Annotated in this window: 49 protein-coding genes (2 of these 49 only partly in view); 14 read left to right on the top strand and 35 right to left on the bottom strand. The window is 74.8% G+C overall.

Annotated elements, in window-relative coordinates; all coding sequences use genetic code 11:
• The 3 genes in view from LY71_RS09150 to LY71_RS09140 are tightly spaced (at most 7 nt apart) and all read left to right on the top strand, a layout consistent with a single transcriptional unit that may run on beyond the window.
• On the top strand, positions 1-1,596 hold the 3' portion of the coding sequence (locus LY71_RS09150) for an aconitate hydratase (RefSeq protein ID WP_211297231.1). Its footprint begins 1,275 nt before the window's first position; 1,596 of the gene's 2,871 nt are visible here — the last part of the coding sequence; its start codon lies off the left edge, out of view; its stop codon occupies positions 1,594-1,596.
• A gap of 7 nt (positions 1,597-1,603) precedes the next feature.
• Positions 1,604-2,359: an SDR family oxidoreductase gene (locus tag LY71_RS09145; protein ID WP_106276658.1), complete on the top strand. Its 756-nt coding sequence runs from the start codon at positions 1,604-1,606 to the stop codon at positions 2,357-2,359.
• A complete protein-coding gene (locus tag LY71_RS09140) occupies positions 2,356-3,048 on the top strand; it encodes a sirohydrochlorin chelatase (RefSeq protein ID WP_245887780.1) in 693 nt (230 codons plus the stop codon). The genes LY71_RS09145 and LY71_RS09140 overlap by 4 nt, the downstream gene beginning before the upstream one ends.
• A 36-nt stretch (positions 3,049-3,084) precedes the next feature.
• On the opposite strand, the gene LY71_RS09135 is transcribed toward LY71_RS09140, so the two are convergent.
• From LY71_RS09135 to LY71_RS09115, 5 genes are all read right to left on the bottom strand, one after another.
• Positions 3,085-3,549 (bottom strand): SgcJ/EcaC family oxidoreductase, encoded by a 465-nt coding sequence (locus tag LY71_RS09135; RefSeq protein ID WP_106276657.1) that lies wholly within the window; start codon positions 3,547-3,549, stop codon positions 3,085-3,087.
• Positions 3,550-3,592: 43 nt separating this feature from the next.
• Entirely contained in the window at positions 3,593-5,494 is a 1,902-nt protein-coding gene (locus LY71_RS09130; protein WP_106276656.1) for an ABC transporter ATP-binding protein, read from the bottom strand.
• Between the two features lie 85 nt (positions 5,495-5,579).
• Positions 5,580-6,353, bottom strand: coding sequence for an enoyl-CoA hydratase/isomerase family protein (locus LY71_RS09125; protein ID WP_106276655.1), 774 nt, complete (start codon positions 6,351-6,353; stop codon positions 5,580-5,582).
• Complete coding sequence (locus LY71_RS09120) at positions 6,350-6,580, bottom strand: helix-turn-helix domain-containing protein (protein WP_073420258.1); 231 nt, start codon at positions 6,578-6,580, stop codon at positions 6,350-6,352. Before LY71_RS09120 ends, LY71_RS09125 begins: the two co-directional genes overlap by 4 nt.
• 287 nt (positions 6,581-6,867) lie before the next feature.
• Positions 6,868-8,469 carry an ABC-F family ATP-binding cassette domain-containing protein gene (locus LY71_RS09115; RefSeq protein WP_106276654.1) on the bottom strand — a complete coding sequence of 534 codons (1,602 nt, stop codon included), beginning with the start codon at positions 8,467-8,469 and terminating at the stop codon, positions 6,868-6,870.
• A gap of 132 nt (positions 8,470-8,601) precedes the next feature.
• On the opposite strand from LY71_RS09115, the gene LY71_RS23400 reads away from it, so the two are divergent.
• On the top strand, positions 8,602-10,713 hold the full coding sequence (locus LY71_RS23400; RefSeq protein ID WP_170121285.1) for an SCO7613 C-terminal domain-containing membrane protein: 2,112 nt from the start codon (positions 8,602-8,604) through the stop codon (positions 10,711-10,713).
• Between the two features lie 59 nt (positions 10,714-10,772).
• The gene (locus LY71_RS09105; RefSeq protein WP_146146092.1) at positions 10,773-12,629 is read left to right on the top strand and encodes an SCO7613 C-terminal domain-containing membrane protein; all 1,857 of its coding nucleotides are present in this window, start codon (positions 10,773-10,775) and stop codon (positions 12,627-12,629) included.
• 116 nt (positions 12,630-12,745) lie between these two features.
• On the opposite strand, the gene LY71_RS09100 is transcribed toward LY71_RS09105, so the two are convergent.
• The 9 genes from LY71_RS09100 to LY71_RS09060 all read right to left on the bottom strand — a co-directional run bounded on the left by LY71_RS09100 (position 12,746) and on the right by LY71_RS09060 (position 22,301).
• Positions 12,746-13,120 carry a metal-sulfur cluster assembly factor gene (locus tag LY71_RS09100; RefSeq protein WP_091111104.1) on the bottom strand — a complete coding sequence of 125 codons (375 nt, stop codon included), beginning with the start codon at positions 13,118-13,120 and terminating at the stop codon, positions 12,746-12,748.
• Positions 13,117-13,599: a Fe-S cluster assembly sulfur transfer protein SufU gene (sufU, locus tag LY71_RS09095; RefSeq protein ID WP_106276652.1), complete on the bottom strand. Its 483-nt coding sequence runs from the start codon at positions 13,597-13,599 to the stop codon at positions 13,117-13,119. The genes LY71_RS09100 and sufU overlap by 4 nt, the downstream gene beginning before the upstream one ends.
• Positions 13,599-14,930, bottom strand: a complete 1,332-nt coding sequence (locus tag LY71_RS09090) for a cysteine desulfurase (RefSeq protein ID WP_106276651.1) — start codon at positions 14,928-14,930, stop codon at positions 13,599-13,601. Before LY71_RS09090 ends, sufU begins: the two co-directional genes overlap by 1 nt.
• Positions 14,927-15,700, bottom strand: coding sequence for a Fe-S cluster assembly ATPase SufC (sufC, locus tag LY71_RS09085; RefSeq protein ID WP_106276650.1), 774 nt, complete (start codon positions 15,698-15,700; stop codon positions 14,927-14,929). The genes LY71_RS09090 and sufC overlap by 4 nt, the downstream gene beginning before the upstream one ends.
• Positions 15,701-15,715: 15 nt before the next feature.
• On the bottom strand, positions 15,716-16,069 hold the full coding sequence (locus tag LY71_RS09080) for a non-heme iron oxygenase ferredoxin subunit (RefSeq protein WP_106276649.1): 354 nt from the start codon (positions 16,067-16,069) through the stop codon (positions 15,716-15,718).
• 2 nt (positions 16,070-16,071) lie between these two features.
• Positions 16,072-17,391, bottom strand: a complete 1,320-nt coding sequence (gene sufD / locus LY71_RS09075; RefSeq protein ID WP_106276648.1) for a Fe-S cluster assembly protein SufD — start codon at positions 17,389-17,391, stop codon at positions 16,072-16,074.
• On the bottom strand, positions 17,391-18,833 hold the full coding sequence (sufB, locus tag LY71_RS09070; protein WP_106276647.1) for a Fe-S cluster assembly protein SufB: 1,443 nt from the start codon (positions 18,831-18,833) through the stop codon (positions 17,391-17,393). Before sufB ends, sufD begins: the two co-directional genes overlap by 1 nt.
• Positions 18,830-19,657, bottom strand: a complete 828-nt coding sequence (locus LY71_RS09065; protein ID WP_211297230.1) for a helix-turn-helix transcriptional regulator — start codon at positions 19,655-19,657, stop codon at positions 18,830-18,832. Before LY71_RS09065 ends, sufB begins: the two co-directional genes overlap by 4 nt.
• 109 nt (positions 19,658-19,766) lie before the next feature.
• Positions 19,767-22,301, bottom strand: a complete 2,535-nt coding sequence (locus tag LY71_RS09060) for an ATP-dependent Clp protease ATP-binding subunit (protein WP_106276645.1) — start codon at positions 22,299-22,301, stop codon at positions 19,767-19,769.
• 212 nt (positions 22,302-22,513) lie between these two features.
• Between LY71_RS09060 and LY71_RS09055 the strand changes: the two genes are divergently transcribed.
• Positions 22,514-23,443 (top strand): COX15/CtaA family protein, encoded by a 930-nt coding sequence (locus LY71_RS09055; protein WP_106276644.1) that lies wholly within the window; start codon positions 22,514-22,516, stop codon positions 23,441-23,443.
• A 34-nt stretch (positions 23,444-23,477) separates the two neighbouring features.
• Positions 23,478-24,935 (top strand): MDR family MFS transporter, encoded by a 1,458-nt coding sequence (locus tag LY71_RS09050; RefSeq protein ID WP_245887779.1) that lies wholly within the window; start codon positions 23,478-23,480, stop codon positions 24,933-24,935.
• 115 nt (positions 24,936-25,050) lie between these two features.
• On the opposite strand, the gene LY71_RS09045 is transcribed toward LY71_RS09050, so the two are convergent.
• Positions 25,051-25,965: a heme o synthase gene (locus LY71_RS09045; protein WP_106276643.1), complete on the bottom strand. Its 915-nt coding sequence runs from the start codon at positions 25,963-25,965 to the stop codon at positions 25,051-25,053.
• Between the two features lie 153 nt (positions 25,966-26,118).
• Positions 26,119-27,606 carry a DNRLRE domain-containing protein gene (locus tag LY71_RS23080; RefSeq protein ID WP_211297229.1) on the bottom strand — a complete coding sequence of 496 codons (1,488 nt, stop codon included), beginning with the start codon at positions 27,604-27,606 and terminating at the stop codon, positions 26,119-26,121.
• A 458-nt stretch (positions 27,607-28,064) separates the two neighbouring features.
• Here LY71_RS23080 and tkt point away from each other — a divergent pair, with 458 nt between their 5' ends.
• The 5 genes from tkt to pgl all read left to right on the top strand — a co-directional run bounded on the left by tkt (position 28,065) and on the right by pgl (position 35,156).
• Positions 28,065-30,293, top strand: a complete 2,229-nt coding sequence (gene tkt, locus LY71_RS09030; RefSeq protein WP_106276640.1) for a transketolase — start codon at positions 28,065-28,067, stop codon at positions 30,291-30,293.
• Positions 30,294-30,377: 84 nt separating this feature from the next.
• Complete coding sequence (tal, locus tag LY71_RS09025; RefSeq protein ID WP_106276639.1) at positions 30,378-31,481, top strand: transaldolase; 1,104 nt, start codon at positions 30,378-30,380, stop codon at positions 31,479-31,481.
• Positions 31,482-31,643: 162 nt separating this feature from the next.
• Entirely contained in the window at positions 31,644-33,161 is a 1,518-nt protein-coding gene (gene zwf, locus LY71_RS09020; RefSeq protein WP_106276638.1) for a glucose-6-phosphate dehydrogenase, read from the top strand.
• A 25-nt stretch (positions 33,162-33,186) separates the two neighbouring features.
• A complete protein-coding gene (locus LY71_RS09015; RefSeq protein WP_106276637.1) occupies positions 33,187-34,341 on the top strand; it encodes a glucose-6-phosphate dehydrogenase assembly protein OpcA in 1,155 nt (384 codons plus the stop codon).
• Complete coding sequence (gene pgl / locus LY71_RS09010; protein WP_106276636.1) at positions 34,338-35,156, top strand: 6-phosphogluconolactonase; 819 nt, start codon at positions 34,338-34,340, stop codon at positions 35,154-35,156. The genes LY71_RS09015 and pgl overlap by 4 nt, the downstream gene beginning before the upstream one ends.
• Before the next feature lie 111 nt (positions 35,157-35,267).
• Here the strand turns inward: pgl and LY71_RS09005 are convergent, their stop codons facing one another.
• The 12 genes from LY71_RS09005 to LY71_RS08950 form a co-directional block, all read right to left on the bottom strand.
• Entirely contained in the window at positions 35,268-35,609 is a 342-nt protein-coding gene (locus LY71_RS09005; protein WP_106276635.1) for an RNA polymerase-binding protein RbpA, read from the bottom strand.
• 136 nt (positions 35,610-35,745) lie between these two features.
• Entirely contained in the window at positions 35,746-35,979 is a 234-nt protein-coding gene (gene secG, locus LY71_RS09000) for a preprotein translocase subunit SecG (protein ID WP_106276634.1), read from the bottom strand.
• Between the two features lie 35 nt (positions 35,980-36,014).
• Entirely contained in the window at positions 36,015-37,823 is a 1,809-nt protein-coding gene (locus LY71_RS08995) for an ABC transporter substrate-binding protein (RefSeq protein WP_106276633.1), read from the bottom strand.
• A gap of 30 nt (positions 37,824-37,853) precedes the next feature.
• Positions 37,854-38,681, bottom strand: a complete 828-nt coding sequence (gene tpiA, locus LY71_RS08990) for a triose-phosphate isomerase (protein WP_106276632.1) — start codon at positions 38,679-38,681, stop codon at positions 37,854-37,856.
• 10 nt (positions 38,682-38,691) lie between these two features.
• Positions 38,692-39,885, bottom strand: a complete 1,194-nt coding sequence (locus LY71_RS08985) for a phosphoglycerate kinase (RefSeq protein WP_106276631.1) — start codon at positions 39,883-39,885, stop codon at positions 38,692-38,694.
• Positions 39,886-39,889: 4 nt separating this feature from the next.
• Positions 39,890-40,894 carry a type I glyceraldehyde-3-phosphate dehydrogenase gene (gene gap / locus LY71_RS08980; protein ID WP_106276630.1) on the bottom strand — a complete coding sequence of 335 codons (1,005 nt, stop codon included), beginning with the start codon at positions 40,892-40,894 and terminating at the stop codon, positions 39,890-39,892.
• Positions 40,895-41,025: 131 nt separating this feature from the next.
• Positions 41,026-42,000 carry a DNA-binding protein WhiA gene (whiA, locus tag LY71_RS08975; protein WP_425283686.1) on the bottom strand — a complete coding sequence of 325 codons (975 nt, stop codon included), beginning with the start codon at positions 41,998-42,000 and terminating at the stop codon, positions 41,026-41,028.
• Between the two features lie 43 nt (positions 42,001-42,043).
• Positions 42,044-43,048, bottom strand: a complete 1,005-nt coding sequence (locus LY71_RS08970; protein ID WP_106276629.1) for a gluconeogenesis factor YvcK family protein — start codon at positions 43,046-43,048, stop codon at positions 42,044-42,046.
• A complete protein-coding gene (gene rapZ / locus LY71_RS08965) occupies positions 43,048-44,031 on the bottom strand; it encodes an RNase adapter RapZ (RefSeq protein WP_245887777.1) in 984 nt (327 codons plus the stop codon). The genes LY71_RS08970 and rapZ overlap by 1 nt, the downstream gene beginning before the upstream one ends.
• Complete coding sequence (gene uvrC / locus LY71_RS08960; RefSeq protein WP_106276628.1) at positions 44,028-46,094, bottom strand: excinuclease ABC subunit UvrC; 2,067 nt, start codon at positions 46,092-46,094, stop codon at positions 44,028-44,030. Before uvrC ends, rapZ begins: the two co-directional genes overlap by 4 nt.
• A 57-nt stretch (positions 46,095-46,151) precedes the next feature.
• Complete coding sequence (locus LY71_RS08955) at positions 46,152-47,063, bottom strand: alpha/beta fold hydrolase (RefSeq protein WP_106276627.1); 912 nt, start codon at positions 47,061-47,063, stop codon at positions 46,152-46,154.
• 71 nt (positions 47,064-47,134) lie between these two features.
• The gene (locus tag LY71_RS08950) at positions 47,135-47,422 is read right to left on the bottom strand and encodes a hypothetical protein (RefSeq protein WP_106276754.1); all 288 of its coding nucleotides are present in this window, start codon (positions 47,420-47,422) and stop codon (positions 47,135-47,137) included.
• A 543-nt stretch (positions 47,423-47,965) separates the two neighbouring features.
• On the opposite strand from LY71_RS08950, the gene LY71_RS23395 reads away from it, so the two are divergent.
• Positions 47,966-48,574: a copper resistance CopC family protein gene (locus LY71_RS23395; RefSeq protein WP_170121283.1), complete on the top strand. Its 609-nt coding sequence runs from the start codon at positions 47,966-47,968 to the stop codon at positions 48,572-48,574.
• Positions 48,575-48,632: 58 nt separating this feature from the next.
• On the opposite strand, the gene uvrA is transcribed toward LY71_RS23395, so the two are convergent.
• Both uvrA and LY71_RS08935 read right to left on the bottom strand, forming a co-directional pair.
• A complete protein-coding gene (uvrA, locus tag LY71_RS08940) occupies positions 48,633-51,530 on the bottom strand; it encodes an excinuclease ABC subunit UvrA (RefSeq protein ID WP_106276626.1) in 2,898 nt (965 codons plus the stop codon).
• A 138-nt stretch (positions 51,531-51,668) separates the two neighbouring features.
• Positions 51,669-53,105 carry an amidase gene (locus LY71_RS08935; protein WP_106276752.1) on the bottom strand — a complete coding sequence of 479 codons (1,437 nt, stop codon included), beginning with the start codon at positions 53,103-53,105 and terminating at the stop codon, positions 51,669-51,671.
• Between the two features lie 48 nt (positions 53,106-53,153).
• Between LY71_RS08935 and LY71_RS08930 the strand changes: the two genes are divergently transcribed.
• A complete protein-coding gene (locus LY71_RS08930) occupies positions 53,154-53,810 on the top strand; it encodes an MBL fold metallo-hydrolase (protein WP_106276625.1) in 657 nt (218 codons plus the stop codon).
• 135 nt (positions 53,811-53,945) lie between these two features.
• Here LY71_RS08930 and LY71_RS08925 read toward each other — a convergent pair whose 3' ends face one another.
• The 5 genes from LY71_RS08925 to LY71_RS08905 all read right to left on the bottom strand — a co-directional run.
• Entirely contained in the window at positions 53,946-54,266 is a 321-nt protein-coding gene (locus LY71_RS08925; RefSeq protein WP_106276624.1) for a GYD domain-containing protein, read from the bottom strand.
• A gap of 182 nt (positions 54,267-54,448) precedes the next feature.
• Complete coding sequence (locus tag LY71_RS08920) at positions 54,449-55,210, bottom strand: SDR family NAD(P)-dependent oxidoreductase (RefSeq protein ID WP_106276623.1); 762 nt, start codon at positions 55,208-55,210, stop codon at positions 54,449-54,451.
• A gap of 16 nt (positions 55,211-55,226) precedes the next feature.
• Complete coding sequence (locus LY71_RS08915; RefSeq protein WP_106276622.1) at positions 55,227-56,228, bottom strand: acetamidase/formamidase family protein; 1,002 nt, start codon at positions 56,226-56,228, stop codon at positions 55,227-55,229.
• 46 nt (positions 56,229-56,274) lie between these two features.
• Complete coding sequence (locus LY71_RS08910; protein ID WP_106276621.1) at positions 56,275-57,489, bottom strand: alpha-hydroxy acid oxidase; 1,215 nt, start codon at positions 57,487-57,489, stop codon at positions 56,275-56,277.
• A 30-nt stretch (positions 57,490-57,519) separates the two neighbouring features.
• On the bottom strand, positions 57,520-57,671 hold the 3' portion of the coding sequence (locus LY71_RS08905; protein WP_106276620.1) for a TerD family protein. The gene runs 622 nt beyond the window's last position; 152 of the gene's 774 nt are visible here — the last part of the coding sequence; the start codon falls outside the window, past its right edge — the gene reads right to left on this strand; it ends in the stop codon at positions 57,520-57,522.

Below are 57,671 nucleotides of genomic sequence, written 5' to 3'. Positions count from 1 at the left end.
GACGAGGCCTCGGCGGAGTCCTTCCCGGCCTCCGACCCGGCCACCTCGGCCCCCGGCAGCGAGCGCGGCAACGGCGACGCCGGGCAGCCGCACCACTACGAGGACGACCCGGTCTCCGGGCGGCCCTCGAAGCCGACCCGCGTGGTCATGGAGGACGGCACCGAGACGACCGTCGACCACGGCTCCGTCGTGATCGCCGCCATCACCTCGTGCACCAACACGTCCAACCCGTCGGTGATGATCGGCGCGGCGCTGCTGGCCAAGAACGCCGTCGAGCGGGGCCTGACCACCAAGCCGTGGGTGAAGACGACGCTCGCCCCGGGCTCGAAGGTCGTCACCGACTACTACGAGAAGGCGCAGCTCACCCCGTACCTGGAGAAGCTCGGCTTCTACCTGGTCGGCTACGGCTGCACCACCTGCATCGGCAACTCCGGCCCGCTGCCGGAGCCGGTCAGCAAGGCGGTCAACGAGGCCGACCTCGCCGTCGTCTCGGTGCTCTCGGGCAACCGCAACTTCGAGGGCCGGATCAACCCCGACGTCAAGATGAACTACCTGGCGTCCCCGCCGCTGGTCATCGCCTACGCGCTGGCCGGCTCGATGGACGTCGACCTCAACAACGACCCGCTGGGCCAGGACGCCGACGGCAACGACGTCTTCCTGCACGACATCTGGCCCTCGCCGCACGAGGTGCAGCGGGTCATCGACGAGGCCGTCTCGGCGGAGATGTTCAGCAACGACTACGCCGACGTCTTCGCCGGCACCGAGCAGTGGCAGGCCCTGCCCACCCCCACCGGCGACACGTTCGAGTGGGACCCGCAGAGCACCTACGTCCGCAAGCCCCCGTACTTCGAGGGCATGCAGGACCAGCCGGCCCCGGTGCAGGACATCACCGGCGCGCGCACCCTGGCGGTGCTCGGCGACTCGGTGACCACCGACCACATCTCCCCCGCCGGGTCGATCAAGGCCGACAGCCCGGCCGGGAGGTACCTGTCCGAGCACGGCGTGCAGCGCCGCGACTTCAACTCCTACGGGTCCCGGCGCGGGAACCACGAGGTGATGATCCGCGGCACGTTCGCCAACATCCGGCTGCGCAACCAGCTGGTGCCGGGCACCGAGGGTGGCGTCACCAAGAACCACCTGACCGGCGAGACGACGACGATCTACGACGCCTCCGTCGCCTACCAGGAGCAGGGCATCCCCCTGGTCGTGCTGGCCGGCAAGGAGTACGGCTCGGGCTCGTCGCGCGACTGGGCGGCCAAGGGGACGGCGCTGCTCGGCGTCAAGGCGGTCATCGCCGAGAGCTACGAGCGGATCCACCGCTCCAACCTCATCGGCATGGGCGTGCTGCCGCTGCAGTTCCCCGAGGGGCAGAACCGGGAGTCGCTGGGCCTGACCGGCGACGAGGAGTTCACCATCACCGGGATCACCGCCCTGAACGACGGCGAGACCCCGCGCACGGTGAAGGTGACGGCGGGCAGCGGCGACCAGGCTGTGGAGTTCGACGCCCGGGTGCGCATCGACACCCCGGGCGAGGCGAACTACTACCGCAACGGCGGGATCATGCAGTACGTCCTGCGCTCCCTGCGGCAGGGCTGACCCCCCGATGGACCTGGGCCTGGGCGGTCGCGGGTACCTGCTCACCGGCGCGAGCCGGGGGCTGGGCCTGGCGACCGCCCGGGCCCTCGTCGCCGACGGGGCCCGCGTCCTCGTCAGCTCCCGGTCCGCCGCCTCCGTGGACGCCGCCGTCGCCGAGCTCGGCGACGGCGCGTCCGGGGCGGTGGCCGACCTCGCCGACCCGGGCGCCGCGGACACCCTGGTCTCGACGGCGCTCGAGCGGCTCGGCCGGGTCGACGGCCTGCTGGTCAGCGTCGGCGGCCCCGCGACGGGCACGGTGCTCGGGACGCCGGAGGAGGCCTGGCGGTCCGGCGTGGACAGCGTGCTGCTCGGGCCGCTGCGGCTGGTCCGGGCGCTGGTGCCGCACCTGGGCGAGGGCGCCGCGATCGCCTTCGTGCTCTCCACCTCGGTGCGCTCCCCGCTGGAGGGCCTGGCGGTGAGCAACGGCCTGCGCCCGGGCCTGGCCATGACCGCCAAGGGCCTCTCCGACGAGCTCGGCCCGCGCGGGATCCGGGTGGTCGGGCTGCTGCCCGGCACCATCGCCACCGACCGGGTCACCGAGATCGAGGCCGCCTCCGGCGACCCTGCCGCCGCCCGCGCCCGCACCGAGGCCGGCATCCCGCTGGGCCGGGTCGGGCAGCCCGAGGAGTTCGGCCGGGTGGCGGCCTTCCTGCTCTCCCCCGCCGCCTCCTACGTCACCGGCACGATGGTCGCCGTCGACGGCGGCAAGCTGCGGGTCCCGTGAGCGCACCGGTGCTCGTCGCGTGTGCGCACGGCACACGCAACCCCACCGGACGGCGGCTGGTCGCCGAACTGGCGCTGGCCGCCCGCCGGCTGCGTCCCGGTCTGGTGACGACGGCGGCCTTCGTCGACGTCCAGCCGCCCACGGTCGTCGACGTCGTCGCGGGGCTGGCCGCCGAGGGCCGGCCCGCCGTCGTCGTGCCGCTGCTGCTCTCGGGTGGCTACCACGTGCACGTCGACATCGCGGGGGCCGTGGCCGCGCACGACTCGGCGGTCGCCGCCCGCCCGCTGGGCCCCGACCCGCGGCTGGCCTCGGTGCTGCACGACCGGCTCACCGGGGCCGGCGCCGACCCGGGCGACCCGCTGACCGCCGTGGTGCTCGCCGCGGCCGGGTCCAGCGACCCCCGCTCGGTCGCCGACGTCGAGGACACCGCCGACCTGCTGCAGCGCTCCTGGGCGGGCCCGGTGACCACCGGCTACGGGTCGGCCGCCCAGCCCCCGGTCGCCGAGGCCGTCGCCGCGGCACGGAGGGGCGGCGCCGAGCGGGTCGTCGTCGCCTCCTACCTGCTGGCGCCGGGCCACTTCCACGGCAAGCTCGCCGAGGCGGGGGCCGACGTCGTCACCGCCCCGCTGCTGCCCGACGAGCGGGTCGCCGCCGTCCTGCTCGACCGCTACGACGCCGCGCTCGGCTGAGCCGGCCGCCGCCCGCGCCGCCCTGCCGGCGTCAGCTCACGGGGCGGCGGCGAGCAAGCCGCGCAGCTCCTGGGTGAGCGCCTCGCGGGCCTCGGGGTGCTGGTGCCACGCCGCGGGGGTGGCCTGCAGCAGCGAGATGCGCCAGCGGCCACCCTCCTCGACGGCGACCAGCGTGTGGACCGTGTGGAAGCGCGGGTCCACGTCGGCCGCTCCCGGCGGGATCATCCCGGCGTGCGCCAGCAGGACGGCGACGCCCTGCGCCACGGGCCGCACGCTGCGGATCACCGCCACGTAGGTGGCCGTCTGGTGGCCGCCGAAGATCTGCCGGAAGTCGGCGGCGATGGCCAGCCGCCCGTGGTGGTGGGTGCCGTCGTAGCCGATCATGTCCCCGTCGTCGGCGAACCCGGACGCCACGGCCGCGCCGCTGCGCCGGTTCCAGCCGTCGAGGAAGGCGGCGTAGAGCGCGCGGATCGAGGTGTCGTGCGGGTGTGCGGACGTCACGGAGTTCCTCCTGGTGCTGCTGTGGCAGCAGGAACGCTAGTTGCTACGCCGCACCGACCGTTCGACGCTCGCCGTCGGCGAACTGGGTGCGGTAGAGGTCGGCGTAACGCCGTCCGAGCGCCAGCAACTCGGTGTGAGTGCCCGACTCCACGATGCGACCGTCGTCGATGACGAGGATCTGGTCGGCGCTGCGGATGGTCGACAGCCGGTGGGCGATCACCAGCGACGTCCGGCCGGCCAGCGCCGTGTCGAGCGCGTGCTGCACCGCCACCTCCGACTCGCTGTCGAGGTGCGCGGTCGCCTCGTCGAGGATGACGATGCCCGGTGCCTTGAGCAGCACCCGGGCGATGGCCAGCCGCTGCTTCTCCCCGCCGGAGAGCCGGTAGCCGCGGTCGCCGACCACGGTGTCCAGCCCGTCGGGCAGCGAGGCGATGAGCGCGGCGATCCGCGCACCGGTGAGCGCCGCCCACAGCTGCTCCTCGGTGGCCTCGGGCCGGGCGTAGAGGAGGTTGGCGCGGATGGTGTCGTGGAAGAGGTGCGCGTCCTGGCTGACGACGCCGATCGCGTCGCGCAGCGAGGCCAGCGTGGCCTGCCGGACGTCGACGCCGCCGACGCGCACCGCGCCGGCGGTGACGTCGTAGAGCCGCGGCACCAGGTTGACGATCGTGGACTTGCCCGCGCCCGAGTGCCCGACCAGCGCCACCATCTGTCCCGGCTCGACGCGGAAGCTCACGTCGTGCAGCACCGCGGTCGGGCCGCCGTGCTCGGGCAGCGAGACGTCCTCCAGGGAGGCCAGGGAGACGTCGGCGGCGGCCGGGTAGCTGAAGGAGACGGCGTCGAACTCGAGGGAGCGGTCCCCGTCGGGCACCGGCACCGCGTCGGGCGCCTCGGCGATCATCGGCGGCAGGTCGAGCACCTCGAAGACGCGGTCGAAGCTGACCATCGCGCTCATCACGTCGACGCGGACGTTGGACAGCGCGGTCAGCGGCCCGTACAGCCGCGACAGCAGCAGGGCCAGCGCCACGACGTCGCCGGGCGAGAGCGACCCGGTGAACGCCAGCGCCCCGCCCAGGCCGTACACCAGCGCGGTCGCGAGCGCGGCCACCAGGGTGAGCGCGGTGAAGAAGGTGCGGCCGTACATGGCCGACAGGACGCCGATGTCGCGCACCCGGGCGGCCCGCCCCCGGAAGGACTGCGCCTCGACGTCGGGCCGGCCGAACAGCTTGACCAGCAGCGCGCCGGCGACGTTGAACCGCTCGGTCATCGTCGCGTTCATCGACGCGTTGAGGCCGTAGGACTCCCGGGTGATCTCCTGCAGCCGCTTGCCGATGCGGCGGGCGGGCAGCACGAACAGCGGCACCATCACCAGTGACAGCAGGGTGATCTGCCAGGACAGCGTGAACATCACGCCGGCGGTGAGCACCAGGCCGATGACGTTGGAGACCACGCCCGACAGCGTCGAGGTGAACGCCTGCTGGGCACCGACCACGTCGTTGTTCAGCCGGCTGACCAGCGCGCCGGTCTGCGTGCGGGTGAAGAACGCCACCGGCATGCGCTGCACGTGCTCGAACACCCGGCTGCGCAGGTCGTAGATGACGCCCTCGCCGATCCGCGCGGAGTACCAGCGGGTGACCACCGAGATGGCCGCGTCGACCACGGCCAGGCCGGCGATGAACAGGGCGATGCGGACGACGCCACCGGCGGTGCCGTCGAGCCGGGCGATGCGGTTGACGATGTCGCCGGCCAGCAGCGGCGTCAGGACGCCGATGACCGAGGACCCGACGACCAGCAGCAGGAAGAAGGTGAGCTCGCGGCGGTAGGGCCGGGCGATGCCGAGGATGCGGCGCACCGTGCCCTTGGGCAGCTCGCGGGAGGTGACCGACGGGTCGCGGCGGAACGAGCGCATCGCCGCCATGGAGGTCATCGGACCCATGGGACTGCTCATGGCACGACCTCCTCACCCGGCGACAGGGACCGGCGGCTCGGACAACAGCCGCCGGTCCCCGCGTGTTCCGGTGTCGCCGTGGTGCTCAGCGCCCGGCCAGCTCGGCCAGCCGCCGCGACTGCGCGGCCCGCTCGGCCGCGTCCTGGGCCTCCGGGTCGTTGCGGACGGCGGAGCGCACCAGCGCCGCGGTCTCCCGGCTGGCCCCCACCGGCGCGGCGGTGATCGCGGCGACCAGCCCGGCCACCGCCTCGTCCAGCCCGGCCGCGGGGACCACCGCGTTGGCCAGGCCGGTGGCGAGGGCCTCGGCCGCCCCCACCGCCCGGCCGGTCAGGCAGATCTCCAGCGCCCGCGAGTAGCCCACCAGCTCGGTGAGCGTGCTCGTGCCGGTCAGGTCGGGCACCAGGCCGAGGCCCGCCTCCGGCAGCCGCAGCGAGGCGTCCTCGGTGAGCACCCGCAGGTCGCAGGCCAGCGCGAGCTGCGCCCCGGCGCCGATCGCGTGGCCCTGCACCGCCGCGACCGACACGATCCCCGGCGACCGCAGCCACCGGAAGCCCGCCTGGTAGGAGCGGATGCGCTCCTGGGTGAGCTCGGCCGGCATCGCGCCCAGCTCGCCGAGCCCGCCGGGCGTCGACGGGTCGGTGCTGAACAGGCTGCGGTCGAGGCCCGCGGAGAAGGAGCGGCCGGCGCCCCGCACGACGACCACGCGGACGCCGTCGTCGAGGGAGGCGCCGACCTCCGCCAGCGCCGACCAGGTGGCCGGCGTCTGCGCGTTGAGCTGGTCGGGGCGGTCGAGCGTGACGGTGAGGACGGCGCCGTCCCGGGTGGTGCGGACCCGGCCGTCGACCTCCGCCGCCGTCACGCGGTCTTCTTGCTGTTCCGGTTCGCCCCGCCACGGCTGCGCAGCGTGGCACCCGACTCCGACAGGAGCCGGTGCACGAAGCCGTAGGACCGGTTGGTCGAGGTGGCCAGCGAGCGGATGCTCTCCCCGCCGTCGTAGCGCTTCTTCAGCTCGTCGGCGAGGGACGTGCGGTCGCCACCCGTGATGCGCTTGCCCTTGCCGAGGTCCGCCGTACTCGAGTCGGCCATGACTCCCCTCCGTCGCCGCCGTCCGTGCCGGTCGACCCCGGCCCGTCGGGTGCTCGTCCGCGTGGTGCCGCCGTCCCCGTGACAGCGAACTCCCGCCTCGATGATCACCCAGGGGTCGCCCCACGGCCACGCGAACGCCGGAATCCCCGCTCACCCCCCGGACACCGCCACGGTGGCCGGTGTCCGCGACGAGGACGGGACGCGAGCCGCCCCGCGCAGGACGGCGGTCCCACCGCGGGCCCTCCCGGGCCCGTGGTGGCGGTGTCGGCCGGGAGGCCGACGAGGTGTCAGGCCAGCTCGACCAGGTCGGCGAGGTCCTCGCTCCAGGCGTCCTCGGTGCCGTCGGGCAGCAGGATCACCTTGTCCGGGTCGAGCGCGCGCACGGCGCCCTCGTCGTGGGTGACCAGCACGATCGCGCCCGCGTAGGTGCGCAGCGCGTCGAGCACCTGCTCGCGGCTGGCGGGGTCGAGGTTGTTGGTCGGCTCGTCGAGCAGCAGCACGTTGGCCCCGGAGACGACGAGGGTGGCCATCGCCAGCCGCGTCTTCTCCCCGCCGGAGAGGGTGCCGGCGCGCTGGTCGGCGGCGTCGCCGGAGAACAGGAACGCCCCGAGGATGCGCCGCAGCTCGGTGTCGGTGCTCTGCGGCGCGGCGGCGCGCATGTTCTCCAGCAGCGACCGGTCGTGGTCGAGGGTCTCGTGCTCCTGCGCGTAGTAGCCGATCCGCAGGCCGTGCCCGGGCCGCACCTCGCCGGTGTCGGGCAGCTCGGTGCCGGCCAGCATCCGCAGCAACGTCGTCTTCCCGGCACCGTTGAGCCCGAGGACGACGACCCGCGCGCCCCGGTCGACGGCGAGGTCGACGTCGGTGAACACCTCGAGCGAGCCGTAGCTCTTCGACAGGCCCTCCGCGGTCAGCGGCGTCCGCCCGCACGACGCCGGCGTCGGGAAGCGCAGCCGGGCCACGCGGTCGGCGACGCGGACCTCGTCCAGGCCGGCGGCCAGCCGCTGCGCCCGCTTGTCCATGCTCTGCGCGGCCTTGGCCTTGGTGGCCTTGGCGCGCATCTTGTCCGCCTGCGCGGTCAGCGCGTCGATCTTGCGCTCGGTGTTGGCCCGCTCCTGCTTGCGCCGGCGCTCGTCGGTCTCGCGCTGGGCGAGGTAGGCCTTCCAGCCGAGGTTGTAGACGTCGACGGTGGCCCGGTTGGCGTCGAGGTGCCACACCTTGTTGACGACGGCGGCGAGCAGCTCGACGTCGTGGCTGATGACCACCAGCCCGCCCTTGTGCGCGGCGAGGAAGCTCTTGAGCCAGGTGATCGAGTCGGCGTCGAGGTGGTTGGTCGGCTCGTCGAGCAGCAGCGTCTCGGCGTCGGAGAACAGGATGCGGGCCAGCTCCACACGTCGGCGCTGACCGCCGGACAGCGTGCGCAGCGGCTGGCCCATGACCCGGTCGGGCAGGCCCAGCGCGGTGCAGATGCGGGCGGCGTCGCTCTCGGCGGCGTACCCGCCCAGCGCCGCGAACTGGTCCTCGAGCTGCCCGTAGCGGCGGACGGCGCGGTCGCGCTCGGCATCGTCGGCCGGCTCGGCCATGGCCACCTGGGCCTTGACGAGCTGGGACTTGAGGACGTCGAGGCCGCGGCCGGAGAGCACCCGGTCGGTGGCGGTGATGTCGAGGTCGCCGCTGCGCGGGTCCTGGGGGAGGTAGCCGAGCTCGCCGGTCACCTCGACCTTGCCGGCGTGCGGCAGCCGCTCACCGGCCAGCGTGGTGAGCGTCGTCGTCTTGCCGGCGCCGTTGCGCCCGACCAGGCCGATGCGGTCACCGGGTTGCACGCGCAGGGTGACGTCGCCGAGGAGGATGCGGGCGCCGGCGCGGAGCTCGAGGCCGGTCGTCGTGATCACTGATCCCAGGGTAGGCGCTCGGACGGCGGAACCCGAGCGGATTGCCGGGTGACGTCCACAGCACCCGTCCGCGTCCACAGGGAGAGGGAGACCCCGTTCCGCCGGCGCCCGCCGCGCGCCACCATCCCCGACGTGAGCACGCCGACCTGGGCACCGCCCTGTCCCGTCTGCGGTACACCGGCCGCGCCGGCACCCGCGCCCTGCGGCACGTGCGGCCTGCCTGCCGTCGCGCAGGCCGCCACCGTGGTGGCCCGGCTGGGGGCGACGATCGACGAGTTCAGCCGCGAGCGCGACGCGCTGGTCGCCACCCTCCGCGCGGCGGCGGGAGGTGGCCCGGTCCGGGCGGCCGTGCCGGTCGCGGCCCCACCCCGGCCGGCACCGCCCGGCGTGCCGGCCTGGGCCCCGCCGCTCCCGCCGGCCGTGCCCGCTCCCCCGCCGCCGGCCCCGCCCGCACCGGCCCGGGTCCCGCGGCGGCGGGTCAGCCCGCAGCAGGTCCTCGAAGGCCTCGGTGCGCTGCTCGTGGTGGCCGCGTCGCTGGCCTTCGTGGCGGTGGCCTGGACCCGCCTGGGCGTGACGTTCCAGGCGGCGGTCATGGCCGCGGTCACCGCGGCGGCGGCGGGCGCGTCGGCGTGGACCGCCCGGCGCGGCCTGCGGGCCACCGAGGAGGCGCTGGCCGCCGCGGGCGCGGCGCTGCTCGCCGTCGACCTCGGCGCCGCCCACGCGCTGGGGCTGTGGGGTGCCGACGCCCTCCCCGGGCGGCTGTGGGCCGCGCTGAGCTGCGCGCTGGTCGCCCTGGCGGCCCTGGGACTGGGCCGGCTGACCCGCACCACGGTCACCTGGCCGGCGGTGGCGCTGCTGGCCGCCCAGCCGGTGGCGCTGCTGCTCCTGCCCGAGGGACAGGACGGGCTGGTCGCGGGGGTCGCGGTCCTCGCCGGGACGGCGCTGGCCGACGTCCTCGCCCTGCTCGTGCTGCGCCGGTCGCTGCACCGCCTCGCCCTCGGCCTGGCCGCGCTGTGGGCGGTGGCCGGCGCGCTGCGCGGGCTGGTGCTGGCGTGGTCGCTCGACCCGGTGCAGTCGTGGACGGCCACGGTCCTGCTCGGGGTGGCCGGCGCCGTCGCGGTGCCCCTGCTGCGGGAGCTGCGGCCGGCCGACCCGCGGCCGGTGGCCGCTCTCGCCGCGGGCCTGCCCGCGGTGGCCCTGAGCGGATCGCTGAGCGGCGTCGGCGTCGTCGGCCCCGTCGTGGCCGTGGGCCTCGGCCTGGTGCTGCTCGCCGGCGCGGCGCCGGTGCGCTCCGCCCCGGCCGTCCTCGCCGGCCTGCTGGCCTCCGGGGCGGCCCTGGGCGCCACCGGTGCCGGCGTGGTCGCCGAGGCCGGCCGGACCGACCTGCTGGCGCTGCTCGCCCTGGCCGCCGCCGTGCCGGCGGCGCTGGCCGCGGTGCTGCGCCCGGAGCTGCGGGCCGCGGCGACCGGCGCGGCCCTGGTCGCGCCCGGGTCGGCCGCCGTGCTCGCCTCCGACACGCTGGTCCGGCCGGAAGCGGCCGGGCTGCTGCTCGCCGCGGTCGCCGCGGTCGCCTTCGGCGTGGCCGCGCTGCGGGCGCCCTCACCGGAGGAGGCCACCGCGGCCACCGTCGGCGGGGCCACCGGCCTCCTCGCCGGCCTGCTGACCTGGCCCACGGGGGCCTCCGGGCTCGTGGCGGTGGACCTGGCCGTCGCCGGTGCGGCCGCCGGCGTCTACGCGCTGGTGACGCGGCAGCGGCTCGTGGCCGCGGCGGCCGTGGCCGAGCTGGTCGTCGCGAGCTGGATCGCGGCCGCCGGGGCGGAGATCCGGACGCCGGAGGTCTACACGCTGCCCGCGGCGGCGGGACTGCTGCTGCTCGCCGTCCCGGCACTGCGGTCGGGCGCGCCGTCGTGGGCCGCGGAGGGTGCGGCGCTCGCCGTCGCGCTGGTGCCCTCGGCCGTCGTGGTCGTGGCCGACCCGACGGCGGTCCGCCTGACCGTGGTGGTCGTCGCCGCGGCCGCGCTCACTGTTGCCGGGACGCTCACCCACCGGCAGGCGCCGTTCGTCGTCGGCGCGGGGGCGCTGGTGCTGGTGGTCGCCGGCCGGCTCGGGCCCTACGCGCCGCTGGTGCCGCGCTGGGTCACGCTCGCCACCGTGGGGCTGGTGCTGCTCGTCGTCGGCGCCACCTACGAGCGCCGCCGGCAGCAGGCGCGGGAGGCGGTCGCCTGGGTGGCCCAGATGCGCTGAGCCGGACGGCCGCCGGGCCCCTAGCGTGGGAACCCGGCGGCCGAGGGGAGGGGATGGCGATGGCGTCTGGGCCCGTGCCTCCCCCGTACTCCCCCGGCCCACCGCCGGTGGTCCTCGAGCCGGTGGCGGAGCTGTCGACGCGGCTGCGGCCACCGCAGGTGCTGTTGACCGTCGGCGTGGTGCTCCTGGTGGCCGCCGGGCTGGCCGGACCGGCGCTGGTGGGAGCGGGTCCGGCCCGCACCGGGGTGCTGCTGCTCGCCGCCGCGGCCGCCGGGGCCTCCGCCTGGGCGGGCGGGGCCGGGCTGCGCAGCACCGAGGAGGCCTGCGCGGCCGCCGCCGCAGCCCTGGCGCTGACCGGCGCCGCCGGCGACCGCACGGCCGGCGCCGGACCGGCGCCCCTGCTGCTGCTCGCGGTGGTCCTGCTGGCGGTGCGGCTGCTGCGCCCGGAACCGCTCACCTGGCCGCTGGCCGCGTGGGTGGCGCTGCAGGTGGCCGCACTGCGCTCGCTGGACCTGGTCGCCGCGGGCACCCCCCGCACCGCGCTGCTGCTCGCCGCCGCCCTCACCGGTCTCGGCCTCACCGTCGTCGCGCGCCCGGCACTCGCCCGGGTGGCCCTGGTGACCGCCGCCCCCTGGTGGGTGGCCGGGGTCGCCGGCGGGCTGGTCACCGCGGCGACGGCCGACGGCGCCGACCGCTGGGGATCGGCCGCGCTCACCGTGGCCGTGGCGGCGGCGCTGCTGCCCGTGCGGCTGGTCCGGGCGGTGGACTCGCTCCTGGGCCCGCCGCGGGCGGTGCCCGTGCTCGCGGGCCTGGTCGCCGGCGGGGCGGTGGGTGCCGCGCTGTCCACCGACGGGGTCCTCGCGCTGCCCGCCGCCGGGGAGCTGGGCGTGCTGGTCGTCTCGGCCGCCGCGGCCACGCTGACCGGCTGGCGGCGGGGGCTGCTGCTGCCTGCCGCCGGGGCGGCCGGAGGGGTGCTCGTCGTCCTGGCCGTCGTGCAGCTGGCGGCCGACGCCCGCTGGGCGTCCCTGGTCGTGCTGCTGCTGCTCACCGCGCTGCCCGCGGCCTGGGTGGCCGCCGTCCGGCGGGACGAGCGCCCCACGGCGGCCCCCACCGCGCTGGGCTGCCTGGCGGCGGCGGCGCTGCTCGCCGTGCTCGCCGGCCTGCTCCCACCGGGAGGGTGCGCGGCGGCGCTCACCGCGCTCTACGCCGCCTCGCTGGCCACCCGGCCCCGGTCGGCCGCCGACGTCCGCGGTCCCACGGGCGCCGTCGGGGCGGTCAGCGCCGCCGCGGCACTCGTGGTCCTGGCCGGCCACGGCGCCTGGGGGCAGCTGGCCGCGCACCTGGCGGTGCAGGGCACGCTCACCTGGGCGTGGGGCCTGCACCGGGGACGGTCCGCGGAGGCGGACGCGGACGCAGGGGCGGCGGCAGAGGCGGGGTCGTGCCGGCGGATCGGCGCGGCGGAGGTCGTGGCGGCGGCCTGGACGTGCGCCGCGCTGGCGGGGTCGGCGGTGGTGGAGAGCTGGACGCTGCCCGCCGCGGCCGGGCTGCTGCTGGCCGCGGGCCCCCGGTTGCTCGACGGGCGGGAGCCGTCCTGGCCGACGTGGGGCCCCGGGCTGCTCACCGCCGCGGTGCCGTCGACGGTGGCGGCGGTCGTGCAGCCCGGTGCGCTGCGGCCGGTGCTGGTCCTGGCGGTCGCGGCGGGGGTCGTAGCGCTGCCCGGCCGGATGGCACTGCGGGCCCCGCTGGTCACCGCGGCCGCCACCGCCGTCGCCCTGGCCGTCGGGCTGGCCGTGGCCGTGCTGCCGCTCCCGGTGGCCGGCGTCCTGGTTGTCGGCGGGGCGCTGCTGGCGCTCGGCGCGCGGCGGGAGTCCCGCGCGGTCGCCGGGCTCGGCGCCCGGCTGTCGGAGCTGCGCTGACGGTCCTGACGCCGACCGCCCGCGCCCCCGGAGGGACGCGGGCGGTCATGACGTGCCGGAACGGCCCGGCTGCAGGGTCCCGCGGCGCGTGACGCGGGGGGCGGCCGGGTCCGTCGTCAGACGCGGAAGCCGAGGGCGCGCAGCTGCTCGCGGCCGTCGTCGGTGATCTTGTCCGGGCCCCACGGCGGCATCCAGACCCAGTTGATCCGGATGTCGTCGACCAGGCCGGGGCCGGGGCCTCCGGTGAGGGCCTGGCGGGCCTGGTCCTCGATGACGTCGGTCAGCGGGCAGGCCGCCGAGGTCAGCGTCATGTCCAGGACGGCGACGTTCTGCTCGTCGACGTCGATGCCGTACACCAGGCCGAGGTCGACGACGTTGACGCCCAGCTCGGGGTCGACGACGTCGCGCATGGCCTCCTCGACGTCCTCGAGCAGCGCCGACTTGTAGGCCGGCAGCTCGGCGGGGGTCTGGTTCTCGGTGGTCTCGCTCATGCTCCCTGTCCTCCGGTCGGGGTGGTGGGGTGGGTGACCGACAGAGCGCGGGCGGATGCGTCCTTGAGGGCCATCCAGCTCATCAGCGCGCACTTGATGCGCGCCGGGTACTTCGACACCCCGGCGAACGCGACGGCGTCCTCCAGCTCGTCCTCGAGCTTCTCGGCCGCGGCCGGGTCGCCCTTGGACTGCATGAGCGTCATGAAGTGCTCGCCGGTCTCCAGCGCCTCGGGCACGGAGCGGCCGATCACCAGGTCGTACATCGCCGAGACCGACGCCTGGCTGATCGAGCAGCCCATGCCCTCGTAGGAGACGTCGGCGATGGTGTCGCCGTCGAGGTGCACGCGCAGCGTGACCTCGTCGCCGCACGTCGGGTTGACGTGGTGCACCTCGGCCTCGAACGGCTCCCGCAGCCCGCGGCCGTGCGGGTTGCGGTAGTGGTCCAGGATGATGTCCTGGTACATCGACTGCAGCTGCATCAGGCGGTTGCCTCCTCCGGCGTCACTCCGAAGAAACGCTGGGCGGACCGCACACCTTCCACCAGCGCGTCGACGTCGTCGTAGCCGGTGTGCACGTAGAACGTGGCCCGGGTGGTGGCCGGGACGCCGTAGCGGCGGACCACCGGCCACGCGCAGTGGTGGCCCACCCGGACGGCGATGCCGAGGTCGTCGAGGACCTGGCCGACGTCGTGCGGGTGGATGCCCTCCACGGTGAACGACACCGCTCCCCCGCGTGCGACGGTGTCGGGCGGGCCGATCACGGTGACGCCGGGGACCGCCTGCAGCTGCTCCAGCGCGTAGGCGGTCAGCGCCTCCTCGTGCGCCTGCACCCGGTCCATGCCGAGGCCCTGCAGGTAGTCGACGGCGGCGCCGAGCCCGACGACCTGCGCGGTCATCGGCACGCCGGCCTCGAAGCGCTGCGGCGGCGGCATGAAGGTGCTGCCCTCCATCCGCACGACCTCGATCATCGACCCGCCGGTGAGGAAGGGCGGCAGCGCGTCGAGGACGTCGTAGCGCCCCCACAGCACGCCGACACCGGTGGGCCCGAGCATCTTGTGGCCGGAGAAGACCAGGAAGTCCGCGCCGAGGGCGGCGACGTCGACCGGCTGGTGCGGCACCGACTGCGCGCCGTCGACCAGCACCAGGGCGCCGACCTCGCGGGCCCGGGCCACGATCGGCTCGAGCGGGTTGATCGTGCCGAGGATGTTCGACTGCTGGGTGACCGCGACGAGCTTCGTGCGCTCGTTGACCACGGTGCCCAGGTCGGAGAGGTCGAGCCGGCCGTCGTCGGTGAGGCCCAGCCAGCGCAGCGTGGCGCCGGTGCGCTCGCACAGCTGCTGCCAGGGCACCAGGTTGGCGTGGTGCTCCATCTCGGTCACCACGATCTCGTCGCCCTGCCCAACGGCGTACCGGCGGAAGGACGGCTCCTTGGCCGTGGCGGCGTTGGACAGCGCGTAGGCGACGGTGTTGACCGCGTCGGTCGTGTTGCGGGTGAACACGACCTCCTCGACGGCCGCGCCGATGAAGTCCGCGATCCTCGCCCGGGCCGCCTCGTAGAGGCCGGTGGCCTCCTCGGCGAGCTGGTGGGCGCCGCGGTGCGGGGCGGCGTTGTGGTTCTCGTAGAAGTCGCGCTCGGCGTCGAGCACGCTGCGCGGCTTCTGCGACGTGGCGCCGGAGTCGAGGTAGACCAGCCGCTTCCCGTCGCGGACGGTGCGCGACAGGATCGGGAAGTCCGCCCGGATCGCCTCGACGTCCAGCGGGAGGGGCGGCCGGTGCGCCCCGCCAGCGGGACGCGAGACGGTCTGGGTCATGCCTTCGCGGTCTCCTTCGAGTCCTTCACGTAGGCCGCGTAGCCCTCGGCCTCGAGCTTGTCGGCCAGCTCCCGGCCGCCCTCGTCGACGACGCGGCCGTTGACGAACACGTGCACGAAGTCGGGCTGGATGTAGCGCAGGATCCGCGTGTAGTGGGTGATCAGCAGGACGCCGACGTCACCCTCCTCGCGGGTGCGGTTGACGCCCTCGGAGACGACCCGCAGCGCGTCGACGTCGAGGCCGGAGTCGGTCTCGTCGAGGACGGCGATGCGCGGCTTGAGCAGCCGCATCTGCAGGATCTCGTGGCGCTTCTTCTCACCGCCGGAGAAGCCCTCGTTGACGTTGCGCTCGGCGAAGGCGGAGTCCATCTCGAGCAGGTCCATCTCGCTCTTGACGTCCTTGACCCAGGTGCGCAGCTTCGGGGCCTCGCCCTTGACCGCGGTGGCGGCGGTGCGCAGGAAGTTCGACACCGAGACGCCGGGGACCTCGACCGGGTACTGCATGGCGAGGAACAGGCCGGCGCGGGCGCGCTCGTCGACGCTCATCGCGAGGACGTCCTCGCCGTCGAGGGTCACCGTGCCGCCGGTGATCGTGTACTTGGGGTGGCCGGCGATCGAGTACGCCAGGGTCGACTTGCCCGACCCGTTGGGGCCCATGATCGCGTGCGTCTCGCCCGACCGGACGGTCAGGTCGACGCCGCGGAGGATCTCCTTGGCGTCGTCGCCCTCACCGACCGTGACGTGCAGGTCGCGGATCTCCAGAACCGACACTTCTTCTCTCGCTCCTCAGTTGCCGGCCGCGAGCGGGAGGCGCCCGTCGGACTCGGTGTCGACGTAGACGTCTCCCCCCTCCACGCGGACCGGGTAGACGTCGACCGGCTCGGTGGCCGGCAGGTTGGTGGGCTCGCCGGTGCGCAGGTCGAAGCACGACCCGTGCAGCCAGCACTCGATGGTCGGGGCGCCGTCGAACTCCTCGACGTCGCCCTCCGACAGCGGGACCTCGGCGTGCGAGCAGACGTCCTGCACCGCGTAGACGTCGTCCTCGTAGCGGACGACGGCCACGTCGAGGTCGGCGAGCTCCACGCGCAGGGCCCCGTTCTCCGGGACCTCCGCGAGCCCGCAGACGCGCTCGAAGGCCATGCTCAGGCCACCTCGACCGGCTGCTCGTCGAGGCCGGGCAGCGCGCCGAGGCGGACCTCGATGGAGCGCATCAGCCGGTCCTGCAGCTCGGGCAGCCCGATCCGCTGGACGACGTCGGCGAAGAAGCCGCGCACCACCAGGCGGCGGGCGGTCTCGGCGTCGATGCCGCGCGAGCACAGGTAGAACAGCTGCTCGTCGTCGAACCGGCCGGTGGCGCTGGCGTGGCCGGCGCCGACGATCTCGCCGGTCTCGATCTCCAGGTTGGGCACCGAGTCGGCGCGGGCGCCGTCGGTGAGCACCAGGTTGCGGTTGAGCTCGTAGGTGTCCGTGCCGGTGGCCTGCGGGCGGATGCGGACGTCGCCGATCCACACCGTGCGCGCGCCCTCGCCCTGCAGCGCGCCCTTGTAGAGCACGTTGCTGGTGCAGTTGGGCACCGCGTGGTCCACCCAGAGCCGGTGCTCCTGGTGCTGGGTCTCGTCGGAGAAGTAGACGCCGAACAGCTCCGCCGTCCCGCCGGGGCCGGCGTACTGCACGTTGCTGACCAGCCGGACCAGGTCGCCGCCGAGGGTGACCACGACCTGGGTGAAGGTGGCGTCGCGGCCGACGACGGCGTCGAACTGGCCGCCGTGCACCGTGCCGGGCGCCCACTCCTGCACCGACACCAGCGTCACCTGCGCGCCGTCGCCCACGAGGACGGCGACGCCGCCGGCGTAGCGGGCCAGGCCGCTGTGGTCGAGGACGACGGTCGCCGTCGCGAAGGCGCCGACCTCGACGACGAGCTGGCCCCAGACGACGTCGTCGGACCCGGTGCCGGACAGGCCCAGGGTGACCGGGCGGTCGAGCTGGGCCTCGGCCGGCACGCGGACGACGGCCGCGCCGCCGCTGCGCTGCCGGGCGAGGGCGGCGAGCCGGTCGACCGGCTCGGGCAGGCCCTTGAGCAGCGGGTCGTCGGCGTCGACGCTGGTCAGCTCGACGCCCTCGGGCAGGTCGGGATCCCACTGCAGGTGGGCGTCCGACGGGGCGCCGTCGAGCAGCGGACGGACCCGGCGCATCGGGGTGAAGCGCCAGGACTCCTCGCGCCCGGTGACGGTCCCGAAGGCCTCCGGGTCGACAGAGGTGAACCGCTCGGCCGGCGAGCCGGTCGGGGTGGTCCCGCCGTGCGAGTGCGCGCCCGGGGCGGCCTGCCCGGCGGTGCCGGTCCCGGTGGCGGGCACCGCCGGCGGGCCGGCCTGGGTGCCGACGCCCTCGCCGAACAGCTCGCCGGCGAGGGTGGCCGACTCGGTGGTGAGACCGGTGGTGCTGGGGGCGTTCTGGTCCGGCATCAGCCGACGGCACCTTCCATCTGCAGCTCGATCAGGCGGTTGAGCTCGAGGGCGTACTCCATCGGCAGCTCCCGGGCGATGGGCTCGACGAACCCGCGGACCACCATCGCCATGGCCTCGTCCTCGGACAGGCCGCGGCTCATCAGGTAGAAGAGCTGGTCCTCGCTGACCCGGGAGACGGTCGCCTCGTGGCCCATCGACACGTCGTCCTCGCGGACGTCGACGTAGGGGTAGGTGTCCGACCGGCTGATCGTGTCGACCAGCAGGGCGTCGCACTTGACCGTCGACCTCGAGCCGGAGGCGCCCTCGTCGATCTGCACGAGGCCGCGGTAGCTGGTGCGGCCGCCGCCGCGGGCCACCGACTTGCTCACGATGGTCGAGGAGGTGTTGGGCGCCGCGTGCACCATCTTGGCGCCGGCGTCCTGGTGCTGGCCCTCGCCGGCGAAGGCGATGGAGAGCACCTCGCCCTTGGCGTGCTCGCCGGTCATCCAGACCGCCGGGTACTTCATGGTGACCTTGGAGCCGAGGTTGCCGTCGATCCACTCCATGGTCGCGCCCTCGTGGGCGATCGCCCGCTTGGTGACCAGGTTGTAGACGTTGTTCGACCAGTTCTGGATGGTCGTGTACCGGCAGCGCGCGTTCTTCTTGACGATGATCTCGACGACCGCGGAGTGCAGCGAGTCCGACTTGTAGATCGGCGCGGTGCAGCCCTCGACGTAGTGCACGTAGGCGCCCTCGTCGACGATGATCAGCGTCCGCTCGAACTGGCCCATGTTCTCGGTGTTGATCCGGAAGTAGGCCTGCAGCGGGATCTCGACGTGCACGCCCTTCGGCACGTAAATGAACGAGCCGCCCGACCACACCGCGGTGTTCAGCGCGGCGAACTTGTTGTCCCCGCTGGGGATCACCGTGCCGAAGTACTCGCGGAACAGCTCCGGGTGCTCCTTGAGGGCGGTGTCGGTGTCGAGGAAGACGACACCCTGCTCCTCGAGGTCCTCGCGGATCTTGTGGTAGACGACCTCGGACTCGTACTGGGCCGCGACACCGGCGATCAGCCGCTGCTTCTCCGCCTCGGGGATGCCCAGCTTGTCGTAGGTGTTCTTGATGTCCTCGGGCAGCTCGTCCCACGAGGCGGCCTGCGCCTCGGTCGAGCGCACGAAGTACTTGATGTTCTGGAAGTCGATGCCGGACAGGTCCGAGCCCCAGTCGGGCATGGGCTTGCGGTCGAAGAGCTTGAGCGCCTTGAGGCGGCGCTCGAGCATCCACTCGGGCTCGCTCTTGCGCGCCGAGATGTCCCGGACGACGTCCTCGTCCAGGCCGCGGCGGGCGGAGGCCCCGGCGACGTCGGCGTCGGCCCAGCCGTACTGGTAGCGGCCGAGCTGCTCGATCTGCTCGTCCTGCGTCAGCGGCGTGCCGGTCACCGGCTGCTGGGTGCTGGTCATGCGGGCGTCCTCTCCCGGTCGCTCGTGGGGGTGCTGCGGGTGGTGCTGGTGGACGGGGCGGGGCGCGGGACCCGCGCCGCTCGCTCACCTGGTACAGGGCGCGCGGGGCCCGGTGTGTTCCCCGCGTCGGTGTGAGCCCGGGCGCCCGCACGGGCGTGCGGCCCGGGGATGTGGGTGGTGCAGACGCCGTCGCCGTGGGCGATGGTGGCCAGCCGCTGGACGTGCGTACCCACCAGCCGGCCGATCACCGCCGTCTCGACCTCGCACAGCTGCGGGAACTCGGCCGCCACGTGCGCCACCGGGCAGTGGTGCTGGCAGAGCTGGCCGCCGCTGGCGATCGCCGAGGCCGACGCAGCGTAGCCCTCGGCCGTGAGCGCCTCGGCCAGCGCCCGGGCGCGGTCGACGGGCGCGCCCGCCGACCGGGCGACGGCGTCGGAGGCGCGCTGCTCGAGGCCGGCCAGCTGCGCCTCGGCGACGGCGCGGACGGCGTCCGGCCCGCCGGAGGCGGCGACGTACCGCAGCGCGGTGAGCGCCAGGTCGTCGTAGGCGTGCGGGAAGCCGGAGCGACCGGCCTCGGTGAGGTGGAAGCGCCGGGCGGGCCGGCCCCTCCCCCGCTGCGCGCCCGGCGCCGCGCGCTCCTCCACCCGCCCGCGGGCGGCGAGCGCGTCGAGGTGGCGGCGCACCGCGGCGGGGCTCACGCCCAGCCGGGCGGCGAGCTCGCTGGCGGTCTGCGGACCGTGCTCGACGAGCAGCGCGGTCACGCGGTCGCGGGTGCGGACGTCGTCGGCCCGCACCGTCCCCACCTGCCCCGCGCTTGTTTCCACAACACGATTGTGTCCTATTTCGGGGACCCCGCAAGGAAGGTCGCCCTAACCCACCCGGCCCCTGACCGCGCTGGTCAGGGGCCGGGTGAGCCAGGTCACGGACGCCGGGTCAGCCCTGCGCCGCCACCGGCTCGGCGTCCCCGACCGACAGGTCGAGGCGGCCGTCGCGGACGCCGACCTCCACCGTCCGGCCGGCGCCGACGCGGCCGTCGAGCAGCAGCCGGGCCAGCGGGTTGTCGACCTCCCGCTGGATGGCCCGGCGCAGCGGGCGGGCGCCGAACTGCGGCTCGAAGCCGTGCTCGGCGATCCAGGCCACCGCCTCGTCGGTGAAGCGGACCTCGATGCCCTGCGCCGAGAGCCGGCGGCGGGTCTCGTCGAGCAGCAGCCGGGTGATCTGCTGCAGCTGCTCGCTCTCCAGCTGCTGGAACACCACGATCTCGTCGATCCGGTTGAGGAACTCCGGCCGGAACGAGTCCCGCAGCCGGCGCAGCAGCCGGTCGCGCAGGCCCGCGTCGGCGGCCGCGCCGTCGCCGGTGCCGAAGCCGAGCGGGGTGTTGCGGCCCTGGATCAGCTCCGACCCCAGGTTGCTCGTCATGATCAGCACGGTGTTCCGGAAGTCCACGGTGCGGCCCTGCGAGTCGGTGAGCCGGCCGTCGTCGAGCACCTGCAGCAGGGTGTTGAAGACGTCCGGGTGGGCCTTCTCGACCTCGTCGAGCAGCACCACCGAGTACGGCCGGCGGCGGACGGCCTCGGTGAGCTGGCCGGCGTCCTCGTAGCCGACGTACCCGGGCGGGGAGCCCACGAGGCGGCTGACGGTGTGCCGCTCCTGGAACTCGCTCATGTCCAGCCGGACCATCCGGTCCTCGTCGCCGAACAGCGCCTCGGCCAGCGCCCGGGCCAGCTCGGTCTTGCCGACGCCGGTGGGGCCGAGGAAGAGGAACGACCCGATCGGCCGGTCGGGGTCGCCCAGGCCGACGCGCGAGCGGCGCACCGCCTCGGCGACCACGCGCACGGCGTCGTCCTGGCCGACGACCCGCCGGTGCAGGTGCCCCTCGAGGTCGAGCAGCCGCTGCACCTCCTCCTGCGTCAGCTGCGCGACCGGGATGCCGGTCTGCCGCGACACCACCTCGGCGATGTCCTCGACGCCGACCTCCGGGACGCCGGACTGCCCGCCGCCGGTGCGCGCCTGCTCCAGCCGGGCCTGCGCCTCGGCGAGCTGGTCGCGCAGCTCCGAGGCCCGCTCGTACTGCTCGGCGGCGACGGCCTGGTCCTTCTCCCGCTGCAGCCGCTCGACCTCCTGCTCGAGGCCGCGCAGGTCCGTCGGCGGGGTCTTCACCCGCCGCCGCACCCGGGCGCCGGCCTGGTCGATGAGGTCGATGGCCTTGTCGGGCAGGTGCCGGTCGGTCACGTAGCGGTCGGAGAGCTCGACCGCGGCGCGGATGGCGTCGTCGGTGAACCGCACGCCGTGGTGGGCCTCGTAGCGGTCGCGCAGGCCGCACAGGATCGACACGGTGTCCTCGACGTCGGGCTCGGCCACCAGGATCGGCTGGAACCGCCGCTCCAGCGCCGCGTCCTTCTCGATGTTGCGGCGGTACTCGTCCAGCGTCGTCGCGCCGATGATGTGCAGCTCGCCGCGGGCCAGGGCCGGCTTGAGCATGTTGCCCGCGCCGCTGGAGCCCTCGGAGGAGCCCGCGCCGACGACGGTGTGGAGCTCGTCGATGAAGACGATGACCTCGTCGGAGTGCTCGCGGATCTCGTCGATGATCTTCTTGACGCGCTCCTCGAAGTCGCCGCGGTAGCGGGTGCCGGCGACCAGGCCGGTCAGGTCGAGCTCGACCAGCCGCCGTCCGCGCAGCGTCTCGGGGACGTCGCCCTCGACGATCTGCGCGGCGATGCCCTCGACGATGGCGGTCTTGCCGACGCCGGCCTCGCCGATGAGCACCGGGTTGTTCTTCCGCCGCCGGGACAGCACCTCGACGGTCTGCTCGATCTCCTGCTCGCGGCCGATGACCGGGTCGATCCGGCCGTCGCGGGCCATCTGGGTGAGGTCGCGGCCGAACTCGTCCAGCGTCGGGGTGCTCGACCCGCCCTGCCCGGGGGCACCGGGGCGCCCGCCGCCGGGCTGGGGGGCGCCGGTCGCGGCCTGCTGCAGCGCCTCCGGGGTGACGCCGCGCTCGCGCAGCACCCGCCCGCCCGGGGAGTCGGGGTTCACGGCGAGGGCGAACAGCAGGTGCTCGGGACCGATGTAGGTCGAGCCCAGGGCGCGGGAGACCCGGTGGGCGTCGAGCAGCGCCCGCTTGGCCGCCGGGGTGAGCGACGGCGGCTCGTCGCGGGGCTCGCCGCGCTGCAGCTGGGGCTCGAGCTGGGAGCGCAGCTGGTCGGGGTCGACGCCGCTGCGGGCGAGGAACTGCCGGGTCGTCTCGTCGCCGGTCATCGCCCACAGCAGGTGCTCGGTGTCGAGGTCGGCGCTGCCGGTGGCCACGGCCTGGTGCGCCGCGGCGTTGACCAGCTGGCGGGCCTGCTGGCTGAGGAACTGGGTGATGTCCACGCGCTGCCGCTGCTGCGGCGCCCCGCCACCGAGGAAGCGGGCGAAGAAGTCGTCGAAGGGGCTCCCGTAGGGGCCCGGGTAGTAGGGGCTGGTCATGCCTCACGTCCAAGGGGAGTCGGATCGGTCGGAGGCGCTCCCTCGGGGAGGGCTCCCGCTGGGACCCCCGTACCCGGATGCGCACCCCGACACCGGGAGCGGCTCGGCGGCCGCTCGTGTCCGGTACAGCGCGCGACCGGCCTGCGGCCTTCCGCGGTGTGATCCGCCCTGAGCGAACCGGGAGGCGCCGCTCCCGCGGCTAGCATCGGGACGTGCCGGTCTCCTCCTCGCTGGTCTCGCGGGTCGCCCTGGTCAACCTGGTCGCCAACGGGGCGATCGTCGTCACCGGCGGCGCCGTCCGGCTCACCGGCTCGGGCCTGGGCTGCCCCACCTGGCCGCGGTGCACCGACGCGAGCTTCGTGGCCACCCCGGAGCTGGCCGGGCACGGTGTCATCGAGTTCGGCAACCGGCTGCTCACCTTCGTGCTCGCCGCCGCCGCGATCGCGCTGCTCGTGGTGGTGTTCCGCTCCGCACGGCGCGACCTGCGCCCCCTCGCCGTCCTCGCGTTCCTCGGCATCCCCGCGCAGGCCCTGCTCGGCGGGGTGACCGTGCTGACCGGCCTCAACCCGTGGACGGTGGCCGCGCACTTCCTGCTGTCGTCGGTGCTGGTCGCGCTGACGACGGTGCTGTGGCTGCGCTCCCGCGAGCCCGGGGTCGGCCGGCCGGTGGTGCGCCGCCCGCTCACGCTGCTGGTCGGTGGCACCGCCGCGGTGACCGCGGTGGTGCTCGCGCTGGGCACCGTGGTCACCGGCAGCGGCCCGCACAGCGGCGACCTCGACGAGTCCGGCGCGCCGAGCGGCGGGCGGATGGGCTTCGACCCCGAGACGGTCAGCCAGCTGCACGCCGACGCGGTGTTCCTGCTCGTCGGGCTGACCGTCGCGCTGCTGGTGGCGCTGTACGCCACCGACGCCCCGGGGCGGGTCAGGCGGGCCGCGCGCGACGTGCTCGTCGTCCAGCTGCTGCAGGGCGTCGTCGGCTTCGTCCAGTACTTCACGCACCTGCCGGTCGCGCTGGTGCTGCTGCACATGCTGGGCGCGGTGCTGGTGACCGCCTACACCGCCCGCCTGCTGTGGTCGGTGCGCGGCCCGGCCAGCGAGCGGCCGCTCGACAGCCCCGCCGTCCCCGCCGCCGCCACCCGCTGACCGGCGTGGTCCTCGGCACCCCCGGCCCGGGGCGGTGAGCGGGCGGGCGAGCGCGGCGTCGTCGGGCGTGGGGCTGCGCTCGGAGCGCGGCCCGGTCCTCGTCGGCGTGATGCTGTCGACGGCGCTGGTGGCCATCGACGCCACCGTCATCGCCACCGCCGTCCCGTCGGTGGTCGCCGAGCTCGGCGGGTTCGCCGAGTTCCCGTGGCTGTTCTCCGTCTACCTGCTCGCCCAGGCGGTCACCGTCCCCGTCTACGGCAAGCTGGCCGACTCCTTCGGGCGCAAGCCGGTCATGCTCGTCGGCATCGGCCTGTTCCTCCTCGGCTCGGTCCTCTGCGGCGCCGCCTGGAGCATGGGCGCGCTCATCGCGTTCCGGGCGGTGCAGGGCCTGGGTGCCGGCGCGGTCCAGCCCATGTCGATGACGATCGTCGGCGACCTGTACTCCCTCCGGGAGCGGGCCCGGGTGCAGGGCTACATCGCCAGCGTCTGGGCGGTGTCCTCGGTGGTGGGCCCGACGCTGGGCGGGGTCTTCTCCGAGTACGTGAGCTGGCGCTGGATCTTCTTCGTCAACGTCCCGCTGTGCCTGGTGGCCGCGGCGGCGATCGGCCTGCGCTTCGCCGAGCGAGTCGACCGCCGGCCGCCGCGGTTCGACCACACCGGCGCCGCGGTGCTCACCGTGGCCCTGACGCTGCTGGTCCTCGGCCTGCTCGAGGGCGGCCAGGCGTGGGCGTGGAGCTCGCCGCAGGGCGTCGCCGTGCTCGGGGGCGGCGCCGTCCTGCTCGGCGTCTTCGTGCTCGTCGAGCGCCGGGCGGCCGACCCCGTCGTCCCCCTGCGGCTGCTCCGCAGCCGGCTGCTGGTGGCCACCAACGTGGTCTCCGCCTGCGTCGGCGCAGTGCTGCTCGGGCTGACCTCCTACGTCCCGACCTTCGTGCAGGACGTGCTGGGCACCGGGCCCCTGGTCGCCGGGTTCGCGCTGGCCGCGCTGACCCTCGGCTGGCCGATCTCGGCGTCGCAGGCCGGCCGGGTCTACCTCCGGATCGGGATGCGCGCGACCGCCTGTGTGGGCGCCACCGTCGTCGTCGCCGGCGCGGCCCTGCTGCTCCTGCTGGACGGCTCCTCGGGCGTGCTCCAGGTCGGGGCGACGGTGTTCGTCATCGGCCTGGGCATGGGCCTGACGGCGGCGCCCACGCTGATCGCCGCCCAGGCGGCGGTCGGGTGGCAGCAGCGCGGCGTGGTCACCGGCAGCAACATGTTCTTCCGCTCGGCGGGGAGCGCGGTCGGGGTCGCCGTCTTCGGCGCGGTGGTCAACGCGACGGTCGGCGGGTCCGGCGGCGGGGTGACGCCGGCCGCGCTCACCACCGCGGTGCAGCACGTCTTCCTCGGGACGACGGTCCTCGCCGTGGTGCTGCTGGTCGCCGCGCTGCTCATGCCCCGGGACCGCGGCGGGGCGCCGGTCACGGTGACCGACCCGAGCGAGGCCGCCGCCGGCTGAGCGCCGCGGTCGGGCGGTCCGCCCGACCGCGGCAGGCCGCCGCACGTCGACCTGGTGCTGCCTCAGGCCCGCCGAGGCAGCACCAGGTCGACAGCGCGCGGCGCCGGAGGGCGGGTCAGACCAGGACGTCGATGGCGATGGCGATCGACAGCAGCGTCATGTGCGTGATCGACACCGAGAACAGCTTCATCGGCCGGTCGGGCAGGGCGCTCCGGATGCGGCCCAGCCACTGGTGGGACTCGGCCACGTACCAGGCGCCGAGGAGCCCCCCGCCGATGGCGAACGCCCAGCCCAGCACCGGCGTGATCGAGCCCATCAGCAGCGTGGCGCCCAGGGTGGCCCAGGCCCACGCGACGGACTGCCGGCCGACGCTCGCCGGGCCCGCGACCACCGACAGCATGGGCACGCCGGCGCGGGCGTAGTCCTCGCGGTACCGGCTGGCCAGCGCCCAGAAGTGCGGCATCTGCCAGCAGAAGACGACGGCGAAGAACGCGAGCGCCGGCCACTCCAGCGAGCCGGTGACCGCCGCCCAGCCGATGAGCACCGGCGCCGCCCCGGGGAAGGCCCCGAACACCGTGTTGTGCCGGGTGCGGCGCTTGAGCACCATCGTGTACACGACGGAGTAGGCCAGGATCGCGATCGCGGCCAGAGCCGTGGCGAGCGGCGTGGTGGCCACCCACAGCAGCGTCAGCGACGCCACGGCGAGGACGAGCCCGAAGACGAGGGCCGCCCGCGGGGACACCACCCCGGACGGGATCGGCCGGTCGCGCGTGCGCGACATCAGCCGGTCGATGTCCCGGTCGTACCAGCAGTTGAACACGTTGGCCGCGCCGGCGGCGAACATCCCGCCGACCATCGTGGCGCCGACCAGCCGCCAGGTTGGCCACCCGTCGGCCGCCATCATCATCGCCGGGAGGGTCGTCACCAGCAGCAGCTCGACGAGCTTCGGCTTGGTCAGCGCCACATAGGCGCCCACGACCTCGGACAGGCGGCGGGCGGAGACGACCGGCCGCTCGGAGACGGCCGTCACCGGACGGCCTCCCCGGCGCGCGCGCACGGGCGGCAGGGCACCACCGGGCAGGACGGCAGCACGGAGGTCCCTTCAGACCGGCGACGGAACGGCTCCCACTGTATCCCGCGGCCACCGCGGGGACCGGCCGGGACCGCGGACCACCCCGGATCGTCAGCCGGTGACCACGAGGGTCAGCCGCGGCCGGAGGTCGAGCGCCGGGTCCTCCCTCGAGACGAGGCGCAGACCGTCGTCGACCTGCGCGTACAGCTCCAGGGACAGCTCACCGACCGGCCCGGCCAGCATCAGCGGCAGCGTGACCGGTCCGGGCGCCATCGCGCCGAGGTCCGCCAGCGGAACGGTCGCCGCACGTGTCGGCTGCCGTTTCCAGGACAGCGTCGACTCGCTCCACACCGTCGTCGTGGGCCAGATCACCGGGCCGTCGACGGTGCCGTCGGTCACCTGCACCGTGAGCGCGGCGGAGACGACCGACTCGCCCGGGGCCAGGTCCGGCCGGGGGAAGCGCAGGTAGGAGGTGACCCGGGAGGAGCCACCGGCCGCCCGACTGTCGACCTCCAGCGTCGTCGCGGCGCCCGCCGACCGCCCGGCCGACGCCTGCCACGCCGTGGCGTCGGCGACCGGGTCCAGGGTGACGACACGGGTGTCGTCGGGCTGCCTCAGCGCGTCCAGTCGGTCGTTGGCGTTGCGCAGGGCGCCCAACGCCGGTTTCGGGCTGCCGTCGAGCCGGGTGAGCCCGAAGTTGTTCTCATACGCGTTCCAGTCATCCCGATCACGGATGGTGAACACGAACGCGTGCGTCACGTACGGATACTGCCGCTGCACCATGTCGATCGCCCGGCCCAGATAGTCGGCCTGGGTCGCCTCGTCCACCCCCGCCGACCACCCCTCCCCCGCGCCGGTCGTCCACCCGAACTCGGTGAACCACACCGGCACCGCCGCATCCCCGGCCGCCACCATCACCGCCCGCACCCGCTCCACGTTCGAGATCCGATAGGGATGATCAGCCGGTGGCGCCTCCGGCGGCTCGGCCGCCGGCCCCTGATACGGATGCACCCCCAACGCGTCGAACCACCCCCGCCCCCCCGCGGCGTACAACCCCTCGACCCAGCCGGTGTTCACCCCACTGATCCCTCCCGAGACCACCACCGCACCCGGATCTCCGGCCCGCACCCCGGTGAACCCCGCCCGCAACACCGGCAGGTACACCTCCGGCGCCGTGGCCCCACACCCGGTCCCGGCCGAACAATCCGGCTCGTTCCAGATCTCCCACGCCGCGATCCGCCCCGCATACCGCCCCGCCAACCACGCCGCCACCCGCTGCACCTCCCCCACCCGCAACGCCGGCGGCAACACCGTCAACGACCCACTGCCACTGAGCCAGCCCGGCGTGCACCCCAACGTCGCCAGCACCTGCAACCCCCGCGCCTCGGCCGCGACCACCGTCGCGTCCAACCGCTGCACGTACCACTCCGACACCACCCCCGGACCGGCCTCCTCCACCGAACACCAGCCCACCCCCACCCGCACCCATCCCGACCCCGACTCCACCACCCGATCCAGCACCACCCCGTTCACCGGCCAGTCCCGCCACAACGAGAACACCTCCACCCCCGTCTCCAACACCCGCTCCGGGGAGGTCACGGCCGGAGTCTCGGCGACTGCCCGCGGGGACGTCGGCGGGGCGACGGTGAGCGCGGAGGCGACGGCCAGGGTCACCAACACGGGGGCGAACACACGCCGGGACAGCCGGATCATGGGGAGGTGGTCGGTCACCGGCCGCCGAGGGTTGAACGGATTCACTCGCCCAGGTGGCCGGCTCTCCCGCCGGGGCGGCGGCCGCTGCCGTGTCCTGTCACCCGGCCGGCAGGTCGCCTCCGCGGCCACCGCGGGGACCGGCCGGGATGACTAGGGTTCGATCACGTTGACGCTGCGCGGACAGCGGGTAGGGCCGTCGTCGACGACGACGGAGGTCTCGGGTCACCGACGCCCGGAGGCCGGGCGCCCCACCGGGCACCGCACCGCGTCACCCGCCCGGGAGCACGGGACACCGGTCCCCCGGACGGCCCCCAGACGGCCGACCTCGAGGAGCACCGCCCGACATGACGACTCAGGCCAACGACGCGAGGAGCACGGAGTCCGAGGCCCCCGCCGAGGCCGCCACCGACTCCCCCACCGGCTCCCCCCGCCAGCCGCAGCCGACGCTGCCCGAGGGCTTCGGCGACCTCGACCGCCGCGCCATCGACACCGCCCGCGTGCTGGCCATGGACGCGGTGCAGAAGGTGGGTAACGGCCACCCGGGCACCGCGATGAGCATGGCACCGACGGCCTACCTGCTCTTCCACAAGTGGCTCCGGCACGACCCCACCGACCCGAACTGGGTCGCCCGCGACCGGTTCGTGCTGTCGATGGGCCACTCGAGCCTGACGCTGTACGTGCAGCTGTTCCTCGCCGGCTACGGGCTGGAGGTCGAGGACCTGCAGGCGCTGCGCACCTGGGGCTCGAGGACCCCCGGTCACCCGGAGGTCAACCACACCCCCGGCGTGGAGACGACGACCGGCCCGCTGGGCCAGGGGGTCGGCAACGCCGTCGGCATGGCGATGGCCGCCCGCCGCGAGCGCGGCCTGCTCGACCCTGACGCCCCCGAGGGCGAGAGCCTCTTCGACCACACGATCTGGGCCTTCGCCTCCGACGGCGACCTGGAGGAGGGCGTCAGCGGCGAGGCCTCCTCGCTGGCCGGCACCCAGCAGCTGGGCAACCTGGTGCTCGTCTACGACGACAACCGGATCTCCATCGAGGACGACACGACCGTCGCCTTCACCGAGGACGTCGGCAAGCGCTACGAGGCCTACGGCTGGCACGTGCAGCACGTCGACGACGGTGAGGACCTGGCCGCCGTCGACGCCGCGTTCGCCGCCGCGAAGGCCGAGACGTCCCGCCCGTCGATCATCGTGCTGCGGACGATCATCGCCTGGCCCGCGCCGAACAAGCAGAACACCGGCGCCGCGCACGGCTCGGCCCTCGGCGACGACGAGGTGCGCGCCACCAAGGAGGTCCTCGGCCTCGACCCGGAGCGGACCTTCCAGGTCGACGACGACGTGCTCGCCCACGCCCGCTCGGTGGTCGAGAGGGGCCGCGAGGCGCACGCCGAGTGGCAGCAGCGCTTCGACGCCTGGGCACGGGAGAACGGCGAGCGCGCCGCCCTGCTGGAGCGGATGCGCGAGCGCCGGCTGCCCGAGGGCTTCGCCGAGGCGCTGCCCACCTTCGACGCCGACCCCAAGGGCGTGGCCACCCGCAAGGCGTCGGGCAAGGTGCTCGCCGCGCTCTACCCGGAGCTGCCCGAGCTGTGGGGCGGGTCGGCCGACCTGGCGGAGAGCAACAACACCGCCGTCGAGGGCGAACCGTCGTTCCTGCCGGCCAACCGCCAGACCAAGATGTGGAGCGGCGGCCCCTACGGGCGCACCCTGCACTTCGGCGTCCGCGAGCACGCCATGGGCGCGATCATGAACGGCATCGCGCTGCACGGCGGCACCCGGGTCTACGGCGGCACCTTCCTCACCTTCTCCGACTACATGCGCGGCGCGGTGCGGCTGGCCGCACTCATGCAGCTGCCGGTCGTCTACGTGTGGACGCACGACTCGATCGGCCTCGGCGAGGACGGCCCGACCCACCAGCCGATCGAGCACTTCGCCGCGCTGCGCGCCATCCCCGGTCTCGACGTCGTCCGCCCGGCCGACGCCAACGAGGTCTCCGTCGCCTGGCGCACGGTGCTCGAGCACAACGACCGCCCGGCGGGCCTGCTGCTGTCGCGGCAGAACCTGCCGGTGTTCGACCGCTCGCAGATGGCCTCGGCCGAGGGCGTGGCGCGGGGCGCGTACGTGCTGGCCGACGCCTCGAACGGGCAGCCCGAGGTGATCCTGCTGGGCACCGGCTCGGAGGTGCAGATCGCGGTGGCCGCCCGCGAGCGGCTCGAGGCCGACGGCGTGCCCACCCGCGTGGTGTCGGTGCCCTGCGTCGAGTGGTTCGCCGACCAGGACCAGGCCTACAAGGACGAGGTGCTCCCGCCCTCGGTCCGGGCGCGGGTGAGCGTCGAGGCCGGCGTGCCCCTGGGCTGGCGCGAGTTCGTCGGCGACGCCGGCCGGATCGTGGGCCTGACCCACTACGGCGCCAGTGCCGCCTACTCGGTGCTCTACGAGCAGTTCGGGCTCACCGACGAGGCCGTCGTCGCCGCGGCCCGTGAGTCCCTCGAGGCCGCGGCGTCGGGGAACGCCGTCCCGGCCGGGCCGGTCGCGGCGACCGGCGGCCTCCCCCACCCGACCGGCGACCGATGAAGGACCCCCTTGCCCCCACCGCTCGCGAGCTCGCGGCGGGCCCCTGCAAGGGGGCCACAACCCAGAGTCCGGAAAGGACCTGACATGGCACAGAACGAGAACCTGGCCCAGTTGTCACAGGCGGGCGTCGCCGTGTGGCTCGACGACCTGTCCCGCGACCGCATCCGCAGCGGGAACCTGCAGTCGCTGGTCGACGAGTACTCCGTCGTCGGCGTCACCACCAACCCGACGATCTTCGCCGCGGCGATCAGCGGGTCGGAGTCCTACGACGACCAGCTGCACGCCCTCGCCGTGCGCAAGGTGAGCGTCGAGGAGGCGCTGCGCACGATCACCGCCGCCGACGTCCGCGACGCCTGCGACCTGCTCGCGCCGGTCGCCCAGCGGCAGCCCGGCGACGGCCGGGTGTCGCTGGAGGTGGCGCCGGGGCTGGCGCACGACACCGACGCGACGGCGGCCGAGGCCGCGCACCTGTGGTGGCTGGTCGACCGGCCCAACCTGTTCATCAAGATCCCGGCGACCGAGGCGGGCCTGCCGGCCATCACCACCTCGATCGCGCGGGGCATCAGCGTCAACGTCACCCTCATCTTCAGCCTCGAGCGGTACCGCGCCGTCATGGACGCCTACCTCAGCGGGCTGGAGCAGCGGCTGGCCGACGACGCCGACGCCGACCTGACGCAGATCGCCTCGGTGGCGTCGTTCTTCGTGTCCCGCGTGGACACCGAGATCGACAAGCGGCTGGAGAAGGTCGGCGCCGACCAGCTCAAGGGCAAGGCGGCGCTGGCCAACGCGCAACTGGCCTACCAGGCCTACGAGGAGGTGTTCTCCTCCGACCGCTGGAAGGCGCTCGAGGCCAAGGGCGCCCGCCCGCAGCGGCCGCTGTGGGCCTCGACCGGCGTCAAGGACCCGTCCTACCCCGACACCCTCTACGTCAGCGAGCTCATCGCCCCGGGCACGGTCAACACCATGCCGGAGAAGACGATGAAGGCCTACGCCGACCACGGCGTGGCCGGCACGCCGGTGCAGCAGACCTACGAGGACGCTGCCTCGGTGATGAAGGCCGTCGCCGACGCCGGCGTGGACCTCGACGACGTCTTCCGCGTGCTGGAGGACGAGGGCGTGCAGAAGTTCGTCGACTCCTGGGACGAGCTGACCGCGTCGGTGAAGAGCGAGCTCGAGGACAAGGCGTGACCCTGCGGTCCGACTGCAGCGGCCGCCTGCACCTGAGCGACCGCTCCGCCGGCATCGACCGGCTGACGCGAGCCCTCGGCTGACCCCGCTCCGCGGGACCCCCACGCCCGGCCGGGACACCCGTCCCGGCCGGGCGTCCCGCACCCATCTCCAGGAGGGTCCATGATCCCCAACCCGCTGCGGGACCCGCGGGACCGGCGGCTGCCCCGCGTCCCCGAACCCTGTGCCCTCGTCGTCTTCGGCATCACCGGCGACCTCGCCCGCAAGAAGCTGCTGCCGGCCGTCTACGACCTGGCCAACCGCGGCCTGCTGCCCACCAACTTCGCGCTGCTGGGCTTCGCCCGCCGCGACTGGGGCGACCAGGACTTCGCCGAGCTGGCCCGCGACGCCGCCCGCAACGCCGCCCGCACCCCGTGGCGCGAGGAGGTGTGGGAGCGGCTGGCCAACAGCGTCCGCTTCGTGCAGGGCTCCTTCGACGACGACAACGCCTTCGACGAGCTGGCCGCCACCCTCGACGAGCTCGAGGGCAGCCACGGCATCGGCGGCAACGCGGCGTTCTACCTGTCCATCCCGCCGGCGATGTTCCCGGTGGTGCTCAAGCAGATGCAGCGCACCCGGATGGCCGAGAGCACCCCGGACCGGTGGCGCCGCGTCGTCGTCGAGAAGCCCTTCGGCACCGACCTGGCCTCCAGCCGCGAGCTCAACGAGCTGGTCGACTCGGTGTTCAGCGCCCAGGACGTCTTCCGCATCGACCACTACCTGGGCAAGGAGACCGTCCAGAACCTGATGGCGCTGCGCTTCGCCAACGAGCTGTTCGAGCCGGTGTGGAACGGCCACCACGTCGACTCGGTGCAGATCACCATGGCCGAGGACGTCGGCATCGGCGGGCGGGCCGGCTTCTACGAGAAGACCGGCGCCGCCCGCGACGTGCTGCAGAACCACCTGCTGCAGCTGCTGGCGCTCACCGCGATGGAGGAGCCGGTCGAGTTCTCCGCCGACGAGATCCGCACCGAGAAGCTCAAGGTGCTGCGCGCGGTCTCGCTGCCGCAGGACCTGCGCACCTTCGCCGTCCGCGGGCAGTACGAGCAGGGCTGGCTGGCCGGGCAGCGGGCGAAGGGCTACCGGCAGGAGGAGGGCGTCGACCCGTCGTCGACCACCGAGACCTTCGCCGCCGTCCGGCTGGGGGTGGAGACCCGCCGCTGGGCGGGGGTGCCGTTCTACCTGCGCACCGGCAAGCGGCTGCCCCGGCGGGTCACCGAGATCGCGCTGGTGTTCAAGCGGGCTCCGCACCTGCCCTTCGCCGACACCGACACCGAGGAGCTGGGCAACAACCAGCTCGTCGTCCGCGTCCAGCCCGACGAGGGCGTGACGCTCAAGTTCGGCTCGAAGGTGCCCGGCAGCGTGATGGAGGTCCGGGACGTGTCCATGGACTTCCTCTACGGCGAGCAGTTCACCGAGACCAGCCCCGAGGCCTACGAGCGACTGCTGCTCGACGTGCTGCTCGGCGACGCCACGCTCTTCCCGCGCAACGCCGAGGTCGAGGCGTCGTGGTCGGTGATCGACCCGCTCGAGGAGTTCTGGGCCGGCAGCACGCCCGAGCCCTACCGGGCCGGTGAGTGGGGCCCGCGGGCGGCCGACCGGATGCTCGCCGCCGAGGGCCGCCGGTGGCGGCGTCCGTGAGCGGCACACGCGAGGAGGAGACGACGTGACGACGCTGTGGGACACCACCGGATCCGCGGTGGTCAAGGAGCTGGCCGCGCAGCGGCGGACCGGGGGCGCGGTGCTCTCCGGCGTGGCGCTGACGCTGGTCGTCGTCGCCGACGAGGACCGCGTGACCGAGGCCGAGGACGCGGCCACCGTCGCCGCCGAGCAGCACCCCTGCCGGATCCTGGTGGTGGTGCGCCGGCAGATCGAGGCGCCGGTCCCGCGGCTGGACGCCGAGGTGTCCATCGGCGGGCGACTCGGCCCCGGCGAGGCCGTGGTCATGCGGATGTACGGCCGGCTGGCGCTGCACGCCGAGTCGGTCGTGCTGCCGCTGCTGGCCGCCGACGCGCCCGTCGTCACCTGGTGGCACACCCAGCCGCCGTCGCGGCTGACCACCGACGCGCTCGCCGTGATCGCCGACCGGCGGATCACCGACAGCACCTCGGCGCCCGACCAGCTCGCCGCGCTGCGCACCCGCGCGCAGGACTACGCCCCCGGTGACACCGACCTCGCCTGGACCCGCACCACCGCCTGGCGGGCGACGCTCACCTCCGCGGTCGACTCGGTGGCCGGCCGCCGCAGCGACGCCGTCCGGGTGCTCGGCGGCCGGGTCGAGGGGCAGCCCGGCGCGGCCACCGCCCGGCTGCTGGCCGGCTGGCTGTCCTCGCGCTCCGGTGCGGACATCGACGTCGTGCAGGCCACCCGCCACGCCGGGGACACCGGCGTCGACTCCGTCGTCCTGCAGCTCGACCAGGACGAGGAGGTGCGGGTGCACGCCGACCGCCGCGGCGGCGCGGTGATCAGCCAGCCCTACCGGCCCGACGCGACGATGGCGCTGCCCGACCGGTCGCTGGGCGACCTGCTCGGCGAGGAGCTGCGGCGGCTGGACCCCGACGAGCCCTACGCCGAGGCGCTCGAGGTCACCACCGGGGTCACCGGCCTGGCCGGGCGGGCCGCGGTGCGCGCGCACGTCTGGGTCGACCCCGCGGAGCAGGACGGGCACGGCGCCTCCCCGGCCTCGGAGGACGACGTCGCGGAGGGCAGCCCGCACGGCGAGGCGCCCACCGTGCCGCTGGACTCCGAGGGCGCCGACGAGGTGGCCGAGCACGGTGAGCACGACACCCCCGACCCGACGGCGCCCGAGGCGGTCCGGTGACGCTGTCCCCCGGCGAGCGGATCGCCGCGCGGCTGGCCGAGCGCACCGACGGCCCGGTGCCCGACGTCGTGGTGGAGCCCGACGCCGAGCAGCTGGCGCGGGCGGCCGCGGCCGCGCTGGTCGCCCGGCTGACCGCCGCCCAGGCGGTGCACGGGACGGCGTCGGTCGTGCTCACCGGCGGCGGCGTGGGCACCGCGGTGCTGCGGCACGTGGCCGGGCTGGCCGAGGAGCCGGCCCCCGGCCAGGACGTGGACTGGACGGCGGTCGACGTCTGGTGGGGCGACGAGCGCTTCGTCCCCGCCGGCGACGACGACCGCAACGAGAAGGGCGCCCGTGAGGCGCTGCTCGACCGGGTGGGGGTGCCCGCGGAGCGGGTGCACGCGATGCCCGCCTCCGACGCCGGTCTCGGCACCCCCGAGGAGGCCGCGGAGTGGTACGCGGGGCAGCTCGCGGCCGCCGCGCAGGACGGTCCGCTCCCCCGGTTCGACGTGCTGCTGCTGGGGATGGGCCCCGAGGGCCACGTGGCGTCGATCTTCCCGCGCTCGCCGGCGGCCTCCGACGAACGCCCGGTGGTCGCCGTCCGCGACTGCCCGAAGCCCCCGCCGACGCGGGTGAGCCTCGGCTTCGCCGCGATCACGAGCGCCGAGGAGGTGTGGCTGCTGGTCTCCGGCGAGGGCAAGGCGGAAGCGGTGGCGACCGCGCTCGGCGGCGCGGACCCCCTCGACCTGCCCGCCGCCGGGGCCCGCGGCCGCCGGGCCACCCGCTGGCTGCTCGACGCGGCGGCGGCCGGCCGGCTGCCCGGCGCCCGGGAGTAGCCGGCGGGCGGGCCGGGATCAGGTGACCTGATCGTCGAGCGTCCTACCTGACCGTGGGAGGTCGGGTGGGACGCGCTGGGATCAGGTCACCTGATCGTCGCGCGGGGCGGCTCAGGCGCCGCGGCGGGCCCGGAGCTTGGCGAGGGCCTCCTCGAGGAGCGCGTCCCCGTCGGCGTCGCTGCGCCGCTCCCGCACGTAGGCCAGGTGCGTCTTGTACGGCTCGGTGCGCGGCGCCGGCGGAGGCGCCTGCTGGTCCTGACCGGCGGGCAGTCCGCACCGGGGGCAGTCCCACGTCTCGGGCACCTCGGCGTCGGTGGCGAAGGCCACCTGCGTCTCGTGCCCCTGGCTGCACCAGTAGGACATCCGGTTGCGTGGCGCTGCCTCACCGCGCTCGGCCTCACCCATCGGACCCGCACCGACCCGGGTCCCCCGGATCGCGTTGCCACCAGCCACGAGCGTCCCCTCAGAACCGACGTGCCGTCCGTGCCACGGCGCAGTCGCACCGCCCGGGCAGTCTATGGCCTGCGGCGTTCACTCCTGGTCACGATCTCGCGGCTTTTCTCCCAGTTCAGACCTGGGGAGGGGCCGTTCAGACCTTGAGGAGGATGCCCAGCGTCACGATGCACACGCTCCAGACCAGGCCGGTGAGCACGGTGAGCCGGTTGAGGTTCTTCTCCACCACGGAGGACCCGGACAGCTGCGAGGACACCGCGCCGCCGAACATCGAGGACAGGCCCCCGCCCTTGCCGCGGTGCAGCAGGATGAGCACCACGAGCAGCACGCTGGTCAGCACCAGCACCACGTTGAGGCCGATCTCGAACACGACCCCAGGGTAACGGGTGCCCGCGAGCGCCCCGCTCAGCGCACGCCGGCGGTGGCCAGGTCGTAGCCGGCGTAGGGCTGCATGACCACGCCGTTGTGCAGCCGCTGGCCGGCCAGGAGCTGCACCCGGGCCTCCACCAGCGGCACGTAGGCGTCGGTGGCGCGGGCGGCGGTGGCGAGCTCGCGCCAGCCCGACACGGCGGCGCCGGCGTCCGGGGCGGCGCGGGCGGTGTCGACCAGGCCGGACAGCGCCGGGTCGGTGAGCCGGGCGTAGTTGGTGTTGCCCGGGTCGGTCACGGAGCGGCCGTCGGCCAGCGGCACCAGGAACGAGCCCGGCGTGGGGAGGCCGGCCCGCCAGGTGACCAGCACGACCCCGAAGCCGTTGCGCGCGACGTTGTCCGGCGAGCCGACGTCGGTCGCGTAGAAGCTGGCCGCCGGCAGCGGGCGGACGTCCACCTCGATCCCGACGGCACCGAGCTGGTCGGCGATCTCCTCGGCGACGTCGATGCTGGCCTGCGCGTCGGGGACGGCGAGCACCGTGCTGAAACCGTCGGGCCGCCCGCAGGCGGCGAGCGCGGCGCGCGCGGCACCGGGGTCGGGACCGGGATCGGGGTCCTCGGGACCGCCGGCGATCGCCCGCGGCCACAGCTGGGAGGTGCGGACGGCGTTGTCCGCGCCGCCGACCGCCTCCTGGACGGCGCCGCGGTCGACCGCGGCGGCCACCGCGGCCCGGCAGCCGGGGTCGTCCATCGGCGCCACGTCGGTGGGCAGCGCCAGCATCCGCACCGCGCCGCTGGTCACGTCGTCGACCCGGTCGGCCAGCGGCACCTCTCCCCCGCCCTCGGCCAACCGGGAGCTGGTGGCCGGGTGCACGCCGGCGCCGGAGACGTCGACGTCGGCCGACCCCGCGAGCAGCATCTGGTCGCGCTCGAGCTGGGACAGCCCGGTGCGGACGACGACCCGGTCGGGCAGCGCGGTGCGCAGCCCGTCGCTGGCGCGGTCCCACTGCGGGTTGCGGTCGAGCACGATGCCGGTCTCGGGGTCGACGGTGGTGACCGCGTAGGGCCCCGAGGAGACCGGGTCCGCGCCGTAGCCGGCGCCGGTGTCGTTCTCCGCCGGCACCGGGCTGCTCGCGGGCAGCGCCAGCACGTGCGGGAAGTCCGGCTCGGCGTAGCGCAGCCGGAACACGATGGTGAGGTCGTCGGGCGTCTGGACCGAGGCGAGCCCGAGCCGGGCGGGATCCTCGTCCTGGTAGGGCCCGGGGTAGGGGTTCGCCCGGTCGTCGAGCAGGCCCACCGCGTAGGTGGGGCCGCCGACGACGACGTCGGAGGCGAAGGAGCGCTCGATGCCGTACTTGACGTCGCGGGAGGTGATCGCCCGGCCGTTCTCGAAGCGGGCCCCCTCGCGGAGGGTGAACGTCCAGGTCAGCCCGCCGTCCTGGGTGGTGCCGGTGTCCGTGGCGAGGTCGGGGACCAGCTCGGCGGTGCGGCCGGGCTCGGAGGAGTAGGTGACCAGCGTGCGGGTGTAGAGCCGCATGAGGTTCCACACGCCGGGCTGGTAGGACACCTGCGGGTCGAGGCTGTCGACGTCGCCGGTGACCACGCGCAGCGTCCCGCCGGTCCGCTCCGAGGCCGCGCGCACGCCCTCGACGCCGGCGTCGGGCCCGTCCCCGAGCACGGGCACCGCGGTGGCCGACTCCCGCCCGCCGCCGCAGCTCACCGCCAGGACGACCACGAGGACGACGACGACCGCCAGCCCGAGCACCCGGCCGGGGGCACCGCGCAGCCACGCGGGCAGCCGGCGTCCGGACCGGGAGCGGGTGGGTCCCTGCTGCGTGCTGTCCACCCACCCGCCCCCACTGGGCCGCCGGGGCTGCTAGCTGCCCTCGGCGGCGATCCGACAGATCTGCGCGAACTCGTCGGCGTCCAGGCTCGCGCCACCGACCAGTGCGCCGTCGACGTCCGGCCCGGCCAGGATCCCGGCCGTGTTCGCGGCCTTCACCGACCCGCCGTAGAGGATACGGACGATCCCTGCCGTCTCGGTGCCGAAACGCTCGGCGAGCCGTGACCGGAGGGCACCGCACACCTCCTGAGCGTCGTCGGGGGTGGCGACCTCGCCGGTGCCGATGGCCCAGACCGGCTCGTAGGCGATGACGATGCCGGTGCCCTCTCCCGGGCCGGTGAGCTGCTCGGCCGACAGGCCCTCGAGCGCGGCGTCGAGCTGGGCGGTGCAGTGCGCGACGTGCTCGCCGGCACGGCGGACGTCGAGCCCCTCCCCCACGCAGAGGATCGGCACGAGGCCGTGCCGCAGGCTGCTGCGCACCTTGGCGGCCACCACCGCGTCGTCCTCGGCGTGCAGCGCGCGCCGCTCGGAGTGCCCGACGACGACGTAGCGGCAGGCCAGGGCGGCGAGCATGCCCCCGCTGACCTCACCGGTGTAGGCGCCGGAGTCCTCCGCGGAGACGTCCTGCGCGCCGTAGCCGACGTCGAGGTCGTCGCCGGTCACCAGGGTCTGCACGCTGCGCAGCGCGGTGAACGGCGGGAGGACGACGACCTCGGCGGCCTCCAGCTCGGGCTCCGTGAGGCTGAAGACCAGCTTCTGCACCAGGCCGATGGCCTCCAGGTGCGTCAGGTGCATCTTCCAGTTGCCCGCGATGAGCGGGCGCCGGCCCTCGCGCCGGACCGGCGGCTTCCTGCGTGCCATCTGCGCCTCCTCAGTCGGCGAGCACCGCGAGGCCCGGGAGCTCCCGGCCCTCGAGGTACTCCAGCGACGCGCCGCCGCCGGTGCTGATGTGCCCGTAGGCCGCCTCGTCCAGGCCGAGCACCCGGACGGCGGCCGCGGAGTCGCCGCCGCCGACGACCGACAGCCCGTCGACGGCGGCCACGGCCCGGGCCACGCCCCGGGTGCCGGCCTGGAACGGCGCGAGCTCGAAGACGCCCATCGGGCCGTTCCAGAACACCGTGCGGGCACCGGCCAGCTCGCGGCCGAACGCCTCGACGGTGCGCGGGCCGACGTCGAGGCCCATCCGGTCGTCGGGGATCTCCTCCACCGGGACGACGCCGGTGTCGACGTCAGCGCTGAACTCCGGCGCGACGACGACGTCGAGCGGCAGCACGATCCGCTCGCCGGCCTCGGCGAGCAGCCGGCGGCAGGTGTCCACCTGGTCGGCCTCGAGCAGCGACCGCCCGACGCCGAGACCCCGGGCGGCGAGGAAGGTGAAGCACATGCCGCCGCCGACCAGCAGCCGGTCGACCTTGGGCAGCAGCGCCTCGATGACGGCGAGCTTGTCGCTGACCTTGGAACCGCCGAGCACCACCACGTAGGGCCGCTCGGGGTCGGTGGTCAGCCGGGTCAGCACGTCGAGCTCGGCGGCCACCAGCCGCCCCGCCACGTGCGGCAGCCGCCGGGCGACGTCGTAGACCGACGCGTGCTTGCGGTGCACCGCGCCGAAGGCGTCGTCGACGTAGACGTCGGCCAGCGCGGCCAGCCGGTCGGCCAGCCCGCCCCGCTCGGCGTCGTCCTTGCTGGTCTCGGCGGCCTCGAAGCGCACGTTCTCCAGCAGCAGCAGGTCGCCGTCCCCGAGGGCCTCGGCCCTCGTGCGGGCGTCGTCGCCGGCGACGTCGGCGGCCAGCGGCACCCCGGTGCCGAGCAGCTCACCGAGCCGCTCGGCCACCGGGGCCAGCGAGTACTGCGGGTCCGGCGCGCCCTTGGGCCGGCCCAGGTGCGCGGCCACGACGACGCGGGCACCGGCGTCGCGCAGCGCCTGCAGCGTCGGGAGGCTGGCCCGGATGCGGCCGTCGTCGGTGATGGCGCGGGTCTGCTTGTCGAGGGGGACGTTCAGGTCGGTGCGCACCAGCACGCGCCGGCCCGACACCCCCTCGGCGAGCAGGTCGTCGAGGGAGCGCATCGGGTTACAGCGAGCGGCCGACGAGCTCGACGGAGTCGACCAGCCGGTTGGAGTAGCCCCACTCGTTGTCGTACCAGCCGAGCACCTTGACCATCGGGCCGAAGACCTTGGTCAGCTTGGAGTCGTAGATGCACGACGCCGGGTCGGTGACGATGTCGGAGGAGACGATCGGCGCGTCGGTGTACTTCAGGTAGCCGGCCAGCGGGCCGGCCGCGGCCTCCCGGTAGGCGGCGTCGATCTCGTCGGCCGAGGCCTCGCGGGAGACCTGGACGGTGAGGTCGGTGGCCGAGCCGGTGGGCACGGGGACGCGGACGGCGTAGCCGTCGAGCTTGCCCTGCAGCTCCGGCAGCACCAGGCCGATGGCCTTGGCCGCGCCGGTGGAGGTCGGGACCATGTTGAGCGCGGCGGCGCGGGCGCGCCGGAGGTCCTTGTGCGGGCCGTCCTGCAGGTTCTGGTCGGCGGTGTAGGCGTGGATCGTCGTCATCAGGCCGCGCTCGATGCCGAAGACGTCGTGCAGCACCTTGGCCAGCGGCGCCAGGCAGTTCGTGGTGCAGGACGCGTTGCTGATGATCGTCTGCGAGCCGTCGTACTTCTCGTGGTTGACGCCCATGACGATGGTCAGGTCGTCGCCGGTGGCCGGCGCCGAGATGATGACCTTCTTGGCGCCACCCTTGTCGACGTGCTGGCGAGCGGCCTCCGCCTTGGTGAAGAACCCGGTGGACTCGACGACGACGTCGACGCCCAGGTCGCCCCACGGCAGGTCGGCCGGGTCGCGCTCGGAGAGCACCTTCACCGTGGCGCCGCCGATCTTGATGCTGTCGCCGTCGGCGGCGACGTCCTCGGACAGCACGCCCAGCACGCTGTCGTACTTGAGCAGGTGCGCCAGGACCTCGGGGCTGGTCAGGTCGTTGACCGCCACGATCTCGAGGTCCTTGCCGCTGGCCGCGGCCGCCCGCCAGAAGTTGCGCCCGATCCGGCCGAAGCCGTTGATGCCCACCCGTACGGTCACAGTGACCTCCTGTGCTCGGTTGTCGCCTCCGGTCGACCGCGCGGGCGCGCGGCCGCGATCGGCGACGACCCTATCGGCCGCGCGCGGCGTCGTCCGGTCGAGCCCCGGCCGGTCCGGCCGGGGCCCGCCGGCTACTGGGCGAGCATGTCGTCGGTGACGACCGACTCGGTGTCGGGGATGCCGAGGTCCTTGGCCCGCTTGTCGGCCATCGCCAGGAGACGCCGTATCCGGCCGGCGACGGCGTCCTTGGTCATCGGCGGGTCGGCGCGCTGGCCGAGCTCCTCCAGCGAGGCCTGGCCGTGCTCGAGGCGCAGCCGCCCGGCGACCAGCAGGTGCTCCGGCGCGTCCCCGGCGAGGATCTCCAGGGCCCGCTCCACCCGGGCGCTGGCCGCGACCGCGGCACGGGCCGAGCGGCGCAGGTTGGCGTCGTCGAAGTTGGCCAGCCGGTTGGCCGTGGCCCGGACCTCGCGGCGCATCCGCCGCTCCTCCCAGGCCAGGACGGCGTCGTGGGCGCCCATGCGGGTGAGCAGCGCGCTGATCGCGTCGCCGTCGCGGACGACGACCCGGTCGGCGCCGCGCACCTCGCGGGCCTTGGCGGCGATCCCGAGCCGGCGGGCGGCGCCCACGAGGGCCATCGCCGCCTCCGGACCCGGGCAGGTGACCTCCAGGGAGGACGAGCGGCCGGGCTCGGTGAGCGAGCCGTGCGCGAGGAAGGCGCCCCGCCAGGCGGCCTCGGCGTCGTTGATGCTGCCCGAGACCACCGACGGCGGCAGGCCGCGCACCGGGCGGCCGCGCTGGTCGACCAGCCCGGTCTGCCGGGCCAGGCCCTCGCCGTGCTTGGCGATCCGCACGAGGTAGCGCACGCCGCGGCGGATGTTGCCGCCGGCCAGCACGCTCACCCCGCTGGTGTAGCCGTAGACCTCGCTGATGTCGCGCCGCAGCCGGCGGGCGACCGAGCCGGTGTCCAGCTCGGCCTCGATCACCACGCGGCCGCCCACGATGTGCAGGCCCCCGGAGAAGCGCAGCAGCGCCGTCACCTCGGCCTTGCGCTCGGAGGTGCGCGTGCACTCCACCCGGGACAGCTCGTCCTTGACCATGGCGGTCATCGCCACGACGACCACCCCCTGCTCTGCGGCGCCATGTCCGGCGTCACCTCTCCCCCTCGTACCGTCCGGGCACCTCGGTCCCGCTGCGGACCCCTCCCCGTTCCCGCGGCCCGGCCACCGGTGCCAGCGCGGCTGCCAGCCGCGCGGGGTCGTGGCGCGGCTGGCCGTCGAGCTCGGCGACCGGAGCCAGCACGAGCTCGGCGCCGCACTCACGCACTGCAGACAGCAGACCACAGCGGTCAACCACCGATTCAGCGTCGGCGATCACCGTGTGCAGCGCCACACCGTCCAGGTGGGCCTGCAGCACCCGCAGGTGCTCCTCCGGCGAGAAGCCGTCGGTCTCCCCGGGCTGCGGTTCCAGGTTGAGCACCACCACGACCCGGGCCGGCGTCTCGGCGAGCGCCCGGCGCAGCCTGGGCACCAGGAGGTGCGGCAGCACCGAGGTGTACCAGGACCCGGGGCCCAGCGACACCACGTCGGCGGCGGCGATGGCGGCCAGCACGTCGGGGTGCACGGGCGGGTCGGGCGGTGCGACGAGGATCTCGCGCACCCGGCCGGGGGTGGAGGCGATGGCCGCCTGCCCGCGGATGGTGCGGGTGCGCGCCGGGTCGTCGGGGTCGGCGGTCTCCACGCGGGCGACCAGGTCGAGCGGGACGTCGGCCATCGGCAGCACCCGCCCGCACGCGCCGACCATCGCGGCGACCGCGTCCAGGGCGCGGACGGTGTCGCCGCCGTGCAGCTCCACCAGTCCGGTGAGCAGCAGGTTGCCCACCGGGTGCCCGGCGAGCACGCCGGTCCCCCCGAGCCGGTGCTGCAGCAACCGGGCCATCTCCTGACGGGCGGGGTCCTCCCCCGCCAGGGCGGCCAGCGCCATCCGCAGGTCACCGGGCGGCAGCACCGGCATCTCGCGGCGGATCCGCCCGGACGAGCCGCCGTCGTCGGCGACGGTGACGACGGCGGTCAGCTCGGTCGTGAGCCGGCGCCAGGCCGCCAGCGCCGCGGCCAGGCCGTGGCCGCCGCCGAAGGCGACCACCCGGGGCCCGCCCACTACTCCCGCCCCAGGTCGCGGTGGCGCGCGACCGCGTCGATGCCCTCGGCGCGCAGCCGCCGGGCGAACTCCTCGGCGATGGCGACGCTGCGGTGCTTGCCGCCGGTGCAGCCCACCGCGAGCGTCAGGTAGCGCTTGCCCTCGCGCCGGTAGCCGGGCACCAGCAGGCGCAGCACGTCGGTGTAGCGGTCGAGGAACGGGCCGGCGTCCTCCTGGCCGAGGACGTAGTCGCGGACGTCGGGGTCCTGCCCAGTGTGCGGCCGCAGCTCGGGCAGCCAGTGCGGGTTGGGCAGGAACCGGGCGTCGACGACGAGGTCGGCGTCCAGGGGCAGGCCGTACTTGAAGCCGAAGCTGAGCACGGTCGCCGTCAGCGGCGGGGTGCGGCCCTCGCGGGCGAAGGCGTTCTCCAGCGTCGCGCGCAGCTGGTGCACGTTGAGGTCGCTGGTGTCCACCCACAGGTCGGCCTCGCCGGCGATGCCGGTGAGCAGCTCCCGCTCGGCGGTGATCCCGTCGATCAGCCGGCCGCTGCCCTGCAGCGGGTGCTCGCGCCGGTTGGACTCGTAGCGGCGCACCAGCACCTCGTCGCGGGCGTGCACGTAGACGACGCGCGGGTGGTGGCCGGCGCCGCGCAGCACCCGGATCGCCTCCTGCAGGTCGCTGGAGAAGGCCCGGCTGCGGACGTCGACGACGGCGGCGAACCGGCGGACGTCGCCGCGCGCGCCGAGCTCGACCATCGGCAGCAGCAGCGCCGGCGGCAGGTTGTCGACGACGTACCAGCCGAGGTCCTCCAGCACCCGCCCGGCGCTGTTCTTGCCCGCGCCGGACAGCCCGGTGACCACGACGACCTCGACCGGCGGGGTCTCGGTGCTCGCGGGGTCCAGCCCGGCGGGCACGCCCGACTGGGGCCCGGCGACGCCGTCGCCCGGGGACGCGACGGGACCGCCGGCCGCGGTGCCCGCGCCCGACCCGGTGGGGCCGCTCACGAGGCGACCCGGCCGACCTCGGCGGTCTCCCCGGCGTCGGCGCGCGGGGTGCCCCGCTCGGCCGGCCCGGCAGGCGCCGTGGTGCCCTCGACGACGGTGTCCCCGGCGAGGGCGTCGTCGGCGTCCTCGGCGGCCGGCTCGGCGGCGTCGGCCGCGGGCTCGGCGACGGCCGCCAGCACCGCCTCCGCCGTCCGCCGGCCGATGCCGGGCACGGCCACCAGCTCGTCGACCGAGGCCGCGCGCAGCCGCTTGAGCGACCCGAACTGCTTCATCAGCGCCTTCCGCCGCGTCTCCCCGAGACCGGGGACGTCGTCCAACAGGGAGACCAGCATGCTGACGGACCGCTTCTGCCGGTGGTAGGTGATGGCGAACCGGTGGGCCTCGTCCCGCACCCGCTGCAGCAGGTACAGCGCCTCGGAGGTGCGCGGCAGGACCACCGGGTCGGACTCCCCGGGCAGCCACACCTCCTCCATCCGCTTGGCCAGCCCGCACACCGCGACGTCGACGATGCCGAGCTCGTCGAGCGAGCGGGCCGCGGCCGCCACCTGCGGGGCGCCGCCGTCGACGACGAGCAGGTTCGGCGGGTAGGCGAACCGGCGCGGCCGGCCCTCCTCCGCGGCGACGCCCTGCTCGTCGCGCCGATCGGCCTCCTCCTTGAGGTGGCGGGCGAACCGGCGGCGGACCACCTCGGCCATCGCCGCGGTGTCGTCGGTGCCGTGCTGGACGGAGAACCGGCGGTAGTCGGACTTTTTGGCCAGGCCGTCCTCGAAGACGACCATCGAGGCGACCACGTTGGTCTGCTGCACGTGCGAGACGTCGATGCACTCGATGCGCAGCGGCGCCTCCGGCAGCTCGAGGGCCTCCTGCAGCTCCGAGAGCGCCAGTGACCGCGCCGTCAGGTCGCTGGAGCGCTTGACCCGGTGCCGGGCGAACGCCTCCTTCGCGTTGCGCTCGACGGTCTCCATGAGGCTGCGCTTGTCGCCGCGCTGGGGCACCCGCAGCGACACCCGCGAGCCGCGCAGCTCGGAGAGCAGGTCCTCGTAGACGTCGGCGTCGTCGGGCAGCTCGGGGACCAGCACCTCCTTGGGCACCGCCTCCCCCGCCTCGCCGATGCCGGTGGCCTCGTCGACGCCGCCGTACACCTGCAGGAGGAACTGCTCCACCAGCTCGCCGGTGGAGACCTCCTCGACCTTGTCGATGATCCAGCCGCGCTGGCCGCGCACCCGGCCGCCGCGGACGTGGAACACCTGGACGGCGGCCTCCAGCTCGTCCTGGGCGAAGGCGACGACGTCGGCGTCGGTGCCGTCGCCGAGGACGACGGCCTGCTTCTCCATGGCCCGCCTGAGGGCGCCGAGGTCGTCGCGCAGCCGGGCGGCCTTCTCGTACTCCATCGCCTCGGCCGCCTCGGCCATCTCCCGCTCGAGGCGCCGGGTCATCAGGTCGGTGCGGCCGGCCATGAAGTCGCAGAAGTCGTCGACGATCGCCCGGTGCTCCTCGGCGCTGACCCGGCCGACGCAGGGCGCGGCGCACTTGCCGATGTAGCCGAGCAGGCACGGCCGGCCGATCTGCCCGGCGCGCTTGAAGACGCCGTTGGAGCAGGTGCGGGCGGGGAAGACGCGGGTGAGCGTGTCGAGCGTCTCGCGGATGGCCCACGCGTGGGCGTAGGGGCCGAAGTAGCGCACGCCCTTCTTCTTCGGCCCGCGCATCACCTGCAGCCGCGGGTAGTCCTCGTTGAGCGTCACCGCGAGGCTCGGGTAGCTCTTGTCGTCGCGGTAGCGGACGTTGAACCGCGGGTCGAACTCCTTGATCCAGTTGTACTCGAGCTGGAGCGCCTCGACCTCGGTGCCGACGACGGTCCACTCGACGCCGGCCGCCGTCGTCACCATCTGGCGGGTGCGCGGGTGCAGGCCGGCGACGTCGGCGAAGTAGCTGTTCAGCCGCTGCCGGAGGCTCTTGGCCTTGCCGACGTAGATCACGCGGCCGTTGGGGTCGCGGAACTTGTAGACCCCGGGTGACTCCGGGATGCTGCCGACCGCGGGGCGGTACGTGGACGGGTCGGGCATGGCTCCCAGGTTAGGTCGGGCGGACGACACCGGTGTGGTTCGCCCCCGCGGTCCCGCTCACGCGGGCAGCCGGCCCTCGAGCCAGGCCAGCAGGTCGGCGGTCACCTCGTCGCGGTTGGTCTCGTTGAACACCTCGTGCCGGGCGCCGGGGTACACGTGCAGCTCCACCATGAGGCCCCGGTCGCGCAGCAGGTCGGCCAGCGCGGTCACGTGCTCGGCCTCGTCGCCGCCGACCGGGTCGCGGGAGCCGCAGAGCACCAGCACGGGCAGGCCGGCGGGCAGACGGTCCAGGCTCTCGGGCGAGGCCGACCGGGCGACGAGGGCGAACATCCCGGCGCCGTAGCCGTACGTGGGCGGGACGTCGTCGCCGCAGAGCGGGTCGGCGAGGTAGGCGTCGACCTCCGCCGGGTCGCGGGACAGCCAGTCGTAGGGCGTGCGCGCGGGCTCGAACGACGCGTTGAACGCCCCGAGCACCGCCATCGGCTCCTCCCCCGACCCCGCGGCGACCGCGGCCTCAAGGCCGGGCACGGACGCGGCGAGCCCCGGCGCGGTCCCCAGCGGCCCGGACAGCACGAGGCCGGTCAGCCCGGCGCCGTCGCGGGCCGCGGAGGCCAGTGCGACCGCCGAGCCGAGCGAGTGGCCGAGCAGGAACCGCGGCACGCCGGGGTGGTCGGCGGCCAGCCGCTCGCCGAGGTCGCGGACGTCGTCGAGGACGGCGTCGCTGCCCGCCCCGTCGCCGAAGCGGCCGGGGCCCGTCGACTCCGCGGTCCGCCCGTGCCCGCGCTGGTCGAGCGCACCGACGGCGATCCCGCGGGCGGTCAGCGCGGCGGCCAGCCGGCCGTAGCGGCCGGCGTGCTCGGACAGCCCGTGCACGACCTGCAGGACGGCCCGGACCTCGCCGTCGGGCGTCCAACGGCGCTCGGCGAGGCGGGCGCCGTCGGCGGCGGTGGTGAAGGTCGGGTCGGTCATGGGGCTGGCCTCCTCGGACGTCGTCGGAGGTCACCCTGCCGTGCGGCCGGGCCGGCCGCACGGCCGGACGGTCAGCCGGCGGGACGGGAGCGGTGCGCCCCGACCAGGCCGGGGAGGTGCACCGCCGCGACGGCACGCTGCCCCAGGCGGACGCCCCGCGCACCGAGCACGAGCGCCGCGACCGCACCCACGCCCCCGGCCAGGAACGCCACGGCACCCGGGACGGCGTCGCCGGTGACGGCGAGCACCGCGACGGTCACCAGGGCGACCAGCACGAGGGTCGACCGGAGGCCACCACCGGAGGGCGGCTTGCCGCAGTGGGACAGGTCGGGGTCGCAGTCGGGCGTGAGCGCGCTCATCGGCAGCTCCTCCATCGCAGGACCCGTCGCGCCGACACACGGCGTGACGTTCGTCACACGGACGATACGGGTCGGTGCCCTATCTGCTCAAGAGGGCGACGGCGGGCTCCGTCTCGCGAGGGGCCAGGAATCCCCGCCAGGCCGCGCGGACCGCGTTTCCGCTGCTCGACGACGGTGCAGGCCGCCGACCGGGAGATCGCCCGGCACACCGCGTGGCGGGCGCGGGCGGCCACCGCCGGCCACCGGCCGGCCGCCGTCGCGTCCCGCACAGCGGCGACCTCGACCACGCCGCCCCCTGGCCGGACGGGCCACCGGCGCCGCCGACCCGGCCGGCTTCCGCACCCGCCACCACCGCGGCACGCACCCGGCACCCGGCTGGCACCACCAGGTCACCGCCGACGGCACGCCGACTGTCACCACCCCCACCGGCCGGACCACCACGACCGCACTCCCGCCCTCCCGAGCCGGTCCACCGGAGCACGCGGGAACCACACGGGTGTTCCGGACGACCAAGGACGTGACACCCGCTCCCCTGGAGGTCCCGTGCCACCGGCCGTCCGCCGCTCCGTCCTCGCCCGCCTGTCCGCGGTCACCGTGCTGGTCGTCGGGCTGCTGCTCGCCGCCCCCGCGACGGCCTCGGCGCACACCGGCCTGCGCTCCACCGAGCCGGCGGCCGACAGCACCGTGACGACCACCCCGCAGGCGGTCACGCTGACCTTCACCGCGAGCGTCCTCGGCGGCGACGTCACGGTGACCGGACCCGACGGCACACCCGTCGGCGCCGGCGCGGTGTCGCACGAGGGCGCGGTGCTCACCGCGCCCGTCGCGCTGACCGGGGCGGGCCGGCACACGGTCACCTGGTCGGCGGTCGCCGCCGACGGTCACCCCCTGGACGGCACGTTCACGTTCGAGCACGCACCGCTGGCCCCGGTCACCCCGGCGCCCGCTCCGCCGTCCGGCACGGACCCGGACGCCGCCACGCCCGAGCCGGCCCCTGACACCTCCACTGACACCGATCCCGAGACGGGGACCGACACGGCGTCCGCAGACGGTGCGGCCGGTCTGCCGGCTGGGGTGCCGGTCCTCGTCGCCACCGCCGCCGTGGTGGTGGGCACGGCCGCCCTGGCGCTGCGTCGCACGCGGCGCCGCTGACCCGGGACGCACGACGGCGCCGGTCCCGGATCCCGGGACCGGCGCCGTCGGTGCGGCGTCAGCTGGCGCGCTTGCGGGTGGCCCGCTTCTTCGGCCCGGCCGCCGCGGCCTCGACCGCCGCCGGGTCGAGCAGCGGCACCAGGTAGCGGCCGGTGTGCGACTCGGGCACCGACGCGACGAACTCCGGCGGTCCCTCGGCCACCACCGTGCCGCCGCGGAACCCGCCCTCGGGACCCATGTCGATCAGCCAGTCGGCGCTCTTGATGACGTCGAGGTTGTGCTCGATGACGATCACCGAGTTGCCCTTGTCGACCAGCCCCTGCAGCACCATCAGCAGCTTGCGGATGTCCTCGAAGTGCAGCCCGGTGGTCGGCTCGTCGAGCACGTACACGCTGCGGCCGTTGGACCGCTTCTGCAGCTCGCTGGCCAGCTTCACCCGCTGCGCCTCGCCGCCGGACAGCGTGGTGGCCGGCTGCCCGAGCCGCACGTAGCCCAGGCCGACGTCGGTCAGCGTGCGCAGGTAACGCGCGATCGACGGGATCGCGGCGAAGAAGTCCGCGGCCTCCTCGATCGGCATGTCGAGCACCTCGGCCACCGTCCGGCCCTTGTAGTGCACCTCGAGCGTCTCCCGGTTGAACCGGGCGCCCTTGCAGACCTCGCACGGGACGTAGACGTCCGGCAGGAAGTTCATCTCGATCTTCAGCGTGCCGTCACCGGAGCACGCCTCGCAGCGCCCGCCCTTGACGTTGAAGGAGAAGCGTCCGGGCTGGTAGCCGCGGATCTTGGCCTCCGACGTCTGCGCGAACAGCTTGCGGATCTGGTCCCAGACACCGGTGTAGGTGGCCGGGTTGGACCGCGGCGTCCGCCCGATCGGCGACTGGTCGACGTGCACGACCTTGTCGAGGTGCTCCAGGCCGGTGACCGTGCGGTGCCGGCCGGGGACCATCCGCGCCCGGTTGAGCTGGTTGGCCAGCACCGTGTAGAGGATGTCGTTGACCAGGCTGGACTTGCCCGACCCCGACACCCCGGTGACGCCGACGAGCATCCCCAGCGGGAACGTCACGTCGACGCCCTTGAGGTTGTGCTCGCGGGCGCCCTTGACCACCAGCTCCCGGCCCGGCTGCGGCTGGCGCCGCACCTTCGGCACGGTGATCTCCATCCGCCCCGACAGGTACTGCCCGGTCAGCGACCGCTCGCTGGCCAGCAGGTCGTCGACGGTGCCGCTGACGATCACCTCGCCGCCGTGCTCGCCGGCGCCGGGCCCGATGTCGACCACCCAGTCGGCGGTCTTGATGGTGTCCTCGTCGTGCTCGACGACGATGAGCGTGTTGCCCATGTCGCGCAGCCGGACCAGCGTCTCGATCAGCCGGGTGTTGTCCCGCTGGTGCAGCCCGATCGACGGCTCGTCGAGCACGTAGAGGACGCCGACCAGCCCCGAGCCGATCTGCGTCGCCAGCCGGATCCGCTGCGCCTCGCCGCCGGCCAGCGTGGCCGCCGGGCGGTCGAGGGACAGGTAGTCCAGGCCGACGTCGACGAGGAAGGACAGCCGGGCCTGGATCTCCCGCAGCACGCGGTCGGCGATCGCCCGCTCCCGCTCGCCCAGCTCCAGCGCACCCAGCCACTCGGCGGCCTCGCCGATCGACAGGCCGGTGACCTCGGCGATCGAGCGGTCGTTGAGCTTGACGGCGAGGATCTCGGGCTTGAGCCGGGTGCCGTGGCACACGGGACAGGGCACGTCTCGCATGTAGCCCTCGTACTTGTCCCGCATGTAGTCGCTGTCGGTGTCCTCGTGCCGGCGCTCGAGGAAGGGCAGCACGCCCTCGAAGGCGGCGTAGTAGCTGCGCTCGCGGCCGTAGCGGTTCTTGTAGCGGACGTGCACCTGGTCGGGCGAGCCGTGCAGCACGGCCTTCTGCACCTTGGCAGGCAGCCGCTCCCACGGGGTGTCCATGGAGAAGCCGAGCTGGTCCGCCAGCCCCGACAGCAGCCGCTGGAAGTACTCGTTGCTCATCGACCCGGCCCACGGGGCGATCGCACCGTCGGCCAGGGACTTCTCCGGGTCGGGCACGACGAGGTCGGGGTCGACCTCCTTGCGGGTGCCGATGCCGGTGCACTCGGGGCAGGCGCCGAACGGCGAGTTGAACGAGAAGCTGCGCGGCTCCAGCGCCTCGAACGACAGGCCGTCGTCGACGCAAGCCAGGTGCTCGGAGAAGGTGCGCTCGCGCTCGGGGTCGCCCTCGGGCAGGTCGACGAAGTCGAGGACGACGAGGCCGCCGGCCAGGCCGAGCGCGGTCTCGACGGAGTCGGTGAGCCGCCGCTTCGCGCTCTCCTTGACCGTCAGCCGGTCGACGATCACCTCGATGGTGTGCTTCTCCTGCTTCTTGAGCTTCGGCGGCTCGGTCAGCGGGTGCACGACGCCGTCGACCCGGACGCGGGAGAAGCCCTGGGTCTGCAGCGAGCTGAACAGGTCGACGTACTCGCCCTTGCGCGCCCGCACGACCGGGGCGAGCACCTGGAAGCGGGTGCCCTCCTCCATGGCGAGCACCTGGTCGACGATCTGCTGCGGGGTCTGCCGCGAGATCGGCTTGCCGCAGTTGGGGCAGTGCGGCTGGCCGGCGCGGGCGTAGAGCAGCCGCAGGTAGTCGTAGACCTCGGTGATGGTGCCGACGGTCGACCGCGGGTTGCGGTTGGTCGACTTCTGGTCGATCGACACCGCCGGGGATAGGCCCTCGATGAAGTCGACGTCGGGCTTGTCCATCTGCCCGAGGAACTGGCGGGCGTAGGCCGACAGCGACTCGACGTAGCGCCGCTGGCCCTCGGCGAAGATGGTGTCGAAGGCCAGGCTCGACTTGCCCGACCCGGACAGCCCGGTGAAGACGATCAGGGCGTCGCGGGGCAGGTCGAGGTGGACGTCCTTGAGGTTGTGCTCACGGGCGCCGCGGACGACGAGACGGTCCAATGTGATCCCTGTCGGTCAGCCGGGCCGGCCGGTCGCGCCGGGCCCTGCGGGGTGGTGTCGAGGTGTCGGTACGGGCAACGCCGTCACTGCCCGGGCGCAATCCGTGACGACGGCGACGTCGCCGGCGGGAACAGCAGCTCAGGCGGGAGCCGGGGACGGCGCTCCGGCACCGGCTCCGCCGCGGGCGGGGTCGAAGACCGGCGCGTGCCGGCGCCAGGGCTGCCGGCGCTCCAGCTCCCCGGCCAGCCAGAGTAGTCGCGTCTCGCTGCCCGGGGGGCCGACCAGCTGGACCGCCAGCGGCGACCCCTCGGCGCGCGTGCCGGCGGGCACGACGGCCGCCGGCACCCCGGCCAGGTTCCAGGCCGGCGCCCACGCCGCCCAGCGGCTCGCGGCGCCGACGTTCACGAGGAACCCCCGCTCGTGCCACGGCCGGGCGGGCAGCGGCGGGCCGTTGGTGATCGGCGACAGCAGCACGTCGAGGTCGGAGTCGGCGAAGAAGGCCGCCGTCCGCTCGCGGAACCGCTCGGCGGTGGCGGGCCGGACCAGGCCGGCCCGGCGGGCGAGCCGGCCCAGCCGCGCGTGGGTGCGGCTGCGCGGCAGCAGGGCCGACCGGTCGACGCCGAGGGCCGCGGCGTCGTCCTCCGCGCCGGCGAACCAGCGGGCGAGCCCGCCGAGCGCGGCGCCCGGCGGGACCACGGGGTCGCGCTCGACGACGACGTGCCCGGCGTCGCGCAGCAGCCGCGCCGTCCGCTCGACCGCGTCGCGGGCGGGCCCGTCGGGCCGCACGCCGGGCAGCGGCGAGCGCCGGCTGACGGCGATCCGCAGCGGCCGGCCGGGGTCCGCGGGCGGCGCCGGGACCTCCCCGGCCAGTACGGCGGTGCCCAGCGCGACGTCGGCGACCGTCGTGGCCAGCACGCCGTTGGCGACCATGCCCGACCAGTCGTCGGCGCCCACCCCGGCGGGCAGCACGCCGCGGCCGGGCTTGAGCGTCACCACCCCGCACGCCGCGGCCGGCAGGCGCAGCGACCCCAGCCCGTCGTTGCCCTGCGCCAGGGGCACGACGCCGGCCGCGACGGCGGCGGCGCTCCCCCCGGAGCTGCCGCCCGGCGACAGCGCGGTGTCCCACGGGTTGCGGGTGACCGTGCCCGGGCCGTCCGTCGTGGGCCAGAGGCCCAGCTCGGGCATCCGGGTGATGCCGACGACGACCGCGCCGGCGGCCCGCAGCCGGGCGACGACCGGGTGGTCGGCCGCGGCGGGCCGCGCCCCGGTCACCGCGCCGCCGTCGGTGGCGGTCTCCCCGGCGACCGCGACGTTGTCCTTGACCGCGACCGGGACGCCGGCCAGCGGCAGCGACGCCCGGTCGGGGTGCGCGTCGACCGCGGCCGCCTCGGCCAGGGCCGCCTCCGCGCGGACCACGCGGAACGCGCCGATCCGCGGCTCGACGTCGGCGAGGTGGGCCAGGTGCGCGCGGACGACGGCGACGGCGGAGAGCTCCCCGGAGCGGACCCGGGCGGCGAGCCCGGTGGCGGGCAGGCCGACGACCCGGGCGCCGCCCGGACCTCCGCTAGCGTCCATGACCGCGACCGTAACCACGGTCGCCGACACTTTCCGAACGGAGGCCCGATGAGCTACACCGGCGACGTCGAGGTGGGTGGCCCGGCCGACGTGCGGGAGCTGCCCGGCCTCACGATCAGCAAGGTCGCGGTCAGCGAGATGGCCAACAACGCCTACCTGCTGCGGGACACCGCCACCGGGCAGGCGCTGCTGGTCGACGCCGCGGCCGAGCCCGACACGCTGCGCGCGCTCGTCGGCGACACCGACCTGCGCACCGTCGTCACCACGCACGGGCACTGGGACCACCACCGGGCGCTGCCCGACGTCGTGGCGGCCACCGGGGCGCGGACGGTGGCACACGCCGCCGACGCCGGCGACCTGCCCGTGCCGGTGGACCGCACCGTCGCCCACGGCGACACCGTCGAGGTCGGCGCGGAGGTGCTCGAGGTGGTGCACCTGCGCGGGCACACGCCGGGCAGCATCGCGCTGGTCTGGCGCGGCCCGGGTGACGCCGGCACGCACGTGTTCACCGGCGACAGCCTCTTCCCGGGCGGCGTCGGGAAGACCTGGTCGCCGGAGGACTTCACGAGCCTGCTCGCCGACGTCGAGGAGCGGCTGTTCGGCGCGCTGCCCGACGACACCTGGGTCTACCCCGGCCACGGGAAGGACACGACGCTGGGCGCCGAGCGGCCGTCCCTCCCGGAGTGGCGCGCCCGGGGCTGGTGAGCACCACGCCCCCATCAGCCCCATCCCGCCCAGTGGAGAGACTCAGAGTGACAAGACCGTCACCCAATCGCGGATCGGCGCAGCTGTTCCCGCACCGGTGAGCGGCGCGAGGAACGGAGTCGTACCTCGAGATCTTCAGGAGCCGGGCGGCTGGTAGTTCGGCTGCACCTGACCCGCGGCGTCGACCTCCTCGGGGGTCATGAGCACGACCGTGCGCAGGCTGACGGCGCCACTGCCGTTCACGGTGAGGGAGATGGAAGTCGCGGTCCGGGCGTCGGGCAGGTCGACGATCGTGTAGATGTCATCGGATCCGAAGGCGAAGTCGAAGCTCTCCACGCGACCGCCCACGTCCGAGACCATCTTCTCGATGGCAGCCCGGCGAGCGGTACCGCCGCCTGCGAGGAGCCCCTTCGAGCCTTGCGGGGAGTACTTGCCGGTGAACAGGTACCGAGGCATGGCGCCTCCTCTCTGGGTGACGGTGCGGATGGTGCCGCCGGAGAGGGGCTTCGCCAACGACTACCGCAGCGGCGGAGCTGTCGTCGGCGTGGCGGCAACGGACCGTCAACAGTGGTGAGTGAAGCGCGCGGCGTGACCACACACGCCCCATGGTGGGCCGTTGAGGGACACCGGCAGCCCGGTCAGAGCTGGATGCCGCGGGTGAGCGCGCCGTCGACGACGAGGTTGGTGCCGGTCGTGAAGCTCGACACCGGGCTGGACAGGAAGACCACGGCGCGGGCCATCTCCTCCGCCGTCCCCATGCGGCCGGTCGGGTTGAGCCCCAGGGCCGCGGCGAACAGCTCGGGGTCCCCGCGCTCAATGTTCTGCCAGAAGCCGTCCGGGAAATAGGTGTTGCCCGGCGAGACGACGTTGGCGCGCACCCCGCGCCCGGCCAGCTGGAACGCCAGCCCGGAGACGTAGCCGACGATCGCGGTCTTCATCGTCCCGTACGGGCCGGCGGCGAAGTCGGCCTCGCGACCGGAGACGCTGGAGACGGCGACGATCGAGCCGCGGCCGCCGGCCTCCAGGTGCGGCAGGGCGGCGGTGGCCAGCCGGACCGTGTGCATGAGGTCCACCTCGAAGGAGGTGTACCAGTTCTCCTCCCCCGGTCCGGCCGCCAGCGCGCTGACGTTCGCGACGACGGCGTCCAGCCCGCCGAGCCGGCCGGCGGCGGCCTCGACCCAGCTGGTCAGCGCCGGCCCGTCCCGGACGTCGAGCTGCGCGCCGGTCGCCCGGCCCCCGCGCTCGGCGATCGCCTGCTCCGTCGCCGTGATCTCGGCGGCGTCGCGGGCGCAGAACTCCACGACGGCGCCCTCGTCGACGAAGGCCTCGACGACGGCGCGGCCGATGCCGCGGGTGCCGCCGGTGACGAGCACGCGCGCACCGGTGAGCTGCAGGTCCACGGGGATCCTCCTGAGGTCAGAGCAGGGACGCCGCGCGGCGGCGGAGGTCGTCGTGCAGCCCGCCGTAGGCGCTCGCCCGGGGCAGGAGCGACTTGCGGGCCTTCACCACGGTGCTGTAGTTCGCGTCGACCACGTTGGCGATCGGCACCTCGGTGATCTGCGAGAGCAGCTGGTAGGCGTCCATCGGGTGCAGGCCATAGAGCTCGCCGAACCACCGCACCAGCTCGACCTGGCCGATCCGCCATGCGTCCTCCAGCGGACGGCTGGACCCGACGGTCATCCAGTGCGTGTCGTCCTCGATCCGCGGCCACAGCGGGGCGCCGCCCTTGATCAGCTCCACGACGAGGGTGGTGGTCATCGCGCCCTCGACGGCGGTGCCGCAGGCCTCGCCCTCGCCCTGCCGGTAGTGCCCGTCGCCGACGGAGAACAGTGCGCCCTCGACGTTCACGCCGAGGAAGCAGGTGGCGCCGGGCCGCATCTGCGGGGTGTCCATGTTGCCGCCGAACCGCTCGGGCACCAGCGAGCTGCGCACCTCGCCGCCGGGAGGGGCGACGCCGACCGTCCCGAGCATCGGCTCGACGGGGAGCGCGATCTCCAGGTCGGTGTGCCGGGCGGCGAAGGTCACCGTGTTGCGCGCGCGGTCGAGCTCGTAGATCCACGTGGTGTCCGGCAGCGGGTCCTGCAGCGTGGCCACCCGGTCGGTGCTGGTGAGCCCGCCGAAGAACGGGATGGCCGCCGAGGCGCCCCAGTCCCGCGCCGGCTCCATGGCGACGAAGTGCAGCGCCAGGGTGTCCCCCGGCTCGGCGCCCTCGACGTGGAAGGGACCGGTCTGCGGGTTGACGAAGCGCAGGTCGACCTTCTCGCCGGAGAGGTCGGTGGGCTTCTGCAGCGCGCCGCAGAACGCGTCGTCGGACCAGACCCGCAGCGCCGTGCCGGGCCTGATCCGCATCAGGGGGGCGACGCCGCCGAAGGTGAACGCGTACTGCTCGAACGTGGGAACGACCTCGACGACGTCCATCGCCGCACCCTAGGAACCCCGCAGGCGGTGCGGCAAACCGGCGGGCTCAGCCGCGCAGCCGCACCCGGTCCGGCGTCAGCTCGGCGACCGACGGCACGCCGAGCAGCTGCAGCGTCCGGACGATCTCCCGGGTCAGGATGTCGGCGGCCCGCTGCACCCCACGTTCCCCGCCGGCCATGAGCCCGTAGAGGTAGGCCCGGCCCACCAGGCAGCCGCGGGCGCCCAGGGCGACGGCGGCCACCACGTCGGCGCCGTCCAGGATGCCGCCGTCGAGGTAGACCTCGGCGCGGTCGCCGACCGCCCGCACCACCGCGGGCAGCTCCTCCAGGGGCGTGGGTGCCCGGTCGAGCTGGCGGCCGCCGTGGTTGGAGACGACGACCGCGTCGGCCCCGGCGTCGACGACCGCCCGCGCGTCCTCCGCCGTCTGCACGCCCTTGACCACCAGCGCGCCCGCCCACGTCGCCCGCAGCGCCCGGACGTCGTCCAGCGTCGCGGCCGGCTCGAACACGCGGTCGGCGAGTTCGGCGACCGTGCCGCCCCACGAGCGCAGCGAGGCGAACTGCAGCGGCTCGGTGGTGAGCAGGTCGATCCACCAGCGGGGGTGGACGGCGGCGTTGGCGACGGTGCGGGCGGTCAGCGCCGGGGGGATGGTGAAGCCGTTGCGGACGTCGCGCAGCCGCGGCCCGGCCACCGGCGTGTCGACGGTGAGGACCAGCGCCTCGTACCCGGCCGCGGCGGCCCGCTCGACGAGCGCGGCGCTGGCCTCCCGGTCGCGCCACAGGTACAGCTGGAACCAGCGGCGCACCCCGGGCGCGGCGGCCGCCAGCTCCTCGATCGTCGTCGTCCCCATGGTGGACAGGGCGTGCGGGATGCCGACCCGCTCGGCCACCCGGCCCACCGCTCTCTCCCCCTCGGCGTGCATGAGCCGGGTGAAGCCGGTCGGCGCGAACGCCAGCGGCAGGGCCGACGGGCGGCCCAGCAGCACGGTCGAGGGGTCGACGACGGAGACGTCGCGCAGCACGCTGGGCCGGAACTCGATCCGCTGGAACGCCTCGCGGGAGCGCCGCAGGCTGATCTCCGCCCCGGCGGCGCCGTCGGTGTAGTCGAAGACGGCCCGCGGTGCCCGCCGGCGGGCCAGCTCGCGGAGGTCGCCGATGTCGGCCGCGCCGGCCAGCCGGCGGTCGGTGGCGTCGCCGACGCGGGGGCGCGGGCGGGCCAGTTCCCTCAGCTCGGACCAGCGGGGCAGCCGGCGCTCTCCCACGGGGACCCCCTCCGTCGTCGTCCGCTCACCTCACTTGCGGCCGGGTGTCCAGTCCATGCCCCAGCCGTAGGTGCGGTCGAGGACGTCCTGGCCGCCGTGTACGTAGCGCACCTCGCGGTTGACGACGAGCTCGCCGCCCCGGTTCTCCAGCATCGCGATCGCACAGATCCGGGCGCGGGGGT

Source organism: Geodermatophilus tzadiensis (assembly GCF_003002915.1).
GTDB lineage: Bacteria > Actinomycetota > Actinomycetes > Mycobacteriales > Geodermatophilaceae > Geodermatophilus > Geodermatophilus tzadiensis.
This window is presented reverse-complemented; position numbering and strand designations above follow the sequence as displayed.

Excerpts from the sequence above, each read along its gene's own strand:
- tkt (WP_106276640.1), top strand. The coding sequence starts at position 28,065 with ATGACGACTCAGGCCAACGACGCGAGGAGCACGGAGTCCGAGGCCCCC.
- LY71_RS08930 (WP_106276625.1), top strand. The coding sequence starts at position 53,154 with ATGAGCTACACCGGCGACGTCGAGGTGGGTGGCCCGGCCGACGTGCGG.
- sufB (WP_106276647.1), bottom strand. The coding sequence starts at position 18,833 with ATGACCAGCACCCAGCAGCCGGTGACCGGCACGCCGCTGACGCAGGAC.
- tpiA (WP_106276632.1), bottom strand. The coding sequence starts at position 38,681 with ATGGCACGCAGGAAGCCGCCGGTCCGGCGCGAGGGCCGGCGCCCGCTC.
- sufU (WP_106276652.1), bottom strand. The coding sequence starts at position 13,599 with ATGCAGCTGCAGTCGATGTACCAGGACATCATCCTGGACCACTACCGC.
- LY71_RS09060 (WP_106276645.1), bottom strand. The coding sequence starts at position 22,301 with ATGACCAGCCCCTACTACCCGGGCCCCTACGGGAGCCCCTTCGACGAC.
- LY71_RS09120 (WP_073420258.1), bottom strand. The coding sequence starts at position 6,580 with ATGGCCGACTCGAGTACGGCGGACCTCGGCAAGGGCAAGCGCATCACG.
- LY71_RS09105 (WP_146146092.1), top strand. The coding sequence starts at position 10,773 with ATGGCGTCTGGGCCCGTGCCTCCCCCGTACTCCCCCGGCCCACCGCCG.
- LY71_RS09080 (WP_106276649.1), bottom strand. The coding sequence starts at position 16,069 with ATGGCCTTCGAGCGCGTCTGCGGGCTCGCGGAGGTCCCGGAGAACGGG.
- LY71_RS09090 (WP_106276651.1), bottom strand. The coding sequence starts at position 14,930 with ATGACCCAGACCGTCTCGCGTCCCGCTGGCGGGGCGCACCGGCCGCCC.
- LY71_RS09145 (WP_106276658.1), top strand. The coding sequence starts at position 1,604 with ATGGACCTGGGCCTGGGCGGTCGCGGGTACCTGCTCACCGGCGCGAGC.
- LY71_RS08915 (WP_106276622.1), bottom strand. The coding sequence starts at position 56,228 with ATGGACGTCGTCGAGGTCGTTCCCACGTTCGAGCAGTACGCGTTCACC.
- whiA (WP_425283686.1), bottom strand. The coding sequence starts at position 42,000 with ATGACCGCCATGGTCAAGGACGAGCTGTCCCGGGTGGAGTGCACGCGC.
- LY71_RS08935 (WP_106276752.1), bottom strand. The coding sequence starts at position 53,105 with ATGGACGCTAGCGGAGGTCCGGGCGGCGCCCGGGTCGTCGGCCTGCCC.
- LY71_RS08925 (WP_106276624.1), bottom strand. The coding sequence starts at position 54,266 with ATGCCTCGGTACCTGTTCACCGGCAAGTACTCCCCGCAAGGCTCGAAG.
- LY71_RS08950 (WP_106276754.1), bottom strand. The coding sequence starts at position 47,422 with ATGAGCGCGCTCACGCCCGACTGCGACCCCGACCTGTCCCACTGCGGC.
- LY71_RS08985 (WP_106276631.1), bottom strand. The coding sequence starts at position 39,885 with ATGCGCTCCCTCGACGACCTGCTCGCCGAGGGGGTGTCGGGCCGGCGC.
- tal (WP_106276639.1), top strand. The coding sequence starts at position 30,378 with ATGGCACAGAACGAGAACCTGGCCCAGTTGTCACAGGCGGGCGTCGCC.
- zwf (WP_106276638.1), top strand. The coding sequence starts at position 31,644 with ATGATCCCCAACCCGCTGCGGGACCCGCGGGACCGGCGGCTGCCCCGC.
- LY71_RS08955 (WP_106276627.1), bottom strand. The coding sequence starts at position 47,063 with ATGACCGACCCGACCTTCACCACCGCCGCCGACGGCGCCCGCCTCGCC.
- uvrC (WP_106276628.1), bottom strand. The coding sequence starts at position 46,094 with ATGCCCGACCCGTCCACGTACCGCCCCGCGGTCGGCAGCATCCCGGAG.
- LY71_RS09100 (WP_091111104.1), bottom strand. The coding sequence starts at position 13,120 with ATGAGCGAGACCACCGAGAACCAGACCCCCGCCGAGCTGCCGGCCTAC.
- sufD (WP_106276648.1), bottom strand. The coding sequence starts at position 17,391 with ATGCCGGACCAGAACGCCCCCAGCACCACCGGTCTCACCACCGAGTCG.
- LY71_RS09130 (WP_106276656.1), bottom strand. The coding sequence starts at position 5,494 with ATGAGCAGTCCCATGGGTCCGATGACCTCCATGGCGGCGATGCGCTCG.